Below are 57,671 nucleotides of genomic sequence, written 5' to 3' on the forward strand. Positions count from 1 at the left end.
CGAGTCTGTTTGTCCTACCACCCCGCAGACCAGACCGACATTGCCCGCGAGTGGTGAAGAACAGGGCACACAAATATCCAACGAAAAATGCCAGTCAGCGTTAACTGACTGGCATTAAGCCAGTGGCTGCCTTTTTTGTTTTTGGCACCTGGCACGCTGACCGATGCCGGGTATTGTCGCTGTGGCGCGACGCCCATGCCGACGGGCTGCTTACCCGTCATAAAGCGCAGCGCCACCAGACAGGGTTATCGTCTACACTGTGCGGATTACGTTAACGCCCCCGCCACATGAAGCCGCTCCATATTGTTTACCTGTCGCACGGCAGCCGCAAATACCACGACCAGACCCGTTTTTCCGTCCTGACCTTGCTGCACCTGTTGTTGCAGCAACAGCGCCAGGATGTGCGTATCGTGGTGTACACCGACGACGCGGCCGAAGTGCCGGCCCACCCGCTGATTCGCGCCATCGTGTTGCAACGGCACGAACTGGCGGCTTTCCGTGGCCCGTTCGACTACGTGCACCGCATCAAACTGAACGTACTGCGTCGTGCCAGCCAGGAGCTGGACGGCGCGTTGCTGTACGTGGATTGCGACACCCGCTGGCTGCATCTGCCCGACACCCTGTTTGCCCGCTTGCGCGGGGAGGGGGGCGGCGCGCCGGTATGCTGCATGCACGTGCCGGAAGGCGCGTTCTCCGAACAGTTCTTTGCCGACTACTATCGTTTTGTGCAGCACAAGCAGCCGCAGCTGCAAGCGTTGGGTATTGCCGATACCTCGCGCTTGCTGATGTGGAACGCGGGTGCCATCGGCCTGCCAGCCGGCAGTACTGCGTTTTTTGACGACGTGATTCGTACCAGCGACTACCTGTTTACCCGCGTGGTACCGCGTAACTGGGTAGAGCAGTTTGCCCTGTCGCTGGTGGCGTGCAGCCGCTACGAGATGGTGGCGCTGGACGCGGCGCTGCATCACTACTGGAATTACAGCTACGAAGCGCCGCTATACCTGGCCGCTTTCTTCGACGCGCAGCCAGCCGGCCAGCCGGTTGAGGCACTGGCGGCGGCCTGCGCCAGCCACGACTGGCGCGAGGACGAGCTGAAGCGGCTGCAAGCCGCGCCAGAGCACAAGCGCCAGCGCCGCCGCAACAAGCTGCGCAATTCGCTGCAAAAACGCCGTATCGACCTCAAGATCGCCATCGCCCGCCTTGGCCTGCGCCTGCGCGGCCAACTGGGTTAAGCGTTGCCAGCAACGCCCTGATGCTGTCTTGCGCCGCCGCCGTGGCCATAGCCCGGCGGCGGCTTGCCGTTTGTGGCTAGGTGCGGCGCCTGTTTGTCACTACAATGGGGCCTTGTCCTCTCTTTGTTCTTCCCGCGCATGCTGACTTATTCCGCGCACGGCCACGTTGCGGCCCGTCCTACCGAAAAACCCTGGGTACTGCTGTTATTGTGCTTTGTCTGGCTGTGGCCCGGCATTCTGGGCCATACCCCGTGGAAACCCGACGAGCCTTACATCACGGCTGTGGTTCAGGGTTTCATCAGCGGCGGCCACTGGCTGTTACCCACCGTAGACGGCCAACCCTACCTGGAAAGCGCGCCGCTGTATTACTGGGTAGCCGCCGGCCTGGCGCAATTGTTGTCGCCGTGGTTGCTACCGGTGCACGACGCGGCCCGCCTGGCCACGCCGTTGTTCATGGCGTTGGCGCTCGCCTTTGCCGGTGGTATTGGCCGCGAGCTGGTTGGCCGCAGGCACGGCCGCAGCGTGGTGATGATCCTGATTGGCTGCCTGGGCCTGATTGTTACCGGGCACGAAATGAATGCCGTGGTCGCCGGCTTTGCCGGTTTTGCCGCCGCCTTGTACGCCATGGTGCTCAGCCTGCGCGCGCCGGCACTGGCTGGTGCCTTGCTGGGGGCTGCCAGCGTGGTAGTGTTTTTGTCCACCAACCTGGTGCAACTACTGCTGGTATGGAGCGTGGCGCTGCTGCTGCCGGCTTTTGCCAGCTGGCGCAACAAGCGCTACGCCATCACCCTGTTGATGGCGCTACTGTTTGCCGCGCCGCTACTGCTGGTGTGGCCGTGGGCACTGCATAAAAATTACCCGCTGGTGTTTGCACAGTGGTGGCAGGCCTACGCGCTGGGGCCGTTGCGCGGTTTTGGCAATGTCGGCCTGTTCCATGAGCTGGGTTACTACCCCAAGCTGGTGCTGTGGTACGCCTGGCCGGCCTGGCCGTTGGCCGCATGGGCGCTGTGGAAAAACCGCCGCTACGAGCTGCCCATGCTGCAGCTGCCCCTGCTGAGTTTTGCCGTGCTGCTGCTGTTGCTGACCTTTTCCAGCAATACCCATACCGAAGACGCCATGCCGCTGCTGTTGCCATTGGCCGTGCTGGGGGCTGTAGAGCTGGATAGCCTGCGCCGCGGCGCGGCGGCCTTTCTTAACTGGTTTGGCCTGATGGCATTTGGCTTCTTTGCCCTGCTGGTATGGCTGGGCTGGGTGGCCATGAACTTTGGCTGGCCGGCGCGCCTGGCCGCACGGGTAGAGTATTTCAGCCCTTATTACGAGCCGCAGTTTTCGTGGCTTACCCTGTCGCTGGCGCTGCTGGCCAGTGGCCTGTGGGTATGGGCGGTAACGCGGCGTCACTTGCGTGGCCGTCAGGCCATTACCAACTGGGCGGCAGGTTTGACGCTGCTGTGGGGCCTGCTGCTGACCTTGTGGTTGCCGTTTCTGGATGCTGCCAAGAGCTATCAGCCGGTAGTGCAGGCGATGGTGAAAGCCATGCCGGCGGGTGACCAGTGCGTGGCCGTAGACGCCCGCCACATGATTGCCCGGGTAAGCTGGCCGTATTACAGCGGTTTGCACTTGAAAGCGGTAGCGCCGGAAGAGGCCATACCTTGCAACCTGCAACTGCTGGTAGGCGAGCGCGATGCAGTGCCGGTCTTGCCCGGCTGGCAGTTGCGCTGGCACGGCAGCCGCCCACGTGACAAGCACGAGGTGTACTACCTGCTGCAACGCGAGCCGGCAGCGGCCAGCTAAGCAGCCATGACGTAAAAGAACAGGGCCGGCGCATGCGCCGGCCCTGTTGGTTTTGCTGCGGCCAACCTTACTTGCGGTAGCCGTTGGGGTTCTGGCTTTGCCAGCGCCAGCTATCGGCACACATGTCGGCCAGCGTTTTTTCGGCACGCCAGCCCAGCAGCTGTTCGGCTTGGGCCGGGTCGGCGTAGCAGGCTGCCACATCGCCGGGGCGGCGCGGAGTAATGGTGTAGGGGATGGCGCGGCCGCTGGCCTGCTCAAAAGCTTTCACCATGTCCAGTACCGAGTAGCCCTGGCCGGTACCCAGGTTGACGGTGAGCAGGCCGGGCTGCTGCTGCAGCTTGGCAAGGGCGCACAGGTGGCCACGAGCCAGGTCTACCACGTGGATGTAGTCGCGTACGCCAGTACCGTCGTGGGTGGGGTAATCGTCACCGAACACGCTCAGCTGCGCGCGTTTGCCTACGGCTACCTGGCTGATGAACGGCATCAGGTTATTGGGAATGCCGTTCGGGTCTTCGCCGATCTGGCCGCTTTCGTGTGCACCCACCGGGTTGAAGTAGCGCAGGATGGCAATGCGCCAGTCCGGTTCGGCGTGGGCCAGGTCGCGCAGCATGTCTTCGATCATCAGCTTGCTGCGGCCGTAGGGGTTGGTGGCCGACAGCGGAAAGTGCTCGCGGATGGGCACTGACGCCGGGTCGCCGTAGACGGTTGCGGAGGAGCTGAACACCAGTTGCTGGCAGCCGTGCTTTTTCATGGCCTTCAGCAGCGACAGCGTGCCGGCGACGTTGTTGTCGTAGTAGCGCAGCGGCTCGGCTACCGACTCGCCCACCGCCTTCAGGCCGGCAAAGTGAATGACCGCCTTGATCGGGTAGCGGAACACCGCGTCCAGCATGGTTTCGTCGCGGATGTCGCCTTCCACCAGCTGCAGCTGGCGGCCAGTCAGTTGCTGTACCCGTTGCAAGGCTTCGGGCTGGCTGTTGCTGAGGTTGTCCAGCACCACCAGATCGTGGCCGGCCTGCAGCAATTGCAGGCAGGTATGAGAGCCGATATAGCCAGCACCGCCGGTTACCAGAATCATGATGCACTCCGTTTTATCGATTTGCTGCGATAGTAACACTTTATGCGTAAATCATGCAGTGATGGGCTGGCTACCGCAAGCCTGCGGGCAGCCAGCAGCCAAAAGCCAGGGCCGGCGCATGCGCCGGCCCTGGCTTTTGACGTTTGCGGCCAACCTTAACGCTGGCCGCAGCCTGCTAGCTTTGCAGCTCGGGCAGATTGGCAAACAGCTGCAAGGCTTCCGGGTTGGCCAGCGCGGTCATGTTGTTCACCGGTTCGCCGTGGATCACGTTTTTCACCGCCAGCTCCACAATCTTGCCGCTGATGGTTTTGGGGATGTCGGCCACGGCAATGATCTTGGCCGGCACGTGGCGCGGGCTGGCACCCTGCTTGATCTGGTTTTTGATGGTGGCCACCAGCTCGGCGTCCAGCGCCTGGCCGTTGCGCAGTTTCACAAACAGCACCACGCGCTCGTCGTCTTGCCAGCGTTGGCCCACCACAATGCTTTCCAGCACCTGCGGGAAGGTTTCCACCTGGCGGTAGATTTCGGCGGTGCCGATGCGTACGCCGCCGGGGTTCAGCACCGCGTCGGAGCGGCCGTAGATCACCATGCCGCCGTGCGCGGTGAGCTCGGCGTAGTCGCCGTGACACCACACGTTGTCGAAGCGGTCGAAGTAAGCCTTGCGGTATTTCTCGCCACTGTCGTCGCCCCAGAAGCCCACCGGCATCGACGGAAACGGCTGGGTGCAGACCAGCTCGCCTTTTTCGCCCACTACCGGCTTGCCCTGATCGTTGCGGATTTCCACCGCCATGCCCAGGCCGCGGCATTGCAACTCGCCACGGTATACCGGCAGCGTGGCGCAGCCCAGCGCAAAGCACGACACAATATCGGTACCGCCAGAAATGGACGCCAGGTTCATGTCGGCCTTGATGGCCTGATACGCCCAGTCGAAGCTTTCTGCCACCAGTGGCGAGCCGGTAGAAAACACCGCCCGCAGGCAGGTGAGGTCGTACTGCTTGCCCGGTTGCAGGTCGATCTTCTTCAGGCCGTCGATGTACTTGGCCGAGGTGCCAAAGTGGGTGCAACGGTACGCCTGTGCGTACTCCCACAAAATGTGGCCGCCACCGGCAAACGGCGAGCCGTCGTACAGCATGAGCGTGGCGCCGCTGCCCAGGCCGCTTACCAGCCAGTTCCACATCATCCAGCCGCAGGTAGTGAAGTAGAACAGGCGGTCACCGCTGTGGATGTCGGCGTGCAGCTGGTGCTCTTTCAGGTGCTGCAGCAGGGTGCCGCCGTGGCCGTGCACGATGCACTTGGGTTTGCCGGTAGTACCGCTGGAATACAGGATGAACAGCGGGTGGTTGAACGGCACGCGCACAAACTGCAGCTGGCGCGCCACAAAGCCTTGCAGCAGGGCGTCCAGCGTCACGGCGCGCGGTACGTTGGCCGCAAAGGCGTCGGCTTCGCCCAGATAGGGCACCACCACCACTTTTTCTACCGACGGCAGCTGTTCGGCAATGACGCGGATCTTGTTCAGAATCTGCACCGGCTTGCCGTTGTACCAGTAGCCGTCGGGGCAGAACAGCATGCGCGGTGCGGTCTGGCCAAAGCGGTCTACTGCGCCGTCGGTGCCGAAGTCTGGCGAGCAGCTGGTCCACACTGCGCCCAGGCTGGTAGCGGCCAGCATGGCGGCCAGCGTTTCCGGCATATTGGGCATGTAGCCGGCAATGCGATCGCCGCACTGAACGCCGTGCTCTTTCATGGCCTGCTGCAGCCGCGATACCAGGTCGCTTAGCTCCCACCAGCTTAGTTCGCGCTTCACCTTGTCTTCGCCCCAGAAGCACACCGCCAGCGCGTCGTCACGGCGGCGCAGCAGGTTTTCGGCATAGTTCAGCCGGGCGTCGGGGAAGAAGCGGGCGTCGCGCATGTGGCCATCGTGCTGCAACAGACGCTCGCCCTTGTCGCCCACCACGCCGCTGTAGTCCCAAACCTTGCTCCAGAAGCGCGCCGGCTGCGTGACGCTGGCCTGCCACAAGCTGTGGTAATCGTCGTAGCGGGTGTTATCCAGCGTGGACATCAGTTTGCCGAATGCCGCCAGATGGGTGGCGGCGGCGCGTTGCGGTTCGGGTTGCCAGATCGGGGTATCGGCAGCGTGCATGGACGGGTTCTCCTCAGGCGTCGGGTTATTCCAACTGTATGGTTTTTATGTAGTGTACGACGACTTACGTTAACGTAACAGGGGCGCTTGGCCCCCGGCGTGCCACGGTGGCGCTCAGTCTTCCTGGTAGCTGCCGTCGTGCATCCAGCGTGCGTGTTGCGGTGCCTGATGGGTGGCGGCCCATTCGTTGAGCATGTCCCACTTTACCTCGTCCAGCATTTGCAGCATGCGCGGGGTGCCGCTGTTGCAGGCCAGCTCCAGGCGGTGGCCGTTGGGGTCGAAGAAGTAGATGCTCTGGAAAATGGTGTGATTGGTGGGGCCGATTACCTTGATGCCGGCCGCCTCCAGCCGCGCCTTGGTAGCCAGCAAGGTGTCCATGTCGGCTACCTCCAGCGCCAGGTGCTGCACCCAGGCCGGGGTATTCGGGTCGCGGCCCATTTCCGGGCTGTTGGGCAGCTCGAAGAAGGCCAGGATATTGCCCTGGCCGGCGTCTAGGAACACGTGCATGTACGGGTCCGGCTGCTTGGTGGACGGCACTTCGTTCTCGGCAATGGCCAGCACGAACTTCATGTCGAGGTGCTTTACATACCACTCCACGGTTTCTTTGGCGTCTTTGCAGCGGTAGGCCACGTGGTGGATTTTCTGGATCAGCATGGGGGTGTCTCCGGGTGCGGGGCAGCAATGGCTGCATGGGCGGAACCATACTGCATTGTTAGATATTGCTCAACAAGTTTGATATTAACAAACTATAAAGCCGCGGCAGCAATGCTACACTGCGGCCAACCTTATCTTGCTTATATCGTTATGGACGCAGAAAAAGACGCCCGCCGTGGCATTCAATCCATCGAGGTGGGCGGCAGCCTGCTGCAGGCGCTGGTGCGCGCCGGCGCACCGATGATGCTGAAAGACCTGGCCCGCGATGCCGGCATGCCACCGGCCAAGGCGCACCCCTACCTGGTGAGCTTTGGCAAGCTGGGCCTGGTGGAACAAGACGCCGTCACCGGCCAGTACCGGCTGGGCAGCTTTGCGCTGCAAATGGGCCTGACTGCGCTGCACGAACTGGACGCCGTAAAAATAGCCAGCGACGCCGCCACCCGGCTGGCGCTGGACATCAACCAGAACGTGGCGCTGGCGGTGTGGGGCAACCACGGCCCGACCGTGGTGCGTATTGTGGAATGCAACCGCATTGTGCACATCAATATGCGTACCGGCAGCGTGATGTCGGTGCTGGATTCGGCCACCGGCCGTGTGTTTGCCGCCTGGCTGCCGGCCGAGCTGACGCGTGCAGTAATAGAAAGTGAGCTGGCACACAAGCCACCCGGCCAGCAGCCAGACCTGCCCGCCATGCTGGCCGAAGTGCGCCAGCACGGCATGGCGCGTGCCGTAGGCTACCCGCTGCCGGGCATTAATGCGCTGTCGGCACCCGTGTTTGACAGCAGCGGCCAGCTGGCACTGGTAATGACCACGCTAGGCCCGGCCGCCGCGTTTGACCCGGCGTGGCACGGCCCGCTGGCGCAGGCGCTGGCCGCCTGCGCGGCGGCCACGTCACGCAGCCTGGGCTATCCCGGCCACAGCCGGCTGCCGGGCACGGCCAGCCTGTAGCCGTCTGCCCCTGTGCGCCGCGCAGGCGAACAAACAGCCCGCCAGCTGCCTACGGTTTAGCTAGCAGGCCGCTACCGCAGCCCGCACCGTATGCTGTGGTGCAGCAAACACACGCTGTTGATACAAATGCTGGTGTAATTGCCTTCTAATTATTAAGTAAATATTAAAAAACAGCTGCTGTCATGGCCGCTGTTTTTTGTTTTATCCTTTTAAAACAGACATTTAGGTCGTGTAGTGGCATGGTTACAGTCATGGTCCTATAAGATACGTTATAAAAAAACCCGCTTGGCATTCATGAAAGTTGTACGATTGCTGTAAAATATCGATGAAACAATGGCGCAGGTAAAACCCAAGCCATCTATCGAATATTGTGCCGCGCCAAATGCGCGGCACAGCCACTACTGCAGGAAGTACACACATGAAGTCCGGCCGGCTAAAACAAGGCTCTGCGATTGTCAGCAACATCATCCTGGTGCTGGATGCCCTTACCGTATGGCAGGCTGCCGAACTGGCAGCCTGGCTGCGTTTTGGCGGCTGGTCTGCCACCTTGCCGCTGGGTTACGACAGCCTGATCGTGGCCACCAGCTTGCTGGCAATGCTGTGCTCGTCGCTGGTGTACCAGTCGTTTAGGGGCGGGTCTTGGCAGGCCATGTACGGCAGGGTAGTGCTGGCGTGGCTGATTACCGTGGGCATGCTGCTGGCGTGGCTGTTTTTTAGCAAAAGCTCCGAGGCGTACTCGCGCATATTTGTAGGTACCTGGGTGGCCAGCATGCTGCCGCTGCTACTGCTGCAGCGCACAGTGGTAATGCTGGTGCTGCGCTGGCTGCACCGCCGCGGCGTAAACACCCGCGAAGTACTGCTGATAGGCAAAGGCCCGATGAGCAACGACCTGGCCAAGCGCGCCCGCGAGGCGTCGTGGAGCGGCTTTAAGGTAACCCGCCAGGTAAGCGCCACCGACCTGGAGCGCATAGCCCAGCTGGCCAGCGACGCCACCTACGACGAAGTGTGGATCAACCTGCCCGCCCACGAAGCCTCCACCATACCGGCCGTGCTGGAAGCGCTAAAGCACAGCGCCGCCGACATCCGCGTAGTGCCAGACCTGCTTACCTACCGCATGATCAACCACGGCGTTACCTTCATCATGGGCGTACCCATGCTGGACATCAGCGGCAGCGCGCTGGGCGGCGTAAACCGCGTTATCAAGCAGATAGAAGACTACATACTGGCCAGCGTAATACTGCTGCTGATTAGCCCGCTAATGGCCGCCATTGCCATTGCCATCAAGCTGACGTCGCCAGGGCCGGTGATATTCAAGCAAAAGCGCCACGGCTGGGGCGGTGAAGAAATAGTGGTGTACAAGTTTCGCAGCATGACGGTGCACCAAGAGCACGACAAAGTTACCCAAGCCACCAAGAACGACACCCGCATTACCCCGCTGGGCGCCTTTTTGCGCCGCACCAGCCTGGACGAACTGCCGCAGTTCATCAACGTGCTGCAAGGCCGCATGAGCATAGTAGGCCCGCGCCCGCACGCCATACAGCACAACCACTACTACAAAGAGCTGATCCCAAACTACATGCTGCGCCACAAGATGAAGCCGGGCATTACCGGCTGGGCCCAGGTAAACGGCCTGCGCGGCGAAACCGACACCATCGACAAGATGAAATCGCGCGTGGACTACGACCTGCACTACCTGGAGCACTGGTCGGTATGGCTGGACCTGCGCATTGTGTTTCTTACCGTATTCAAGGGTTTTGTGCACAAAAACGCCTACTAAGGCCGCACCCGACCCCGCCCCATTACTGACTACCCCGAGAACGACAAGATGAACGTAACCGTATTTGGCACCGGCTATGTAGGCCTGGTACAAGCTGCCGTACTGGCCGACGCCGGCCACCACGTATGCTGCGTAGACGTAGACCAAACCAAGATCGATAACCTTAACAAAGGCATTATCCCCATCTACGAACCGGGGCTTACCCCGCTGGTGCAAGACAACCACGCCCAAGGCCGCCTGCGTTTTACCACCCAGGCAGAAGAGGGCGTAGCCTTTGCCGACCTGATCTTTATTGCCGTAGGCACCCCGCCCGACGAAGACGGCTCGGCCGACCTGAAGTACGTACTGGCCGTAGCCGGCACCGTGGCGCAGCACATGGCCAGCGACAAGATCATTGTCAACAAATCTACCGTACCGGTAGGCACTGCCGACAAAGTAAGCCAGCACGTACAGGCCGTACTGGCCCAACGCGGTGCCCAGCTGGGCTTTACCGTGGTATCCAACCCGGAATTTTTGAAAGAAGGCGCCGCAGTAAGCGACTGCAAACGGCCAGACCGCATTATTATTGGCACCGATAATAGCGACGCCGTAGCGGTAATGCGCGAACTGTACGAACCGTTTAACCGCAACCACGAACGCATCATCGTGATGGACGTGCGCAGCGCCGAGCTAACCAAGTATGCGGCCAACTGCATGCTGGCCACCAAAATCAGCTTTATGAATGAAATGGCCAATATTGCCGAGCGCGTAGGCGCAGACATTGAAGCGGTACGCAAAGGCATAGGCTCCGACGAACGCATTGGCTACCACTTTATCTACCCCGGCTGCGGCTACGGTGGCTCTTGCTTCCCCAAAGATGTACAGGCGCTGGTACGCACCGCCGAAAGCATCGACTACCAGCCGCAGCTGCTGCAGGCGGTAGAAGCGGTAAACCACCGCCAAAAGCGCAAGCTGTTTGAATACATTACCAAGCACTTTGGTGCCGACCTGCGCGGTAAAACCTTTGCGCTGTGGGGCCTGGCATTCAAGCCCAACACCGACGACATGCGCGAGGCATCCAGCCGCGTGTTGATGGAACAGCTTTGGGCTGCCGGCGCCAAGGTGCAAGCCTACGACCCGGAGGCAATGGAAGAAACGCAGCGCATTTACGGCACCCGCCCGGACCTGACGCTGATGGGCACTAAAGAAGCCGCCCTGCAAGGCGCCGACGCGCTGGTGATTTGCACCGAGTGGCAGCAGTTTAAAGCGCCGGATTTCAACAGCATCAAGACGGCACTGCGGACACCGGTGGTATTTGATGGCCGTAACCTGTACGAGCCGGCACGTATGCAGGCTAAGGGGCTGCACTACTACGCCATTGGCCGCGGCCAACATTGAAAGAAAGACCAAATGGACAAACACGCCAAGATCTATGTAGCTGGCCACCGGGGCATGGTAGGCGGCGCCATCGTGCGCCAGCTGCAGCAAGCCGGCTACAGCAATATTGTTAGCCGCACCCACGCCGAGCTGGACCTGTGCAACCAGGCTGCAGTAGATGCCTTTTTTGCCGCAGAAAAGCCGGACTACGTGTTTCTGGCCGCTGCGAAAGTAGGTGGTATTCACGCCAATAACGTGTACCGCGGCGAATTCATTCATCAAAACCTGATGATACAAAGCAATGTGATAGATGCAGCCCACCGCCACGGTGTAAACCGCCTGCTGTTTCTGGGTAGCAGCTGCATCTACCCGCGCGATTGCCCGCAGCCAATACGTGAAGACTACCTGCTAACCGGCCCGCTGGAGCAAACCAACCAGCCCTACGCCCTGGCCAAGATCGCCGGTATAGAAATGTGCTGGAGCTACAACCGCCAGTACGGCACCCGCTACATGGCCGTCATGCCCACCAACCTGTACGGCCCCGGCGACAACTACCACCCAGAAAACAGCCACGTGATACCGGCACTGCTGCGCCGCGCCCATGAAAGCAAGCTGCGCGGCGATACCACTTTTACCGTGTGGGGTACCGGTACCCCCATGCGCGAGTTTTTGTACTGCGAAGACATGGCAGAAGCCTGCGTGCATGTAATGAACCTGGACGACGCCACCTATAGCCAGCTGCTAAACGACCAGCAACCACCGCTGCTGAACATAGGCACCGGGCAAGACATTACCATTGCGCAGCTGGCACAAGCGGTATGCGACACGGTGGGCCTGCAAGCGCAGCTGGTATTTGATACCAGCAAGCCCGACGGTACCCCACGCAAGCTGCTGGACGTAAGCAAGCTGGGCGCACTGGGCTGGCAAGCCAAAACCCGCTTTGCAGACGGCTTGCAGCAGGCCTACCGTGCCGCACCGTTTTACGCCCAATAAGCATTGGGCCATACCAGACAAAAACTGAAAATCAGGAAAACAAAATGAGCAAAAAAGTAGCGTTGATTACCGGTGTTACCGGGCAGGATGGCTCCTACCTGGCAGAGTTTCTGCTGGCAAAAGGCTACGAGGTACACGGCATCAAGCGCCGTGCTTCGCAGTTTAATACCCAGCGGGTAGACCATATCTACCAGGACCCGCACATCGCAAACGCCAACTTCAAGCTGCACTACGGCGACCTGACCGACAGCAGTAACCTGACGCGCATCTTGCAGGAAGTTCAGCCCGACGAGGTGTACAACCTGGGCGCCCAATCGCACGTGGCGGTGAGCTTTGAATCGCCGGAATACACCGCCGACGTAGACGCCATGGGCACCCTGCGCCTGCTGGAAGCCATCCGCTTTTTGGGCCTGGAAAAGAAAACCCGCTTTTACCAGGCATCCACATCCGAGCTATACGGCCTGGTGCAGGAAATACCGCAAAAAGAAACTACCCCGTTCTACCCGCGCAGCCCCTATGCCGTAGCCAAGCTTTATGCCTACTGGATCACCGTAAACTACCGCGAAGCTTATGGCATCTATGCGTGCAACGGCATTCTGTTCAACCATGAAAGCCCACGCCGTGGCGAAACTTTTGTTACCCGCAAAATTACCCGTGGCCTGGCCAACATCGCCCAGGGTCTGGAGCAGTGCCTGTACATGGGCAATATGGACGCCCTGCGCGACTGGGGCCACGCCAAAGACTACGTACGCATGCAGTGGATGATGCTGCAGCAAGACCAGCCCGAAGACTTTGTTATCGCTACCGGCGTGCAGTACAGCGTGCGCCAGTTTATCCAGTGGAGTGCAGAACATCTGGGCGTAGAGCTGGCATTTGAAGGCAAAGGCGTAGACGAAGTAGCGGTGGTAAGAGCCATTACCGGCGACAAGGCACCGGCACTGAAAGTAGGCGATGTCATTGTACGCGTAGACCCGCGCTATTTCCGCCCCGCCGAAGTGGAAACCTTGCTGGGCGACCCGGCCAAGGCAAAAGAAAAGCTGGGTTGGGTACCGGAAATTACCGTGCAGCAGATGTGTGAAGAAATGGTTGAGGCTGATTTAGAACATGCTAGAAAGTGCGCAATTCTTTCTAGCCATGGATTCAATCACTCTTTGAGTTTGGAGTAAAAATGTCCAAATGCTGGATATGGTTTTTTCTGGTTCTGAGTTATCAATCATTTGCAGATTGTCTCCCTGCGGCAAGTTTTCGTTTTGATACAGAAAAAAACACTGATATAAGCAAAGATATTGCAAAAGTAATTTCTGATGCCAATGCAAATCATATCCAGCTTTATTTTGGACCAGGGCATTTTAAGTTCATACGAAGTGTTGAATTGAAAAGTGATGATTGTTTGAAAACCATTGATATCAGTGGTTCTGGCAATGGAAAAACGATAATTGAAGGTTGGGTGTACAGTAAGGCCTTAAATGAAATTTACAGTTCTGTAATTAAAGTTGATAATTTAGATTATTTTCCTGAATACTACCGCCCACCGTTAAAGAAGGCACCGGTATCTCTAAATTTTATAAGTAGTACAGGTTTTTTCTACCCGCATGCATTGAGTGGTGATGACTTTCTTCATGTATCGAAGGTAGGTAATGACAAAATTGGTTCATACGTAGTTTTTCATAAATTTTACCCAGAGGCCACTGGCAAGATAGGGAACATTTTTATTCATGGTTTTTTTGGAAACCAATGGCGCGATGAATATATAAAAGTATCTCAGATTGTTGGTGATAAGTTTTATCTAAAACGGAATCCGCACTATGGTTTGAAAAGTGCTGCTCGTGTCAAGCTTGTGGAATTTCCCTCGGGGGGGTGGAGCGATCATCTGAGGAATGGTGAAATTAATACTAAAGCCATTGTCGCCAATGGCTTTTTCCAGTTTAAAGATCTCAATAGTGTTTCAATTTCTGATCTCAGTTTTGTGGGCACAAATGGAAATGCACTCCATTTTTATAATATTGACAAATTGAACATAAGAAATTTGAATATTTCGCACGTTGCTTTGGATGCTATCAAAGCGGAAAAAAGTAAATATGGATTTATAGCGCGTAACAGAATTCATACAGTGGGTGGTAGTGGTATAGATGTCGAATCAGGTGATAGAATTCAACTGAAAGGCTATGGCTTCTTAATAGCCGATAATGAAATAAGTAGAGTTGGTGAAATATATAAGACAGCAAATCCAGCCATCAGAATAAATGGTGTTGGCGTTGATGTTAAAAAAAACTTTATCAGTGACGTTCCGCATTCGGCAATAATGTTTCAGGGGAATGACCATTTTATAGGTTCGAATGTAATTGAAAAGGCTGTTCAGTCAACTGGCGACGCAGGTGTTATATACACAGGTAGAGACTGGGCAGGGCAGGGTACAAGAATTATTGAGAACAAGATTAAAGATTCCCGTGGTGTGGCACCGTATTTTGCAACTGCGATCTATATTGATGATCAGGCTTCTGGGATAACGGCCGAAAGAAATTTAATTGATAATGTTTATCGTGCTTTCTTAATAGGTGGAGGTCGTTCTAATATGCTCCTAGGCAATAAAGCATATAATTGCAAAGAAGGCATCCATGCAGATGATAGAGGGCTTACGTGGCAAAAATCTAGAACTCAGGATAGCAGTTGGGATTTGATGAGAAGATTGTTATCAGTGCCATATCAGTCAGAAGCGTATAGGAAGTATAAAAAACTATATGAATTGCTTGATGATGAACTAGGTGCGCCAAAATACAATACCATTCAAGATAATGATCTTTTATGTGAACGCCCATTTATGTTTTATGGGAGCTTTTCACGCTATGTTGAGCTAAGATAGATGCATATAAAAAAAATATTGAAGTCTTTTTTTGCGCATACATTAGGCACGTTAGTAACGTTGTTAGATCGCTTATTAATGGTGCCACTTGTTTTTGCGAATTTTCATGTGTCGATTGCTAATATCTGGCTTATATCTAGGGCAGTGCCAGCAATCTTAACATCCTCTGATATTGGGCTATCAAGTGAAGCCGGTAATAGGCTGACTAAACTTGTTAATGATGAAAAGTATAATGAAGCTGAACTCTATTATGTAACTGCTAGATTAACAGTTTCAGCAGTAAGCCTAATTTTGTTAGTAACTTACATTGTCTGGATTTTTTCCAATGGGCAAGCATGGTTAGTGTCACACAATGTTGGCTCAATAACGACTGGATTGGTGGTTTTGGTTTCGGTTGGTGTTTATTCATTTCTTCTGAATCAAAGTCAAGTCACAAACGCAGCATTTAGATCATGCGGATATGACTATGTTGGTGTTTTTATAACACATTGCATGCGATTAGCCGAAATTACTTTTTTTGGACTTGCTATCTTTATCATAAAAGACCTTGCCATATCCATTGTTATATTCGTAATGGTTCGCCTAATTGGCAATTTTTATATGATATATAAGCTGAGTGGTTTGTGTGCTTATAGTATTGGTTTGTCCGTAAGTAAATATAAGTTTGATATTTTAAAGGTGATGATTCGGCCTTCTTTAGCTTTTGCGTTACTTCCGCTATCAATGGCATTGATACAGCAAGCACCAATATTTATCTTGTCTGAGAAGGTAAGCTTGATGGCCGCGGTAGTGTATTCGTCTACGCAAACATTCGTTAGGGTAATCGCGCAGTTAGGTCTGCAAGTTTCTCGTAGTATTTGGCCTGCATTAATCTCTTCTGATTCATCCAAAGATATTGATCAATTAGAGAGAAGAAATAACATTCAAGATTTTTCTTTTGTGCTGTCGGCTGTTTTTTTGTTGCCGGTAATGTTGCTAATGCTGTTTTGGGGTGCGAATATTATTAACTACTGGACTATTGGTCACGTTCAGGTATCACAGTTACAAATATTGCTTCAGTCATTGGCTTCTTTTTTTAGTGCTATGTGGGTTATATCCATAAGTAGTGACTTAGCAGATTCAAAGCATACAAAGCCAATGATATTTTACATAAAGAGTATCCTGATAGCTTTTGTTTTTCTTTTACTGCTATCTGAATTTTTACCGAAGCAATATTTGCTTTCTAATGATGTGATGGCATTTATTGTTATGCTTTTGGAGTTTATCATGCTCTCATATGTCCTTCGGAGAAATTCGAAAGCGAGAGGTATGAGCGTCTTATCCATTTTAAAAAATGGGTTCATAGTTGCCTTTGCTTTTTATCGAGAAAAAAAATATGGCTAATTTACTATTGTTTTCCGTATCGTTTGCTGTATTGATATTGGCCTATGTCGCAGTGAGACCAAAAGGCGAGGGTATTTTGCCCATTGATTTCTTTGTGGTTTTTTTTACATTGCAGTATGGGATTCATGCTGGATATCCCGGAGGGATGCTGCGCTTATCAGCAGGGCTCGGTGCAGGTGTGGAAGAAAACTATTTGTTGCTTCTTTCGGTTTCTTATATCGGATTAGCACTAGGTTTAATTCAGCCATTCAGAATAGTAACGCCCGGTAGCCTTGTCTTGAAAGAGTATGTATTGGCCCCGCGCAAGTATATTTATTTGGGCTTGGTATTTTCTTTCTTGATCGCTATGACCCAGTTTCCTGATTTTTCAGTATATCGAGAGTACATGAAGTACGTGTTCGGATCTTCTGACTTCTCATACGTTCAACTTAGAAGAGAGGTCTTTCAAGGTGATTTTTTTACAACGATCACGAACTTACTACGTCAAAGTGCCACAGTATCACTATTCCTAGTTGGTCTTTTGTTTTTTGTATTGGGCAAGCATTCAGCCGCACTGGCAATGGCAGTGCTAGTATTTTTTGCATGTGCAGCCCAACTCAACAAATTTCCTTATGTGTATTATGTACTATCTGCTGTCATTCTAGTGATGACCATTAAAGGCCATGGTCGACTGATGGCAGAGTATGATTTCAAAAAAGTTGCTATTATTTTTACTTTTGTTCTCTTCTTATTTTTTTTATTGAGTAGACTGTATATTTTCCAATATTCGGAAGAGTTGGCTGGTGGTTTGGTTACAAGCCAAGACATTAGCAATGTATTACCATATAGGTTGTTTTTTGCAAGCAATGATGGGCTGAGACTTTGGGTTGACTACTTTTCAATTACCCCATTTATAGGGTTTGCAAATATTCAGTCACTTGCTGACTTTTTTGGCTTGGATTATTTCAACCCGCCAGCTGAGATACCGTATCACTATCTTGGTGTGGAGCTGACTACAATCCAAGTTGGTTTTATTGGCTCAAGTTATGCCTCATTTGGTCTGGTCGGTGTTTTTTTAAATTCCCTGATCATTGCAGTAATGGTTCGTGAGTTTTCTGCTTTTGTAATTTCAATTAGACAGTATGAAATCAAAGCTCTTTTCTTAACTGTTTTCTCTATAAATATGATATTCCTTCAGACGCGCGAATTTCATACTGCATTGGTTTCTGGTGGTGTTTTAATTGCGCCATTGTTTATGTATTTTATTATTCGCTTAATCAGTGAAAGAAAAGAATGATTGTTTATTTTTTTGCCAATACGCAACATGAAAATTTAGGTGATCGTGGTATCGCAATTTCTCTTTTGGCTGAAGTCCGGTCGTTTGCAGAGACTATTGTGAATGCTAAAGGATGTCCGGAAGACTATGTTGATGAGCTTGCTGGCTACTCAGATAATGTCGTTCGAGAGTCTAAGCTTTCAAGCGTTTTGAGTATGGTTCTGAAGCGATTAAGCGGTAAGAAAGTATTTCTATTAATGAAGCCTGGCCACTTTTTTGGAAATGATGGTGGTGTGCTTAGTAAATTTTTACAATTTTTTGTTTTTTTGATGCTTTATGCATTCGGGGTGAGGGTTGTAAGGTTGGGCTGTTCCCTTGGCCCATTTGGCAGCACTGCACTCTTTATTGAGAAAATTTCGTCAAGGTTATTTTATAAGTATACCGCTAGGGAAGACTACTCTATTAGCTACATGAAGCGCTCTGGTGCTTACAGGACTACCTATTTTCCTGATCTTGCATTTGCACTTCCTTCGACATTTATACCGCCCTTGGGTGTGGGTTTTGAAAAGCGAGATACTATATCGCTTAGTTTTAGGAGTGAAGATAATATACTTGATACTGTTTGGCGGGTGATTGAAATTTTGCACTGCGGATTGGGTAGTGGTAAAAAAATAAGATTCGTGCCTGTTGCTCAAGTTACACGCGATTTTTCTTTCTTGTCTAAGATAGCATCTGGCGCCGTGTGCGATATTGACAAGGTAGTGGTGTATCCCCAGTCTAGTAAAGAACAGATATTTGATATTTATAGGAAGTCTGAGTTTATTATTAGTAATCGTCTCCATGCTTTGCTTTTTGCGGCAAAATTAGGTTGTTTGCCTATTGCATTGATAAAGAAAGAAAGAAATGTGAAGATTGTTGGTGTTTTCGAAAAGGTAGGGCTTGCTGATCTGATAGTCGATATTGATGATCCGTCTCTGGAGTCTAAAGTGACGCACTTGTTTATGAATAGAGATTTTTACTTAAAGAGAGTAATGTTAGCTTTTGAAGAACAGTCTGTACTGATATCAGATATTTTGCATGAAACTTTTTTGGGTGACTGCCATGGCTAAATATTTACTTGTTCAGACTGCGATTGGTGATTATAGACAAGCTGTCCTTGATCTGCTTTATGATCTTGCTGGTGATGATTTATTGGTTGTTTGTGGTGATGTTTATTTTGATAAAACCACCTTAACACGAGTGAGTTTTAAAGGCAAAAGATTGCTTGCATTTAACAAGTTTTTTTTGGGTAGAAGGTTTTTGTGGCAAATTGGTACATTCCAAGAGTCGTTAAAAGCCGACTCCGTTATTATCGAGATGAATCCTAGAATTATAAATAGCTGGTTTGTTCCGATATTTAGGAAGTTATTGGGGAAGAAAACTGTCATGTGGGGTCACGCATGGCCAAGAGAAGGTAAGCTTGCGCAGTCTGATTATATTCGCAATTTATTGCGATTATTGGCTGATATTATTGTTGTGTATACGGAAACTCAAAAGAGTGAGCTTCAGGAGAAAATGCCTGGAAAAAAGATTTTATCTGCACCAAATGCCCTATACCGGTCGGATGAAATGAGTGTGGCAATAGGCGAAAAGCGTAATTTTGTATACGTTGGCCGCTTGGTGTCAGAAAAAAAACCAATGCTCATGATAAAAGCTTTTTTTGAGTATTTGGGAAGAAACCCAGAGTATGATGGTACTCTTGTTGTAGTAGGTGATGGCCCTGAAAGGGTGGCGTGTGAATCCTTGGTTGATAGCAGCCAGTACCGCGAAAGAGTTGTTTTTAAAGGTCATGTTGCCGATGTTGCTCAACTGCGTTCCATATATTCATCTGCTTTCTTTAGTCTTTCTCCTGGCTATGTTGGACTATCGATTACGCAAAGTTTTTCTTTTGGTGTGCCGATGATAGTTGCTCATGGGGAAAATCACTCCCCAGAGATTGAGGCTGCGGTAGAAAATTCAAATGCAATTTTTTTCAAAATGGATAGCGTGGAAGACTTAGCCGCTGTTATGTCTGAAGCTTGGCGCAATCGCGAGTTTTGGTTGGCTCAGTCTGATGATATCGTTGATAATTGCAAGAAAAGATACTCTGCTGATTATATGGCACATCAACTGTGGAGTGCGATGAATGTATAGACAATCACCTGACGCAGACTTGGGTGTGTTGAAAAATTTTCTCAGAATTTTGATGAGAAAATATAGAGTAGTTTTGCTTAAGTTTAGACTTAAAAGCAAAGTGATAATAAGAGGGAATTTCCATTTTGGTCCTAATTGTAGGTTTATGGTCCCTGAACGTATAGAGATTGGAAATGATGTAAGTATTGGTGCGGATTTTTTCTTACAGACCAATTTGCGCATTGGCGATGACTGTCTTTTTTCGTCAAGGGTTTCTATAGTTGGGCATGATCATTATTTGTTTGATAGAGAACGTACAACATATTGGTCAGGTAGAACGGAGCCTTCGCTTGTTACTCTAGAAGGGTCAAACTTTATTGGTTTCGGCGCTACAATTGTCGGATCGGTTGTAATTGGAAGAGGCTCAATAGTGGCAGCAGGTGCTGTAGTTGTAAAAGATGTACCTGAAAATTGTGTTGTAGCAGGTGTGCCTGCTCGTGTCATTAAGAAGAGATTTGAATAACTTGAAACTTCTTATCTACGGTATCAACTATTCACCCGAAGTCACCGGTATCGGTAAATACACTGGCGAAATGGCTACTTGGTTGGCCGCACGCGGGCACGATGTGCGCGTGGTAACGGCGCCGCCGTATTACCCGCAGTGGCAGGTGGCAGAGGGCTACTCAGCTGGGCACTACCTGCTGGAGCAACGTGACGGTGTTGCCGTTTACCGCTGCCCATTGTGGGTGCCGGCCCGTGTTAGCGGGCTAAAGCGACTGGTGCATCTGGCCAGCTTTGCCGCTAGTAGTGTGCCGGTAATGATTCGCCACGCTTTCTGGCGGCCAGACTTGGTGTGGATGGCCGCTCCGGCGCTGTTTTGCGCACCGGGGGCGTTGCTAGCCGCCAAGCTTGGCGGGGCCAAAAGCTGGCTGCATGTGCAGGATTACGAGGTAGACGCCGCTTTCGAGCTGGGCTTGCTCAAGCAGCCGGTAGCACGCCGTTTTGCGCTGGCGGTAGAGCGTGGGCTGCTGCGCGCTTTTGACTGTGTCTCATCTATCTCTGGCCGTATGTTGGCGCTGGCCCGCGAAAAGGGCGTGGCGTCCAACCAGGTGGTGTCTTTCCCCAACTGGGTGGTGCTACCCCCCGCTAATCTAGCGGCAGAGGCGGCGGCGTACCGGCAGGCGCTGGGCATTGCACCGGATACGGTGGTGGCACTGTATTCCGGCAATATGGGGGCCAAGCAGGGGCTGGAAACCCTGGCCGAGTCTGCACGGCAGTTTGCTGCGCAGCCGGGCCAGCCGCTGCTGTTTTTGTTTTGCGGGCAGGGCACTGGCCGCGCTGCGCTAGAGCACGCTTGCCAAGGCTTGCCTAATGTACGGTTCATGGATTTGCAGCCGGTAGAAAAGCTGCCGGCTTTCCTGCAAATGGCCGATATTCACCTGCTGCCGCAAAAGGCTGGCGCGGCAGACTTGGTGATGCCCAGCAAACTTACCGGCATGCTGGCTAGTGGCCGCCCGGTAGTGGCCTGCGCTGCACCGGGTACCGAGCTGGCAGACGTCGTTAGCGGCAAGGGTGTGGTCATTCCGCCTGAATCCGTTACCGACATGGTGGGTGCTATCAGCCATCTGGCGGCCAACCCCGGCTTGCGTCAACAGTTTGGTCTGGCAGGCCGCCAGTACGCAGAGCAGTTTTTGGATCAAGATGCCATCATGGCCGCTTTTGAAAAACAGCTGCAGCAGCTTTGCGGCCAACCTTAATTTCTGGAGCTTGTTAGCATGAGTCTGGTACCCGTCATCCTGTGCGGCGGCAGCGGCACCCGCATGTGGCCGCTGTCGCGTTCCGCTTACCCCAAGCAGTATCTGGCCTTGCATGGCCAGCAAACGCTGGTGCAGCAAACTGCCGCCCGGCTGGATGGCCTCGCCAGCGTGGCAGCGCCCATCATCATTACCAATAACGAGCAGCGCTTTCTGGTAGCCGAGCAGATGTTGGCCGCAGGCATACAGCCGCAGGCCATGCTGCTGGAACCGGTTGGCCGCAATACTGCGCCTGCAGTGGCGGTGGCGGCGTGGCAGGCGCTGCAGCACGATGCCAACGCCGTGTTGCTGGTGCTGCCTTCCGATCACGTTATCCAGCACAGCCAGGTGTTTCAGGCGCTGGTGCAGCAGGCCTTGCCTGCTGCGCAAGCCGGCCAGCTGGTTACTTTTGGCATAGCGCCAGACAGCCCGCATACCGGCTACGGTTACATCCAGCGCGGCCAGGCTTTGGCCGAGGTAGAGGGTTTGTTTGCGGTGGCGGCGTTTGTAGAAAAGCCGGATCTGGCCCGTGCCCAGGCCTTTGTGGCTGATGGCGGCTATTACTGGAACAGCGGCATGTTCCTGTTCCGTGCCGATGCCTACCTACGCGAGCTGCAGCAGCTGCAGCCGGCCATCTATCAATACAGCCAGCAGGCTTTCGAGCAGGCGCAGCGCGACTTGGACTTTGTGCGGCTGGACGCCACGGCCTTTGCCGCCTGCCCGTCAGACAGTATCGACTACGCGGTAATGGAAAAAACCGCCAAGGCCGCCGTGGTGCCTGCTGCAGGCTTGGGCTGGAGCGATATCGGCTCGTGGAGCGCACTGGCCGACATTACCCCGCAAGACGCCAATGGCAACGCGGTGCAGGGCGATGTGCTGCAGCACGCCACTAGCGGCTGCTACGTGCGTGCCGAAAGCCGCCTGGTGGCCACGGTAGGGGTACAAGACCTGGTGGTGGTAGAAACCGCCGATGCCGTACTGGTGGCGCACAAAAGCCAAGTGCAAGACGTTAAAAAGATTGTGGAGCAGTTGGCCGCAGCCGGCCGTAGCGAGGCGGTGTTCCACCAGCGCGTAAACCGCCCGTGGGGCTGGTACGAAGGCTTGGCCATGGGCGAACGCTTTCAGGTAAAGCGCATTCAGGTCAAGCCGGGCAGTTCGCTTAGCCTGCAGCTGCACCACCACCGTGCCGAACACTGGGTAGTGGTAAAAGGCACCGCACTCATTACCAATGGCGATAGCGAGCTGCTGCTTAGCGAAAACCAGTCCACTTACATACCGTTGGGTACCGTGCACCGCCTGGTGAACCCGGGGCGTATTCCGCTGGAGATTGTCGAGGTACAGTCGGGCAGCTACTTAGGCGAAGACGATATCGTGCGTCTGGAAGACGTGTACGGCAGGGCGCCGGCATGAGCCAGCAGCCCTTGCCGTTTGGCCAGTTCATGGCCGTGGTAGAGCATGCGCCGCTGGTTTCCATCGATCTCTTGGTATTTAACCCGCAGGGCCAGGTGCTGCTGGGCTGGCGTAACAACCGCCCGGCCAGTGGCCACTGGTTTGTACCCGGCGGGCGTGTGCTGAAAGACGAACGGCTGGACGACGCTTTCATGCGCCTTACCAATGTAGAGCTGGGCATCGCCTTTCCGCGACAGCTGGCGCAATGGCAGGGAGTGTACGAACACTTTTACTCCGACAACGCGGGCGATATGCCGGGTTTTGGCACCCACTATGTGGTGCTGGCTTACCGCTTGCAGCTGGATGAAACGCAGCTGGCTGCATTGCCCCTCGGTCAGCAGCATGCCCGCTACTGCTGGCTGACACCTGCCGAGGCTGCACAGCACCCGCAGGTGCACCAACACAGCAGGGACTACTTCGTATCGGCCAACTGATGGCGTGGCGTTTGGCGGTGTTGCTATTACTGTCGTCGCTGGTGGCGCTGTTGTTCTGGTTTCAGCACCAGCTATGGCTGCCCACGGTGAACCCGCCGTACGACAAGCTGGTGCATGCGGTGGCTTACGGTTCGGCTTTGTTGCTGGCTGGTTGGTCTTTGCGGCCAACCTTTTGGCGCTGCCTGGTGCTGGCGCTGCTGGGCATGGCGGTGGGGGCAGGGCAGGAGTGGCACCAGTCGTGGTTGCCGGGGCGGGTAGCGTCGGTAGAAGACTGGCTGGCCGATGTGGCCGGTTTGCTGGTGGGGCTGCTGCTGTGCTGGCTGCTGTCTTGCTGGCAGCGGCGGCGCCCAACCCCGCCAGCGGCTAGCTAGCCTGCCTGGGTACACGGGTGGCTTGCTTGTGCTTGGGGCGGGCTGCAGCTTGCTGCCGCACGCTTAATATGAAACGCACCAATGTTAACACCCCCGCTGGCTTGGCTGGCGGGGGTTTTGCGTTAGGGGTTCAGGGCTGGCGCAGCTGGCTGGCGGTGGGGCCGGGTAGCTGTTTTAGCAGGTGCTGCAGCTGTTTTTGTGCCGGCTGGCTTTGCTGGGCGTATACCTTGCGCGCAAAGGCCATGGTGGCGGGGGGGAGCTGGCTTTCAAACGGCAGGGTGGCCAGCAGCAGGCTGCGGCCAACGCTGTAGTCGCTGGGGGCTTGCTGCAGGGCGCTTTGCAGGGCTTGCTGGTATACCGGCCCCTGGTCGCCGGTAAGAATGCGCAGCAGGGCAATATTGGCCCAGGCGCGGCCGTTTACCGGGCGCAGTGCCAGTGCCTGGCGGTAGTAGTTTTCTGCCATGCCGGCCATATAGGCCTGCACGCTGGGTACGGCGGCGGCACGCAGGGTGCGCAGCGTGTATAGCGTGGCCAGGTTGTCCAGCACCTGGTGGTGCGCGGGCTGGCGTTGATGCTGTGCCTGGTTCAGTGCCTGTTCTATCTGTATGGCTTCGGCCAGCAGTAGCGGAGTTTGCTGGTCTGCGGTGGCGCGTTCCAGCATGGCGCGCGGTTTGGTTAGCGTCAGGTCGTGCCAGGCGGTTTGCAGGGCGCCGGGCAGTACCACGGCGGCGCAGCCTGCCATGATGGCGGCCAGGGCGTAGGGGGTGGCGGCTTTCATGGCGCGTCTTCCAGCGTGGGTATGCTTTGCGGGGTGCTGTGGTACAGCAGGGCGGGGTGGTCGTGCGTCAGCATGTCGGCGTAGCCGCTGTCAAAGCGGCGGCTTAGCCACTGGTGGGCTTGGGCCATATTGGGCTGGCGCGCTTTCAGGTTGTGGGTGTCGGTGGCCAGCAGGTATACCAGGTCGTCGTCCAGCAGTTGCTGCGCGGTGGCTTGGGCGCGGCTGCCAAAGCTGCCCAGTACCGCGCCGGTGGTTACTTGCAGCCAGCAGCCGGCACGGTGCAGGCGTTGTGCCTGGCTGATGTCGCTCATTACCGCTTTGTTGCGTTCGGGGTGGGCAATCAGCGGCCTTACCTTGTGCCGCATCAGCCACGGTATCAGCTGCCACAGGCCGGCGGGTATCTGGTGGTCCGGCATTTCCAGCAGCAGGATGTCGTAGCCGTTTACGTGGCCCAGCATGGGTATGCGGCCGGCTTGAATCAGCTGTGGCAGTTGGTCGCACACGCGTACTTCGGCGCCCAGCTTAAGCTGTAGCGGCACGTTGGCCGCAGCCATGGCCTGGCGCAGCTGTTGCAGCGCCGGTTGCAGGTTGGCGTAGCCGTTGTCCCAGCGGCCGGGGTAGATGTGCGGGGTGCAAATGGCGTGGCTTATGCCATTGCTGGCGCTGGCTTTCACCAGCGCCAGCGCGGCGTCCAGGTCTGCCGGGCCGTCATCTACGCCCGGCAGCAGGTGGCAGTGTACGTCTATCACGGGGCTGCCTTATTTTTTGGCCGGGGCACCGTAGTTGCCGTAGTACTGGCCGTAGGTGCCGTAGTCGCCGTAGCGTTCGGCCTGTTTCAGGTCTACGCCGTTCAGCACAATGCCCAGCAGGTGGCCGCCGGCACGCTGCAGGCGGCGGGTGCCTTTTACTACCAGCGGGGCGGCGGTTTCGCCGGCGCGTACTACGTAGATCATGCCGGTGGCTTTGGGGGCCAAGGCTACGGCGTCGCTTACCATTTCGCACGGTGCGCTGTCGATGATGATCATATCGTACTGCTGCTTCAGGGTGGCCAGCAGCTCGTCAAAACGGCGCGACAGCAGCAGGTCCAGCGGGTTGGGCGGCAGGGTGCCGGCGCTGATCAGGTCTACCTGGCTGCCCGGCAGCTGCTGCAGTACGTCGGCCAGCTGTTTGGTGCCGGCTATCAGGTCGGACAGGCCGGCGGCGTGCGGGTCCAGCCCCAGCGAGGCGGCTACCGACGGGCGGCGCATGTCGGCGTCTATCAGCAGCGTGCGCTTGTTTTGCGACAGCGACAGTGCCAGGTTGCACGAGGTGGTGGTTTTGCCTTCGCCAGCCAGGCTGGAGGTGACTACCAGCACGCGGCGTTCCTGGTCGATGTCAGACAGCAGCACGCCGGTTTTGGCGGTGCGTACTGCCTCGGCAAACGGGGTGTGCGGGTCCTGCTGGCTAAGCGTGGCGGCTTGCTGGCGCTGTTTTTTGTCCAGCATGGGGAAGGTAGACAGCAGCGGCTGTTTTACCTTGTTTTCCACATCGCCAGCCAGTTTCAGCGTGTTGTCCAAGCGGGCGCGCAGCAGGGCAGTGGCAGCACCCAGCAGCAGGGCCAGTACAAAAGCCATCAGGGTGATCTGGGCTTTCTTGGGCGCTTCTGGCAATTCTGGTACTTCGGCATAATCCACGACACGGCCAATACTGCTTTGCAGGTCTTGCGAGGCGGCGGTTTCCTTGGCGCGGGTAACAAACATGTCGTACAGCTGGCGGTTGGATGCCACTTCACGTTCCAGCACGGCCAGTTCAAAGTTCTTGCGGTTGTCGGCCTGGGCGCCGCCACGGGCCTGGCCTAGCGTGGCTTCCAGGCTGCGCTCGGTGGCGCGGGCTACTTCGTAGTCGTTCGTCACACTAGAAGTGATCGCAGTCACTTGCCGTTTAAGGTTCTCTTGTGCAGCAGAAAGTTCAGCTTGCGACTGAACCATGCGCGGGTGTTCCGGGCCATAGCGTTGAGATACATCGGCATGCTTACGTTCTGCATCAGCAAGCTGCCGCTGTGCATCAAGCAGCAGCGGGTTCCGTATAACGGCCGGAATAGAGTTAAGGTTTTGAATCTTGCTGTTTTTGATTTGATTGTAAGCATTCTCGGCTTCTGCACGTCGCATGCGTGCTTCCACCAAGCGTTGCGTCACTTCTTCAATCAGCTTTGCAGTGCCAAACTGGTTAGTCGAATCAACCCTGATGACACCCATTCTTTCTCGGTAGTCTTGCAGTTTGCGTTCGGACGCTTCCAGCGACTCGCGCAGAGCCTTGGTGCGGTTTTGCAGCCAGTCGCTGGCTTGCTGCGTCATCTTGAAGCGCGCTTCGCGGTCGTTCTCGATATACGCTTCGCCCACGGCGTTGGCAAAGTCGGCGGCTACCTTGGCGTCGGTAGAATCAAACGACACGTTTACCAGCTGACTCAGACGTACCAATTGAATGTTGAGGTCTTTACCCAGCGCGATTTGCTGGTAAACGGCCGCGGCCAGCAGGTCTTCGTTCCACTGCGGCTGCGGTTTGCGTTCCATGCCCAACATGTCCAGCAGCGGTTGGTGTACCGGCGGCTTTTCCAGGCGCGGGTTGTAGTCGGGGTGCTCCCACAGCTTCAGTTTCTTGATGGCGCGCAGGGCTACCTCGCGCGATTTCATGATCTCGGCCTGGGTCTGGAAGTACTCGCGGTTGCTGCCTACGCCACCGTATACCTCGTCGATGGACAGTACCTTGGCCTTGTTGGCTTCAATCAGTACTTCGGCGGTAGCGCGGTAGGTTGGCCGCATGGCCTGGGTGGTTACCAGCGCCACGGCGGCTACGGCCACGCCCAGGGCCAGAATGCCCCACTTCTTGGCGTTGACGATGCGCCAGTATTCCAGCAGCGGCGAGCTTTGCTGTTGTTCGCCGTCGTTCAGCAGCAGTGCTGGCTTGGCGGCAGGCACTGCGGGTTTGGTTTGTTCACCAAAAAGCGACATTCGGTATCTCCGCGCCGTTTGGCGCTCTGTTCAGCGTGTCAATCAGAAAAAGCTTTGCTCCACCACCACCGTGTCACCGGGGTAGATGGGGGTGTTCATGTCGGCCTTGATGGCTTCCTGGCGCGGGTCGTTAGCGCGGATAACGTAAATCTTGTCCAGCGAGGCGCGAATCTTCAGGCCACCGGCAATCGACGCCGCTTTGCGTACGGTAAGGGCCGGTTGGTATGGGTAGCTGCCGGGTTTTTCTACCAGGCCGTTCACGTAGAACGGGCGGTATTCGTCCATCTGTACCGATACCTGCGGGTTTATCAGGTAGCGACCGCGCAGGCCGTCGGCAATCAGTTTTTCCAGCTCGCCTACGGTCAGGCCCAGCAGGCGGATTTCGCCCAGTACCGGGTACGACAGGGTGCCGGCGTCGGTAAGGCGGATTTTTTCCAGCGTCAGTTCGGGTTCGCCCAGTACGCGGATGGTGAGCATGTCACCTGCGCCCAACTGGTAGGTAGAAAACAGGCCGGCTGCGCTGGCGGGTACGGCTAGTGTTGCCTGGGCACTGGCTGCCAAAGGCTGCAAGCCTGCTACCAGTAGCAGGCTTGCAGACAGCCAGCGTTTCAGCGTAGAGCTACGTTGAAATGCGGTTTGGGCCATGAAATTACAGTCCGATCTGGGTGTTGAGCATGATCACGTTACGTTTGTAGCTGCTGGCGCGTACGGTGGAATCGTTATCGGCGGTTTTCCATTCCAGCGACATCTTCATCCAGCGGCGTACGTCATAGCCCACGCCTACGCTGTATAGCTTGATCTTGTCCAGACGGTTGCCGTTAACGTAGTCGTTATGAATGTCGGAGTAAGCCAAGTTGACAGAGAACAGATCGGTCAGCTTGTGGGTCCAGGCAATGCCGTATTTGCGGTTTTTGATGTAATCGCCGGTGCCGGTGGAATCGTCAGTAGCGCGGCGGGTGGTCAGCTCCACGGTGGAGTACTCTACCGGCATCCATTTGGCATTGCCTTCCCAGGTCAAACCGTTGAAGTCTTTACGGGTGTTGGAAGTGAAGTCTTTTTTCAGGTTACCGGCCTTGATGGTGCCCTGGGTGGCAGCGGTGATGTCCCAGGTGTAGCCCAGCAGCAGGCGCTGTTCGGTGCTGTCTTGGTCGGGGGTGGCCAGTTTGTAGTCGAAGTCGGTGTAGCGGGCTTCTACAAATACCTGGCTATTGGGGGCCACGCGGTAGAAGAAGCGGCCAGCCAGGTCAAACGCGTCCAGGTCACCGTCCAGGGTGGTGCTGCGGTTGTTGGTGTAGCGCTTGTTGTTGTACTTCACTTCGGCTTCTACGCGGCCCGGTGCTTCATTGGCGCCGTAGCCCACCAGGTAGTTGGCGTAGGTGTTGCGGTATTTGTCGGGGCGGTCCGATTCCGGGCGGTCGGTCAGTTCGCGCGCGTCAGAATCCAGCAGCACGCCGGCGCGGAACAGGGTGTTCAGGCGCGGGTCGTACTGAATGGCAACCTGGCCCTGTACTTCGTGGGTGTCGTTGTTATCTTTGCTGCTGCTGGTATAGCGGGTGTAAGAACCACGGTAGCCCAGGCTGTAGGTATCGCCAGCGGCGTTCAGCTGTTCCAGCAGCAGGCTGGGGCTAAGGTTGAACACGCTGGACGACTTGGTATTGGTGTTGACCGCGTTAACGTTGTCATCGTGGCCAAAGGTAATGCCCACGGTGGGGTACAGGTAGAAGCTGCCCACCCGCATGGCGCCATCCGGGTCTACCTGCTCTTTCAGGGTGTAGATGTCTACAGCCTGCGGAATGGCAGCGTTAGGGGCAGATTGTGCCACGGCATAGCCACTCAGCAGCGACAGGGCCAGCGCCAGGGGGGTCAGTTTGTACATGGTGGGGCTCCACATCATTCGATAATAAAATAAATTTTAAAGCTGCCGGGCAGGGCGCTCGATGAAACCGGCGCTCCAGCCCAAGCCTAAAATGCAGGTAAACAGCATGGCGTTGGTGGGAACCTGCAGGTTGAAATCCACCAGGCTGTGTAATAGTGCGGCGCAGCATGCCATGGTCGTAGAGAAAGCCAGGCCTTTGGCTAGCGCCGACTTCCTGTGTCTTAACACCGCAATTGTACGTGCTATGACACACAGAACAAGAGCAGCGAACAAGGAAATACCGATAAATCCATGATCTGTAAGCAGCTCTACATAATCATTGTGTGCATGATCGTAGAAATGGTTTACAGTGGCGGGCTTGTATGTCGGGAAAATTGTATAGAATGACCCGGCTCCCGTGCCAGTGAGCGGGTAGTCTTTGATAATGTTTACTGCATAATCGGCCGGCAGCAAGCGGGCTTCTACCGATTCGTCGCGTGGCCATTCCGGGCTGTTTTCCTGGCCGCGTATCATAGCGCTCAAGGTGGCGCTGTCTTTGCTAAGTGCGGTGTTGCCTATGCGCTCGGCTACCTTGTCCAGCCCTACCCAGCTGCCCAGCACCACAATGTCGATCACTACCACGCTGGCTACCAGCCATAGCAGGTTCTTGTTGCGTGGTTTTACCAGAAACAGGTACAGCGCCATGCTGGCCAGCAGCGCGGTAAAGAAGGCGGCGTTGCCCATGCGCGACTTGGTCAGTACCAGCGCAATCACCACCACAATCAGGCCCAGGCGCAGCAGCATCTTGCGGCTTTCCACAAAGGCCAGCAGCTTGTTCAGGTGGTGTTTCCAGCCGCCGCCTTGCTGTGCGGCCGGCTCGGCCATGATCAGGCCCAGGCCCAGGCATAGCGCCATCACCAGATAAAAAGCGTAGTGGTTGTGGTAGGTAAACGTACCCAGCGTGCGTACGTGGTGCAGGGCAAAGTGGAACAGCGTGTAGTCGGCGTTGACCGAGTACAGGTAAATGCCCACTACCGCCTGGAAGATGCCGGCCAGTACCAGCGCCAGCATCAGCCGTTTGATCAGCCTGGCCGATTGCAGTGCAAAGTACTGAATGAAAATGAAGGCAGAGGCATAGCACAGTGTCAGCGTGGCGTAGAGCTGGGTGTTGAAGCGGTCCAGCGACAGGCTGCCGCCCGGCTGGCCTTGCCATACCTGGCCCAGGCCCGTCGATATGGTGGCCAACCAGCTGGCGGGCAAGGCAAGCGACTGTACGCTTTGCAGCAGCGCAATACCGGCCAGGCAGGCCAGCGGTATACCGGCTAGCCGTATGGCACGGCCAAGTTGCTGGCGGCTATCGTGGCTGGCCAGCAGCAGCGCCCAGGTGGCCGCCAGGCCGGGCACCACAATCAGCAGTATCCACGAGCGGTTGCCACCCAGCGGTAGCGGCATCAATAACAAGGTAAGGCAAAACAGCCACCAGGCCAGTTGCGGCAGGTGTGGTGTCCGCAGCATGCGGTGTCTCCATCAGCGGGGGCAATAAAAAACCGAACTTGCGTTCGGTTTTTTTCTTCGCGGGGGAAGTAAGGCTTAGTTGCGGCTTACGCTACCACCGCCGCCGCCGCCCAGGGACGGGCTGCTGGAGAACGACAGGGCGCTACCGGCACCGTTGCCGATACCACCGATCTGGCCGCTTTGTGCGGCGTTACCCGCTGCAGTCGGTTCTACATCCAGCAAAGCTACTACGTCGCCTACTACAGCGTCGATGGCGGCCTGAGCAGTTTTCTCGTCAACGCCGGCAGCAATCATGGCGGCTTTAACCAGCTGCATGTCGGCTTTGTTGGCGTGCATTGCAGTAGCAATGTCCAGCGGGGTAGCGCTGGCGGTTACCGCTGCGGCTACCACGGCGGCCGGGTGCAGCTTGGCAGCCATTGCCTGGCTTACCACGGTGCTGATCGGCTGTTTGGCTTTAACTGCGGCAGCCATGTTGGTTTGAACTTGAGCCGGAGTCATCGCGGACGAAGACGTGGCTGCATAGGACACAGACGCCACCAGCGCTGCAGCAAGAATGAATTTCTTGGTCATGGTTGATTCTCCTGCTCAATGGAGCATGAACTTATCGATATGCTTGCATGATACGGGGGGCAAAACACCTTGGCAAGCAAAGATAGCAATAAATTTTACCGGCCGTGCCTTGATAAAACCTTGTTTACATTAAGATTTCTTATATTAAACAATGCTTGCAAAATACGGTGGTGTTTTATAAACAGCACTGCTATTAATGACTATCGCATCAGCCGGCCGCCGTGCCAGGCCACGCCTGCGCCAGGCGGGAACCAGGCGCCCGCCCCAGCGCTTGGGCGATAAAGTGCGAGGCTGCCACCAGCTTATCCATATCCACCCCGGTGTGGTAACCCAGGCCGTGTAGCAGATACACCACGTCTTCGGTGGCCACGTTGCCGGACGCGCCCTTGGCGTACGGGCAGCCGCCCAGGCCAGACACCGAGCTGTCGAAGGTGCGCACGCCCGCTTGCAGCGCGGTGTGGATGTTGGCGATGGCCATGCCGTAGGTGTCGTGGAAGTGGCCGGCCAGTTTGGCTACCGGCACTTGCTCGCTCACCGCGTCCAGCATGGCGGTCACTTTGTCCGGCGTGCCTACGCCAATGGTGTCGCCCAGCGAGATCTCGTAACAGCCCATGTCGTATAGCGCATGGGCCACCTCGGCCACCTTGCGCGGCGCGATGGCACCTTCGTACGGGCAGCCCACCACGCACGACACGTAGCCGCGTACGCGCACGTTGGCCGCCACCGCACGCTTCATCACCGATTCGAAGCGCTGCAGGCTCTCGGCGATGCTGGCGTTGATGTTCTTCTGGCTAAAGGCCTCGCTGGCGGCGCCGAACACGGCAATCTCGCGCACGCCGGCGGCCAGCGCCGCGTCCAGGCCCTTGTCGTTGGGCACCAGCACCGGGTAGTTCACCGTGCCGTCCAGCGGCAGCGCTTGCAGCACCTCGGCGCTATCTGCCATCTGCGGCACCCACTTGGGTGACACAAAGGCGCCGGCTTCGATGTTCAGCAGGCCGCTGGCGGCCAACCTTTGAATCAGCTCCACCTTCACCGCTAGCGGCACGGTCTGTTTTTCGTTCTGCAGCCCGTCACGCGGGCCGACTTCCACAATCTTCACGTGTGTCATGTTTTCATCCTTTTGGGCCACGAAATCCGCGAAAAGCACTAAATGTTTCGAATGAACCGTGTCTCACGTACTCGCCTCTTACCATGCTACGCATGCTTTTTCGTGTTGTTTTGTGGGTTTCGTGGCCGGTGGCTGATTCAATCCGCCTCGAAATCCACCAGCTCGTCGCCGTCGCCTACCTGCTCGCCGGCGGCAAAGTAGAACGCCTTCACCACGCCGTCTGCCGGGGCGGTGATGGTGTGTTCCATTTTCATCGCCTCCAGGATCAGTAGCGGCTCGCCCTTGGCGATGCGGGCGCCGGCTTCGGCTACCAGTGCCACCACGCGGCCCGGCATCGGTGCCTTGAGGTGGGTTTCGCCGTGTACGCCGCCTTCGGTAAAGGCGTACGGGTCCACGTAGTCCAGCGCCACGCGTTCGCCGTCGGCAAACAGTACGCGTTGCCGGCCGTGGCGTACCACGGTGGCGGCCAGTTGCTTGCCGTCCAGTGTCACGCGCAGCGTATGGCCGTGCAGGCTGGCCTGGGCGTGCAGCGTGCTGCCGGCGGCGGCGATGCGGTAGCCATCGGTATCGTGTTGCAGCGTCACGCTGTGGCGGGTGTCACCCTGTTCGAAGCGGATGCTGCGGGTGTGGCTGCCGTTCAGGCGCCAGCCGGCTAGCGCGGCAAAGGCATCGTCGCCGGTGGCCTGGCTGGCCAGCACTTCGGCCAGTGCCAGCAGGGCGAGCTGTGTCGCGCTTGGCGCGGCAGGCGCGGGCAGCAGGCTGTCGTGGTGGCGGGCAATCAGGCCGGTGTCCACGTTGCCGCTGGCAAAGTCCACGTTGGCCGCAATGCGGCGCAGGAAGCGGATATTAGTGGTGACGCCCACCACCTGATAGGCGGCCAGCGCAGCGTCCAGCTGCTGTAGCGCGGCTTCGCGGCTTTCGCCCCACACGATCAACTTGGCGATCATCGGGTCGTAAAACGGGCTGATGCTGTCGCCCTGCAGCACGCCGGTATCCACCCGCACATTGCCGCTTTCCGGCGGCGGCACCAGGTGCACCAGCGTGCCGGTGGCCGGCAGGAAGCCTTTGTCCGGGTCTTCGGCGTAGATGCGCGCCTCGATGCTGTGGCCGCGAATCTGCAGCTGGTTTTGTGCCAGCGGCAACGGTTGGCCGCAGGCCACTTTCAGCTGCCATGCCACCAGGTCCTGGCCGGTGATCATCTCGGTCACTGGGTGTTCTACCTGCAGGCGGGTGTTCATTTCCATGAAGTAGAACTGGCCGCTGTTGACGTCCATGATGAACTCGACGGTGCCTGCGCCCACGTAGCCGACGGCGCGGGCGGCGGCCACGGCGGCCTCGCCCATGGCGCGGCGGGTGTCGGCCGGCAGGTGCGGTGCCGGCGCTTCTTCCAGCACTTTCTGGTGGCGGCGCTGTACCGAACAGTCACGTTCGAACAGGTAGACGCAGCCGCCCAGGCTATCGGCAAATATCTGGATTTCCACGTGGCGCGGGCGGGTCAGGTATTTCTCTACCAGTACCTTGTCGTCGCCAAAGCTGGCGCGCGCCTCGCGCTGGCAGCTGGCCAGCGCAGCCTCGAAGTCGGCGCTTTTTTCCACGATGCGCATGCCTTTGCCGCCACCGCCGGCGCTGGCCTTGATCAGCACCGGATAGCCCATGGCGTCGGCCTGGGCCTGCAGGAAGGCGGGGGCCTGTTCGTCGCCGTGGTAGCCGGGCACCAGCGGCACTCCGGCTTTTTCCATCAGCGCCTTGGCGGCCGACTTGCTGCCCATGGCGGCAATGGCGCTGGCTGGCGGGCCGATGAAGGCGATGCCGGCGGCTTCGCAGGCGGCGGCGAAGTCTTCGTTTTCCGATAAAAAGCCGTAGCCGGGGTGCACGGCCTGGGCGCCGCTCTGGCGGGCGATGTCCAGGATCAGGTCGGCTTTCAGGTAAGACTCGGCCGCCGGGGCCGGGCCCAGGCGCCAGGCTTCGTCGGCCAGCTTCACAAAGCGGGCGCCGGCGTCGGCGTCGGAGTACACCGCCACGGTGCGGATACCCATGGCACGGGCGGTCTTGATCACGCGGCAGGCAATTTCGCCGCGGTTGGCAATGAGGATCTTGCTGAACATGGGGCGGTTTACCTCGGGGGCGGCCGGCGCAGGGTTGGCCGCAACGCGGCTGGCGCAAGGGGTAGGGTAGGCGTGCATGGTGTGTCCTGTCTGGCCACGAAGCGCACGCAAGTCACGGCTGGCGGATGACTTGCGCGCTTGTCCGTGTCTTGCGTGTGTTTCCGTGGCGAAAAATCATTGCCAGCTAGGCGGACGCTTCTCGAAAAAGGCGGCCAGGCCTTCGCGGGCTTCGTCGGTAATACGGATGGCGGCAATACGGTGCGCGGTATCCGACAGCAGTTCGTCATCCAGCGGCGAGCTGTTGTGCAGGCAGCCCAGCAGCTCCTTGGCGGCAGCCAGTGCGTGCGGTGCGCCCTTGCCCAGCTCGGCGGCGATCTCGGCGATGCGGCTGTCCAGCGCGTCCTCGGCTACCACTTCGTGCACCAGGCCGATGCGCAGCGCGGTGGCGGCGTCGATGCGCTCGGCGCTCAGGAAGTAACGGCGCGCCTGGCGCCAGCCGATGGCATCCGCCACGTAGGGGCCGATGGTGGCCGGAATCAGGCCCAGTCGCACTTCGGTGAGCGCAAAGCGGGCGGCGTCGGTGGCCACGGCGATGTCGCACACGGCGGTGAGGCCGGTTCCGCCGGCCAGCGCGGCACCGTGAATGCGGGCGATGACGGGCTTTTTGCTGCGGTAGATGCCCTTCAGCATGGCGGCCAGCTTGTTGGCGTCTTCCAGGTTTTGCGCTTCGGTGTAGCCGGCGGCGCGGCGCATCCAGTCCAGGTCGGCGCCTGCAGAGAAGCTTTTGCCGTGGCCGGCCAACACGATCACGCGCACCGCGTCGTCACGGTTCAGCTCGCGGAAGGCGGCGGTAAGGTCGGCGATGAGGTGTTCGTTCATCGCGTTGTGCAACTCGGGGCGGTTCATCCAGACGGTGGCCACCTGGCCGCTGCGGGTGATTTCCAAAGTGCTGTAGTTCATTTGAAAACCCTCTCTTCAATGTCTGCCTCTGCGGGGTAGGGTGGGCCAAGGCCGTCAGGCCGTGCCCACCAGCTAGGCAGGAGTGGTGGGCACGCTGCGCTTAGCCCACCCTACGTTACTCTCATTTTTTGCCACGGAACCATACCGAGAACACGGAAAAAGGCGAATGCTGCTTCGAGCCGGTCTTATGGGGGTCGGGTTTGCTTCTGTGTCTTCCCGTGTGTTTCCGTGGCTAAATAAAAATTACATGCGGAACACGCCGAAACGCGTGCTTTGCACCGGTGCCGACAGGCTGGCTTCCAGTGCCAGGCTCAGTACCTCGCGCGTTTGTGCCGGGTCGATCACACCATCGTCCCACAGGCGGGCGCTGGCGTAGTAAGGGTGGCCCTGGCGTTCGTACTGCTCGCGTACCGGTGCTTTCAGCGCTTCTTCCTGTTCGGCGCTAAACGCGTCGCCCAGCTGCTCTTTCTTCACTTGCGCCAGCACACCGGCGGCCTGTTCGCCCCCCATCACCGAAATGCGGCTGTTGGGCCACATCCACAAAAAGCGCGGGCTGTAGGCGCGGCCGCACATGCCGTAGTTGCCGGCGCCGAAGCTGCCGCCGATCAGCACGGTGAACTTGGGCACGCTGGCGCAGGCCACGGCGGTGACCAGCTTGGCGCCGTCCTTGGCGATGCCGCCGTTTTCGTATTTCTTGCCCACCATGAAGCCGGTGATGTTCTGCAGGAAGATCAGCGGAATGCCACGCTGGCAGCACAGCTCGACAAAGTGGGCGCCCTTCAGTGCCGACTCGGAAAACAGGATGCCGTTATTGGCGATGATGCCGACGCGGTAGCCGTTGAGGCGGGCAAAACCGGTCACCAGTGTGGTGCCGTAGTTCTGCTTGAATTCGTCGAAGTCGGAGTCGTCCACCAGGCGGGCGATGATCTCGCGCACGTCGAACGGCTTTTTGCTGTCGGCCGGAATCACGCCGTACAGCTCTTCGGCCGGGTAGCGCGGAGGCTGCGGCGTGGCGCGGTCCAGCCGGCCCTGCTTTTGCCAGTTCAGGTCGGCCACAATGCGGCGGGCAATGGCCAGCGCGTGGGCATCGCTTTGCGCCAGGTGGTCGGCCACGCCGCTGATGCGGGTATGCACGTCGCCGCCGCCCAGCTCTTCGGCGGACACCACTTCACCGGTGGCCGCTTTCACCAGCGGCGGCCCGCCCAAGAAGATGGTGCCTTGTTCCTTCACGATGACGGTTTCGTCGCTCATCGCCGGCACGTAGGCGCCACCGGCGGTGCAGCTGCCCATCACCACCGCAATCTGCGGAATGCCGGCGGCCGATAGATTGGCCTGGTTGTAGAAGATGCGGCCGAAGTGTTCGCGGTCGGGGAAGACTTCGTCTTGCAGCGGCAGGAAGGCGCCGCCGGAATCCACCAGATACACGCAGGGCAGGCGGTTTTCGCGGGCGATTTCCTGCGCGCGCAGGTGTTTTTTTACCGTCATCGGGTAGTAGGTGCCGCCCTTGACGGTGGCGTCGTTGGCCACGATCAGGCAGTCGATGCCGCTGATGCGGCCAACCCCGGTGATGACGCCAGCACCCGGCGCCTCGTCGTTGTACATGCCGAAGGCAGCCAGCTGCGACAGCTCCAGGAACGGCGCCCCCGGGTCCAGCAGCAGGTCGATGCGTTCGCGCGGCAGCAGCTTGCCTTTGGCTACGTGCTTGTCGCGCGCCTTGTCGCCGCCACCCAGCGCGGCGCGGGCCACTTTGGCTTTCAGGTCGGCGACGATGCTGCGCATCTTGTCGGCGTTGGCCTGAAAGTCGGCCGCGCGCGGGGACAGCTTGGATTCGATGATGGGCATGGTTGGACAACCCCTTTTGCCACGAAACCCACGAAAAGACACGAAAGGAAACCGAGAGATGAAACGGGTTCAGTGGGGTCTTTTTCGTGTTCTTTTGCGGGTTTCGTGGCCTATATGTTTTTCAGGTATTAGCGGATTTCGGCCATCAGCTCGCGGCCGATCAGCCAGCGGCGGATTTCGCTGGTGCCGGCGCCGATTTCGTACAGCTTGGCGTCGCGCAGCAGGCGGCCGGTGGGGTATTCGTTGATGTAGCCGTTACCGCCCAGGCACTGGATGGCGTCCAGCGCCATCTGGGTGGCGCCTTCGGCGGCGTACAGGATGGCACCGGCGGCGTCCTTGCGCGTCTGGCGGCCTTGCTCGCCACGGTCCAGCGCCTGGCCCACGGCGTACACGTAGGCGCGGCTGGCCGACAGCTTCACGTACATATCGGCCAGTTTGCCCTGCATCAGCTGGAAGTCGCCGATGGCCTGGCCAAACTGCTTGCGGTCGTTCAGGTAGGGCACCACCACGTCCATGCAGCCTTGCATGATGCCCAGCGGGCCTGCGGCCAACACGGCGCGCTCGAAGTCCAGGCCGCTCATCAGCACTTTCACGCCGTTGCCTTCGCCGCCCAGCACGTTGGCGTCCGGCACGAAACAGTCGTCAAAGAAAATGGGGTAGGTGTTGGAGCCGCGCATGCCCAGCTTGTCCAGCTTGCTGCCGTGGCTGAAGCCGGCAAAGCCCTTTTCCACGATGAAGGCGGTAATGCCTTTCGGGCCGGCATTGACGTCGGTCTTGGCGTACACCACCAGGGTATCGGCGTCGCCGCCGTTGGTGATCCACATCTTGCTGCCGTTGAGCTTGTAGCCGCCGTCCACCTTGTCGGCGCGCAGTTTCATGCTCACCACGTCGGAGCCGGCGTTGGGTTCGGACATCGCCAGCGCGCCGATATGGTCGCCGCTGATCAGCTTGGGCAGGTATCTCTGGCGTTGCGCGTCGTTACCGTTCTTGAAGATCTGGTTCACGCACAGGTTGGAGTGGGCACCGTAGGACAGCGCCACCGAGGCGCTGGCGCGGCTGATTTCTTCCATGGCGATCATGTGCGCCAGGTAGCCCATATTGGCGCCGCCGTATTGCTCGGACACGGTAATGCCCAAGAGGCCCAGGTCGCCGAACTTCTTCCACAGGTCGGCCGGGAACAGGTTGTCGCGGTCGATGTCGGCGGCGCGCGGTGCGATCTCGCTGGCGGCGAATTCGCGCACTGCTTCGCGCAGCATGTCGTAGGTCTCGCCAAAGTCAAAGCGCAGGCTGCTGTACATGTTTTCTCCTCCGTGCCCGGGCGGGCGGCTGTCTCTGTGTGCCCCGCGTGCCGTGTGCCGGGGGGCCCTTGTATTGATAGGCGGTTTTTCCGCCGTGCATGGTTTTATGTTGACTTACGCTTACGTTAACGTCAATACGCAATGACAAAACCATCCTGCAGGATGGTGAAAAACGTCTCAGCTTGTGGCGTCTTTGCCGGTGACGGTGTCGATCACCTGGCGGCAATGGCCCTCCAGGGTAACGATTTCGGCCAGCACCGCGTCGATATCGCGGCGCTGTTCTTCCAGCTGCTTCTTGCGCTCGGACAAGAGCTGCAGCAGCTTCAGCGACTGGCTGGCTTCGTCGCGGGCCAGTTCGTACAGGTCGAGGATCTCGCGGATCTCCGACAGCGCCAAGCCAATGCGCTTGCCGCGCAGGATCAGCTTCAGCCGGGCGCGGTCGCGGTGGGTAAACAGCCGCTGGCGTCCTTCGCGCTGCGGCTCGATCAGGCCTTGTTCTTCGTAAAAGCGGATGGTGCGCAACGTGATGTCGAAATCGCGTGCGAGGTCGGAAATGGTAAAGAGGCGGTCGTCGCTCATGATGGTTCCTGTTGTTCTGCCGCGATTGTAGCGTTTTTTGCCCACCTTGCCCGTGGCGTGCTTGAGTTTACGTTAACGTAATAGTAAGTTGCACGCACAAAGACAACAGCATCCACCGGAGACTTCGCCATGACCCGCTTGCCCAGCTACGTGCACGGTACCAGTGCCACCCCGCTCATCGGCCAGACCATCGGCCAGTATTTCGACGACGCCTGCCAGCGCTACGCCGCGCGCGACGCCTTGATCGTGCGGCAACAGCAGGTGCGCTGGACCTACGCCGAGTTCGGCGAGCAGGTAACGCGGCTGGCCTGCGGCCTGCGCCGGCTGGGCTTGCAGCCGGGCGAGCGGGTAGGGATCTGGTCGCAGAACAATGTGGAATGGGTGCTGATGCAGTTTGCTACCGCCAAGGCAGGGCTGGTGCTGGTCAATATCAATCCGGCGTACCGCCGCAGCGAGCTGGAGTACGCGCTGAACAAGGTGGGCTGCCGCGCGCTGGTGTTGTCGCCCAGCTTCAAGAGCAGCGATTACCTGGCCATGGTGGCCGACCTGGCGCCGGAGCTGGCCGCCAGCGTGCCGGGCCAGCTGCACGCCGCGCGCTTGCCCGAGCTGCGCTGGGTGGTGCGCATGGGCGATGAAGCCACGCCGGGCATGCTGAACTTTGGCAGCCTGCTGGCGGAGGCCAGCCCAGAAGAGCGCGCCGCGTTGGCCGCCACCGCCGCCACGCTGCAGTTTGACGACGCCATCAACATCCAGTTTACCTCCGGCACCACCGGCAGCCCCAAGGGTGCCACGCTGACGCACCACAACATCCTCAACAACGGCTTTTTCGTCGGCGAGGCCATGCGCCTGGGCCCGGACGACCGGCTGTGCATCCCGGTGCCGCTGTACCACTGCTTCGGCATGGTGCTGGGCGTGCTGGCCTGCGTCACCCATGGCGCGGCAATGGTGTTCCCCAGCGAAGCGTTCGAGCCACTGGCGGTGCTAGAGGCGGTGCAGGCAGAGCGCTGTACCGCGCTGCACGGCGTGCCCACCATGTTCATCGCGGTGCTGGACCACCCGCGCTTTGCCGAATTCGACCTGGCCACGCTGCGCACCGGCATCATGGCCGGCAGCCCGTGCCCGATCGAGGTAATGAAGCGGGTGGTGGCGCAGATGCATATGGCCGAGGTCACCATCGCCTACGGCATGACCGAAACCAGCCCGGTAAGCTTCCAGAGCCACACCGACACGCCGGTGGAGAAAAAAGTAGCCACCGTTGGCCGCATCCACCCGCACGTGGAAGTGAAGATCGTGGATGCCAACGGCCGCATCGTGCCACGCGGCGACACCGGCGAACTGCTGACGCGCGGTTACTCGGTGATGCTGGGCTACTGGGGCGACCCGGCCAAAACGCGCGAAGCCATCGACGACGCCGGCTGGATGCACACCGGCGATCTGGCGGTGATGGACGACGACGGTTACTGCAATATCGTTGGCCGCGTGCAAGACATGGTGATACGCGGCGGCGAAAACATCTACCCGCGCGAGATCGAGGAGTTCCTCTACCGCCACCCCAAGGTGCAGGACGTGCAGGTGATCGGCGTGCCGGATGCCAAGTACGGCGAGGAGCTGTGCGCCTGGATACGCCTGCGCGAAGGGGAAAGCTGCAGCGCCGATGACATCCGCGCCTTTTGCGACGGGCAGATTGCCTATTACAAGATTCCGCGCTACATCGAGTTTGTCGACAGCTTTCCGATGACCATCACCGGCAAGATCCAGAAATTCGTCATGCGCCAGCAAATGAAGGAAAAACTGGGGCTGGACGAAGCCAGAACCGCCTGATGCCGTGCGGCCAACCCCGCCCGAGGCGTAATGCCAGTCAGTTAGCGCTGACTGGCGTTTTTTTTGGCTAGGGGTTTGTTGTGTTTGAAGAGTGCTAATGTGTCCGCTATGCGGACGATGATTAGATGCCGGTTCCGCCCGGCAGACGGGAAAGGGGGCGGATTGCCGCCCCCTTTTCATTCCCCCGCAACCCGGGGCTGCTCGAAACCCCGTTCAAAATGGCACGCCCCAGGCGCCGCCGAACTCGCCCCTCTCTAACGGCTCGGGGCTCAAACAAATCGGCGTCTTAAAACCTGGGGCGCACCATTTTGACCGGCTCGCGCCAACGGGATGGGGCGCTTCACTCACGTCCTGCTACTTGCAAACCAAGCACATTTGCCTAACTGACTGGCATTACGCCCGAGGCGGGGTTTTTTGTGCTGTCACAATTCTGTGGCAGCGTGAATGGGCTACAATGCGCGCCATACTTTTGGAGATTGCATCATGACCGAATTCAACGAAGCCGACCTCACCCGTCTGGAAACCCTGCTCACCCCGCTGTCGCAAGCCGGCACCACCATGCGCCCGGACGAGGTGCAAGGTTTCTTCGTAGCACTGGCCTGTGGCCCGGACCGTCTGGGTATCGACGACTGGCTGGGTGACGTGCTGGGTGATGCCCCGAGCTTTGAAGGCAGCGAGAACGAAGCCGAAGTGCGCGCGCTGCTGCAGAAATTCTACGATGCTACCGCCGAAGCGCTGGCCGATGGCGACCTGCCGGAGCTGGTGCTGTACAGCGACGACGACAGCGACGAGCCGGACTTCCGCCCGTGGTGCAACGCCTACATGTACGCCCTGGACGTGGTACCGACCGACTGGTTTGAAGCCGCTGACGACGAAGGCTTTGAAGAGCTGTTGATGCCGGTGATGGCGCTGGGCGGCATGTTCGACGCCGAAGAAGGCGAAGCGCCGCTGATGCAGTTCAGCGCCAGCGAGCTGGAAAGCTTCAAGGGCGAGCTGGACGACGCGGTACTGGCGGTTTACGCCTACTGGCGCGCCAAGGAAGCGGCCCCCACCACCGTGCGCAACGAAAACAAGGTTGGCCGCAACGACCCGTGCACCTGCGGCAGCGGCAAGAAGTACAAAGCCTGCTGCGGTCGCAATTAAGTGCAATCAGGCAGCAGAAAACCCCGCCTTGGCGGGGTTTTCTTATTGGCGTGGCAGGTGCGTGCTACGCAGCATGGCGGGGTTTAGGCCAGGCAGATGTGGGCATCCTGCTGGTAGCTGGCACTGGCAATACCCAGCGCCGAGCGGAAGGTAACTTGTACGCGGCGGCCCAGCTGACGGATGGACAGCACTTCAAAAGCGACCGGTTGGTTATCGATATGCTGGGTAACGCGGTCACCCGGTTTCAGTTCATTGATTTTCATAATGTGTTTCCTGCAGCACGCGGGCTGCTAATGGCACGCCGCCCGCTGCGGCACGGCCAGGCAAGCGGGTAGGGCGATGTATTAACTAAGGGGGTGTTGCCGGTGCAAGCCGGTAACATTAGCCGCCATCGAGCTGGCCATGCGGCCAGCGGCATCACGATGCGGCGTGTGCTTCGCGGTAGCCACCTTGGGGTGGCACGGGTCCGGAGCGGAACGGTGACAGTTTGCTGGTGCAGACTGTGTCGGAAGGCGACCGGCGGTCGCGACATTCGGGCCGAAGCGGGGGTGGCTGCCTGTATGTTTGCAGCCATCCGGAATGACGAGAGGCCGCATGTGGGCGGCCTCTTGGCGTGAAGCAACATGCACTATATCGGTAAGTGTTTGCTTTGTCTAGAAAAATGTTCAGCTTCCCAGCGTCGGGCGTGCCAAGCTGAAGTGCGGGCTGCCGTCGCAGTAGTGATCGCCGCCCAGTTTGCCCACTAGCGCTAACAGATCTGCTTGCAGTTTGCCATCCGCCAGCAGCGCGTCTTCCACCTCGATACCGACAATATCCAGCAGCACGATGGTACCGCCCATCGGCTGCGGGTCAATCACCTGCATGTCGCGCAGTCGGCACAAAAAGCGCACTGGCGCCCCGGCTACGCCGGGCACCGACAGCATGGGGTTGGCCGCAGCTTGCAAACCCGCTTCGGCCAGCTCGCTGATGTGCGGCGGGTAGGGGGCGCAGCTCTGGTTCATGGCTGCTGCCTGTGCCGGGCTGACCACGTTGACCACGCATTCGCCGTGCTGGCGCAGGTTGCGTAGCGTGTCCTTCATCTGGCCGTCGCGCGGGTTGACCTGGCTGAACAGCAGTACCGGCGGGGCGATGCTGGCCACGGTAAAGAAGGAAAACGGCGCCAGGTTGATGACGTGGTCGGCGTTGCGGGTGCAAATCCAGGCAATCGGGCGCGGCGAGACGGCGTGGGTCAGTAGCTGATAGCAGTCGCTGGCGGGCAAGGTAGCGGTGTCGAATAGCATGGCAGTTTTCCGGTTTGGCAAGGCAAATACTATATAATTATATATATTTATGGCTTTGTATTGGCGCAAGCGTCGTCGTCAGCCATTCTTAAACGGCGCGGTGCTTGGTGACAGTTGCCGCAATCGCACGCTGTGTCACTGCACTGGCCAGCCGGGGCGACTAAAGACAAAGCCTGCTTGCGGGGGCAAGCAGGCTTTGACATCGAGGCAGCACGGTCACGGAGCCAAAGCCTTTTAAAGTAAAGCGACCTGGCTTTACCGCAGCCTGTTAAGCCGGTAAGGCTACTGTATTGGCAGCGCCCCTGCCAGCGGGCTGACAGGGGCGGTGCAGGGCGAGCGGTGGCTTAGAAGGCGAACTGCTCGTCGTCCAGTGCCATCAGCGGCTTGGCGCCGCCTTTGATGCTGGCTTTCAGGCTTTCCACTTCCGGCAGCAGCTTGGCAAAGTAGAAGCGCGCGGTGGCGATCTTGGCTTTGTAGAAGTCGTCGCTGGCAGCGTCCTGCTTGGCGTAGGCCACTTCGGCCATGCGCGCCCACAGCCAGGCGTAGGTGAGGTGGCCCACCAGACGCAGGTAGTCGGTGGCGGCGGCGCCGGCTTCGTCACGGTCCTTCATGGCGGCCATGCCGATGCCCATAGTGATGTCACCGACGTCTTTCAGCAGCTTGGCCAGCGGTGCCACGAACTCGGCCAGCTGGGCATTGCCTTCGTTGGCCTGGCAGAACTTGTGGATCTGCTTGGTGAACTTGCGCAGCTTCTGGCCCTGATCCAGCAGCACCTTGCGGCCCAGCAGGTCGATAGCCTGGATGCCGTTGGTGCCTTCGTAGATCTGCGAAATGCGGCAGTCGCGCACCAGCTGCTCCATGCCCCATTCGCGGATGAAGCCGTGGCCGCCAAATACCTGCATGCCCAGGTTGGCCGCGATGTAGCCGTTGTCGGTCATGAACGCTTTGGCTACCGGGGTCAGCAGGGCTACCAGATCGGCAGCTTCGGCGCGCGCTTCGGCGTCCGGGTGTTTCTCTTCGATGTCCAGCTGCAATGCCAGTAGCGCGGCCAGCGCACGGCCGGCTTCGGTATAGGCTTTTTGCGTCAGCAGCATGCGGCGCACGTCGGGGTGCACGATGATGGGGTCGGCGGCTTTCTCGGGGAACTTGGCGCCGGCCATGGCGCGCATTTGCAGACGCTCGCGGGCGTAGGCCAGCGCGCCCTGGAACGAGGCTTCGCCGATGCCCAGGCCTTGCATGCCGCAACCGAGTCGGGCGGCGTTCATCATGGTAAACATGCAGGCCAGACCCTTGTTGGCTTCGCCGATCAGGTAGCCTTTGGCACCGTCCAGGTTGATGACGGCAGTGGCGTTGGCCTTGATGCCCATCTTGTGTTCCAGGCTGCCGCAGTACACGGTGTTGCGGCTGCCATCGGCGTGGAATTTGGGCACGATGAACAGCGAAATGCCTTTGACGTCTTTGGGGGCATCCGGCAGGCGCGCCAGCACCAGGTGGATGATGTTGTCGGACAGATCGTGCTCGCCAGCCGAGATGAAGATCTTGGTGCCGGTAATGCTGTAGCTGCCGTCGGCATTAGGTTCGGCTTTGGTTTTCAGCAGGCCCAGGTCGGTGCCGCAGTGCGGTTCGGTCAGGCACATGGTGCCGGTCCAGCTGCCGTCTACCAGGTGCGGCAGATAGGTGGCTTTTTGCTCTTCGGTACCGTGTGCATGAATGGCAGAATAGGCGCCGTGCGACAGGCCGGGGTACATCGACCACGCTACGTTGGCGGAGCACTGCATTTCGATGATGGGGAAAGAAAGCGTCTTGGGCATGCCCTGACCACCGTAGGCCGGGTCACAGTCCAGCGCGGTAAAGCCCAGTTCGCAGAATTGCTTGTACGCTTCCTTGAAGCCTACCGGCGTGGTAACCGACTTGGTGGCGGGGTCGAAATTGCAGCCTTCTTCATCGGCTTGACGGTTCAGCGGCGCCAACTCGTTTTCGCAAAACTGGGCGGCGGCTTCCAGATAGGAACTGAAGATATCCTGGGTGGCTTCCTCGTAACCGGGCAGACCGGACAAAACATCTTGAACCTTGATCACCTCGTTCAGGACAAAGTCGAAGTCGCGCAGGGGAGCTTTGTAGCTGGGCATGTCTCTTCTCCAGTGTTGTCGCAGCGCAGGGCTGCTTCCTCGTGTTGGCCGCTGCCGGCCTGTTTGTGTTGCCATGACGCATGGCACGACGCCGTCACTTCGGACAGCAATGTGATCGATTATAGAACCAGTTCAAACGCTTGTTTTAATTTTTTGTGATTTTTCACCCTATGTCATTACCCGCCATTACCCAGGAGCAGCCATGTCAGTCGTAAAACGTCGTCTTCGCCACTTGATGCATCGTCTGCATGATTGGGTGCGTCAACCCGGCATGGATTGGCTGCAAGTACATCTGGACAAGGAAGCGCTGTGGTCGATACAGCGTCGCCCCATCGCCGGCGCCATTGCCGTTGGCTTGTTTGCAGGCTTGATGCCGGGGCCGACACAGATGCTGTCGGCAGGCATGCTAGCGTTGTATTTTCGCACTAACCTGCCACTGGCCTTGCTGTGTACCCTTTACACCAACCCGCTTACCATCGTGCCGTTGTATTTCGTGGCCTACCGGCTGGGCCGGCTCTTACTCGGCCAGGGCGACACGGCTACAATGCCTGACATGCCCGATGGCAGCTGGTTTGAAATGATGAGCTGGTTGCCGCAATGGCTCAGCCACCATGGACAACCGCTGCTGCTGGGTGTTCCGGCTCTGGGCCTGATCTTGGCCGTTGTCGGTTACATTGCGGTGATGGCTGGCTGGCGCTGGGCGGTGGCTAGACAATGGCGAAACAGAAAGACAAAGCGTGGATCTCACCGAAAAGCAGTTGAATAGCGAGCAGGTTTTCGAAGGCCGCTTCCTGAAAGTGCGGCGCGACACGGTCAGCTTGCCGGATGGTGCCCAAGCGTATCGCGAGTTCATCCGCCACCCCGGTGCGGTGGCTGTGCTGGCGCTGACCGACGACGGCAGGCTGGTGATGGAGCGGCAGTACCGCTACCCGGCGGCCCAGACCTTCATCGAGATTCCCGCCGGCAAGATCGACCCGCACGAACCGCCGGCCGACACTGCCCGTCGCGAGCTGCTGGAAGAAACCGGCTACCAGGCCAGCCAGTGGCGCTATCTGGGCAAGGCGTTTCCCTGCATCGGCTATGCGGATGAAGTCATCCACTACTATCTGGCAACCGGGCTGACGCTGTCGGCCCGCCAGCTGGACGAGGGCGAGTTTCTCGAGGTAATGCTGTTGCCGGTGGACGAGGTGCAAGCCATGTCGCTGGATGGCCGTATCACCGATAGCAAAACCCTGGTCGGCCTGCACTGGTTGGCCGCATGGCAACAAGGAAAACTGCCCGGTGAAGCCCTTTGACACCCACTATCACGATCGCCGCGTAGGCCGTCGCCTGCGCATGGGCTGCCGTGCCAAGATGAAGTCGCTGCACACCGGTGAAACCCACTATGGCGAGTGCGTGGACTTGTCGGTAGACGGCATGGCCATCCGCTGCATGTATGTACCGCAGCATGGCGAGCGGCTAGAAGTGATCGTGATCGTGCCGGGCGTTGGCAACATGCCAATGAAGCCGCTGGAGGCGCTGGTGGAAGTGCGCCGCTGCAACGAGGTAGAGCGCGGCAAATTGTATGAAATCGGCGCCCGCATCATTGATCGCCGGCAATGACGAAAAAATTTTTGTCACCGTGAAACAAGGCCGGCTGCATGCCGGCCTTGTGCTTTTTGATGTTATCTGGCTGTGGGGTTAATTTTTTCCTTCTTTAAGTATTTGATCTGGAATAGGGTTTTTCTCCTGGCCGTATTTTCTGCAAAACCCTTGTTAGTCTGATGGTTTTTGTATATGCGTTTTTGCATAACGATAGCTTTAGATTTTGTACTTGCCTTTTTTTTGCTGTGCTATACCCAAACAAAGAACAGGTTTTCCGCGTCAGCAGACTAATAGGCAAGGGGGAGCATGGTGCACCGCACCGTGGCGTCTTGCTTGCCTCTAACAGGAGGGTCACGCCATGAGCCCGGACATCTTCAGCCACTACGCATCCCGTTACGATCGCACCCGCGAAGAAGAATTCACCATCCAGGAGTACCTGGAAATCTGCAAGCGCGACCGCGTGGCTTACGCCAGCGCGGCCGAGCGCATGCTGATGGCCATTGGTGAGCCGGAGGTGATTGATACCCGTCACGACTCCCGCCTGTCCCGCGTGTTCAGCAACAAGGTGATCCGCGTCTACCCGGCGTTCCGCGACTTCTTCGGCATGGAAGAAGTCATCGAACAGGTGGTGGCCTACTTCCGTCACGCCGCCCAGGGCCTGGAAGAGAAGAAACAGATTCTCTACCTGCTGGGCCCGGTAGGCGGCGGTAAATCGTCGATCGCCGAAAAGCTCAAGGAGCTCACCGAGCGCGTGCCGTTCTACGCCATCAAGGGCAGCCCGGTGAACGAGTCGCCGCTGGGCCTGTTCAACTTTGACGAAGACGGCCCCATCCTGGAAGAACAATACGGCATTCCGCGCCGCTACCTGCGTGCCATCCCCAGCCCGTGGGCGGTCAAGCGCCTGCACGAGTTCAACGGCGACATCAGCCAGTTCCGCGTGGTCAAACGCTACCCGTCGGTACTGAAGCAAGTGGGCGTGGCCAAAACCGAGCCGGGCGACGAAAACAACCAGGACATCTCCAGCCTGGTGGGCAAGGTGGACATCCGCAAACTGGAAAGCTACGCCCAGGACGACCCGGACGCCTACAGCTACAGCGGCGGCCTGTGCCTGGCCAACCAGGGTCTGCTGGAATTCGTGGAAATGTTCAAGGCGCCAATCAAGGTGCTGCACCCGCTGCTGACCGCCACCCAGGAAGGCAACTTCAAGGGCACCGAAGGCTTTGGCGCCATTCCGTTCGACGGCATCGTGCTGGCGCACAGCAACGAAAGCGAATGGAAGCAGTTCCGCAACAACAAGAACAACGAAGCCTTCCTCGACCGTATCTACATCGTGAAGGTGCCGTACTGCCTGCGCGTGTCGGACGAGATCAAGATCTACGACAAGCTGATCCGCAACTCTTCGCTGGGTGGCGCGCCGTGCGCACCGGGCACGCTGAAGATGATGGCGCAGTTTGCCGTGCTGTCGCGGCTGAAAGACCCGGAAAACTCCAGCCTGTACAGCAAGATGCTGGTGTACGACGGTGAAAACCTGAAAGACACCGATCCGAAGGCCAAGTCGCACCAGGAATACCGCGACTTTGCCGGCGTGGACGAGGGAATGAACGGCCTGTCCACCCGCTTTGCCTACAAGATCCTGTCCAAGGTGTTCAACTTCGACCACACCGAAGTGGCGGCCAACCCGGTACACCTGATGTACGTGCTGGAACAGCAGGTAGAGCGCGAGCAGTTCCCGGCCGACACCGAGCAGAAATACCTGACTTTCCTGAAGGAGTACCTGGCGCCCAAGTACGTGGAGTTCATCGGCAAGGAAATCCAGACCGCCTACCTGGAAAGCTACAGCGAGTACGGCCAGAACATCTTTGACCGTTACGTCACCTTTGCCGACTTCTGGATCCAGGACCAGGAGTACCGCGACCCGGATACCGGCGAGAACTTCGACCGTACCTCGCTGAACGCAGAGCTGGAAAAAATCGAGAAGCCTGCCGGCATCTCCAACCCGAAAGACTTCCGCAACGAGATCGTCAACTTCGTACTGCGGGCCCGGGCCAACAATGCCGGCAACAACCCGACCTGGACCAGCTACGAGAAGCTGCGCACCGTGATCGAGAAGAAAATGTTCTCGAACACCGAAGAGCTGCTGCCGGTGATCAGCTTTAACGCCAAGGCCAGTGCCGACGAAGCCAAGAAACACGAAGACTTCGTCAACCGCATGGTCACCAAGGGCTACACGCCGAAGCAGGTACGCCTGCTGTGCGAATGGTATCTGCGTGTACGCAAGTCGTCCTGAGCAGTAACGGCACAGGGTTGGCCGCAACGCGGTTGCGGCCAACCCGTCACCGTGACAACACGGCTAGGAGGCAAGCATGTCGCACATTATCGACAGAAGACTGAACGGCAAGAACAAATCCGCCGTCAACCGCGAGCGCTTTTTGCGCCGTTTCAAAGCCCAGATCAAGGAAGCCGTCGGCAAGGCCATCAAGGGGCGCAGCATCACCGACATTGAAAGCGGCGAGAACGTGTCCATTCCGGTGAAGGACATCTCGGAGCCGTCGTTCCACCACGGCCGTGGCGGTGTGGGCGAGCACGTGCACCCGGGCAACGAGGAGTTCATCGAAGGCGACCGCATCAAGCGGCCGCAGGGCGGCGGTAGCGGTGGTGGCGGTGGCAAAGCCAGCAACGAAGGCGAGGGGGAAGACGACTTTGCCTTCCAGCTGTCGCGCGAAGAATTCATGAACGTGTTCTTCGAAGACCTGGCGCTGCCCAACCTGGTGAAAACCCAACTGATGGGCATCGAAGAGATGAAACCGGTGCGCGCCGGCTACACCAACGACGGCACGCCGGCCAACATCAGCATCGTGCGCAGCCTGCGCGGTGCGCTAGCGCGGCGCGTGGCCATGGCGGCACCCACGCTGGCCCGCCTGCGCGAAGCCGAAGAAGACCTGGACACGCTGCTGGAGTCGGACGACGACAACGGCGTGGAAGTGCGCGAGCGCCGTCGCCACATCCATGCGCTGCGCGAAAAGATCAACCACATCCCGTTCATCGACCCGTTCGACCTGCGCTACAACAACCGCGTCAAACAGCCCAAACCCACCAGCAAGGCGGTGATGTTCTGCCTGATGGACGTGTCCGGCTCGATGGACGAGGGCAAGAAGGACATGGCCAAGCGCTTCTTCATCCTGCTGTACCTGTTCTTGCAGCGCAATTACGAGAAGATCGAAGTGGTGTTCATCCGCCACCACACCAGTGCGGTGGAGGTGAACGAGCACGACTTCTTCCACTCGCGCGAATCGGGCGGCACCGTGGTGTCGTCGGCGTTGAACCTGATGGCCGATATCGTGAAGAAACGCTATGCCAACAGCGAATGGAACATCTATGCCGCCCAGGCGTCCGACGGCGACAACTGGGACAGCGACTCGGCCAACTGCGGCAAGATCCTGCAGGAAAACATCCTGCCGTGGTGCCAGTACTACGCGTACATCGAAATCACCGAAGGCGAGCCGCAAAACCTGTGGTACGAGTACCTGCGCGTGGGCGAGCAAAGCAAGCACTTTGCCATGCAGAAAATCCGCTCGCCGGCTGATATCTATCCGGTTTTCCGCGAACTCTTCAAGCGGCAGCCGGCCACCCGTTAAGGTTGGCCGCAGACCGCAGCGCAAGAGGAGGGCAGCACCATGACACCGATCTCTACCGGGTCCGAATGGACCTTCGACCTGATTGCCGAGTACGACAAAGCCATCCGCGACATCGCGGTCAACGAGTTCCAGCTGGACTGCTACCCCAACCAGCTGGAGATCATTACCGCCGAGCAGATGATGGACGCCTACTCGTCGGTAGGCATGCCGGTGAACTACCACCACTGGAGCTTCGGCAAGCACTTTGTCAGCACCGAAAAAAGCTACAAGCGCGGCCAGATGGGGCTGGCGTATGAAATCGTGATCAACTCCAACCCCTGCATCGCCTACCTGATGGAAGAAAACTCCATGACGATGCAGGCGCTGGTGATCGCGCACGCCGCCTACGGCCACAACAGCTTCTTCAAGGGCAACTACCTGTTCCGCACCTGGACCGACGCCAGCGCCATCATCGACTACCTGGTGTTTGCCCGCCAGTACATCAGCCGTTGCGAAGAACGCTACGGCATCGATGCGGTGGAAGAGCTGCTGGACAGCTGCCACGCGCTGATGAACTACGGCGTGGACCGCTACAAGCGGCCGCAAAAGCTGTCGCTGGCCGAAGAGCAAGCCCGCCTGCACGAGCGCGAGGCCTACCTGCAGACGCAGGTCAACGACCTGTGGCGCACCATCCCGCGCCGCGAACGCGACGACAGCGCCAAGGCCGCGCCGCGCTTTCCGGCCGAGCCGCAGGAAAACCTGCTCTACTTCATCGAGAAGTCGGCGCCGCTGCTGGAGCCGTGGCAGCGCGAGATCGTGCGCATCGTGCGCAAGGTGGCGCAGTACTTCTACCCGCAGCGCCAGACCCAGGTGATGAACGAAGGCTGGGCCACGTTCTGGCACTACACCTTGCTGAACCGCCTGTACGAGAAGGGCCAGGTGACCGACGGCTTCATGATGGAGTTCCTGCAAAGCCACACCAATGTGGTGTACCAGCCGCCGGTTACCGCCCGCTGGTACAACGGCATCAACCCGTACGCGCTGGGTTTTGCCATGTACCAGGACATCAAGCGCATCTGCGAGGCGCCCACTGACGAAGACCGCGAGTGGTTCCCCGATATTGCCGGCACGCCGTGGCGCCCGGTGCTGGAATTCGCGATGAAGAACTTCAAGGACGAAAGCTTCATCTCGCAATACCTGTCGCCCAAGCTGATCCGCGACTTCCGCCTGTTCGCCATCCGCGACGACGACCGCGACGACAAGCTGGAAGTGGCCGCCATCCACGACGACCGCGGCTACCGCCGCATCCGCCAGATGCTGTCGGAGCAGTACAACCTGGGCTCGCGCGAACCCAACATCCAGGTATGGAACGTCAACCTGCGCGGCGACCGCAGCCTGACGCTACGCCACAGCATGCACAACCGCAAGCCGCTGGAGGCCGGCAGTGCGCAGGAGGTGCTGAAACACGTGGCCCGACTGTGGGGCTTTGACGTACGGCTGGAAAGCGTGGACGCCGACGGTACGGTCACCCAGACCTTCAACTGCAAGCCGGACGTCCCGGCCGCCGCCTGACCGTGCCAAGGTTGGCCGCAGCTGCCTGATAGGTAAAGCGCACCCGCCCGGTTAATGCTAGTCAGTTAGTTGAATGTACTTGGCTATCAATTGGTAGGGCGTGAGTGAAGCGCCCCATCCCGTTGGCGCGAGCCGGTCAAAATGGTGCGCCCCAGGTTTTAAGACGCCGATTTGTTTGAGCACCGAGCCGTTAGCGAGGGGCGAGTTCGGCGGCGCCTGGGGCGTGCCATTTTGGACGGGGTTTCGAGCAGCCCCGGGTTGCGGGGGAATGAAAAGGGGGCGGCAATCCGCCCCCTTTCCCGTCTGCCGGGCGGAACCGGCATCTAATCATCGTCCGCATAGCGGACACACTAGCGTACTTCAACGCAACAAACCCCTAAACAAAAAAACCAGTCAGCACTAACTGACTGGCATTAACACCGCCCGGTGCGCTTTTTTCATGCCTGGCACGCGCTACGGCGGGCCGGGGCGTGGCTTGGCCCGCTTCTTGCCAGAAGGGTTGCATGTCCGCGAATGTGCCTCCTCCTCATCCCCAGACTGTCGTTACGCTGCGGCGCGACTACAACCGCTGGGTGGCCAGCGAAACGCTGGAAGACTACGCGCTGCGTTTTACCCCGCAGCGCTTCCGGCGCTGGTCGGCGTGGCGGGTAGCCAATACCGCGGTGGGCGGCGCTGCGTCGTTTCTGGTGCTGGAGGCGGTGGGCGCCACCATGATGGTGGAGGCCGGCTTCCTGAACGCGTTCTGGGCCATCCTGGCCAGCGGGCTGATCATCTTCCTGGCCGGGCTGCCGATCAGCCTGTACGCCGCCCGCCACGGTGTGGACATGGACCTGCTGACCCGGGGAGCCGGCTTCGGCTACATCGGCTCTACCATCACCTCACTGATTTACGCCTCGTTTACCTTCATCTTTTTTGCGCTAGAAGCGGCCATCATGGCCTATGCACTGGAGTTGGGCTTTGGCATTCCGCCGCAGTGGGGCTATCTGATTTGCGCCTTGGTGGTGCTGCCGCTGGTGATGCACGGCGTGACGGCTATCAGCCGGCTGCAGGTGTGGACGCAGCCGCTCTGGCTGTGCCTGCTGGTACTGCCTTATGTTTTCGTGTTGTGGCACGAGCCGCAGGCGCTGGCCGGCTTGTGGCGCTACGCTGGTGCAAACAATGCACCGCAGGCGTTTGACCTGCATCTGTTTGGTGCGGCGCTGACAGTAGGCATTGCGCTGATCACCCAGATGGGTGAACAGGCCGACTATTTGCGCTTCATGCCGCCACGCACCGCGGCCAACCGTCGGCAGTGGCTGCTGGCGGTGATGGTGGGTGGGCCGGGCTGGGTGTTGCCCGGCGTGCTGAAGATGCTGGGTGGCGCCTTGCTGGCCTGGCTGGCGCTGCGCAACGGCGTGCCCGCCGAGCGTGCAGTCGACCCCAACCAGATGTATTTGATCGGCTTTGCCCATGTGTTCGACAACACCACGCTGGCCATTGCCGCCACCACGCTGTTCGTGCTGGTGTCGCAGCTGAAAATCAATGTCACCAATGCCTATGCAGGCTCGCTGGCGTGGTCCAATTTCTTTTCGCGCCTCACCCACAGCCACCCCGGCCGCGTGGTGTGGGTGGTATTCAACCTGTCCATTGCCTTGTTATTGATGGAGCTGGAGGTGTTTCACGCACTGGGCCAGGTGCTGGGGCTGTATTCCAATATCGCCATCTCGTGGATCATGGCGGTGGTAGCCGACCTGGTGGTGAACAAGCCGTTAGGGCTGAGCCCGCGCGGCATCGAGTTCCGCCGCAGCTACCTGTACGACATCAACCCGGTCGGCGTCGGCGCCATGGCGCTGGCGTCCTTGCTGTCGATTGCCACCCATGTTGGCCTCTTCGGCGTGCACTGGCAGCCCTTGGCGCCATTTGTGGCGATGGCGGTGGCCTTTGTTACGGCGCCGCTGCTGGCCTGGGTAACGGCCGGGCGCTACTACAGCGCGCGGCCAACCTTGGTCGCCGCCGCCAGCCAGTACCGCTGCGTGGTGTGCGAGCGCGATTACGAAGCCGAAGACATGGCATCGTGCCCGGCGTATCAGGGCATGATCTGTTCACTGTGCTGCACGCTGGACGTGCGCTGCGGCGACGCCTGCAAGCCGCAGGCCAGGTTGGCTGCGCAGTGGGCAGCACTGCTGCGCCGGCTACTGCCACGTAGCTTGCAACCCTATCTTGCTCACGGGCTGGGTCATTATTTGTTGCTGATGACCTGCATTATCGGCGTGTTGCTACTGGTACTGGGCCTGCTGTATTACATCGAGTGGCAGGGCGCGGTGGCCGGTGGCTACGATGGCTGGCTGCCGCAATTGTTCTGGCGGCTGTTTGCCGTGCTGCTGCTGGTGAGCGGTGTGGTGGCGTGGTGGATGGTACTGACTGCGCGCAGCCGTGAGGTGGCGCAGCAGGAGTCCAACCGCCAGACGGCGCGGCTGCTGGCCGAGATCGAGTCGCACCGCCGCACCGACGAGCAGCTCAAGCGCGCCCGCGAAGCGGCCGAGCAAGCCAATCAGGCCAAGAGCCGCTACGTGTCCGCCATCAGCCACGAGCTGCGCACGCCGCTGAACAGCATTCTGGGTTACGCGCAGATCCTGGACGGCGACCCGGCCATTCCGCCGTCGCGCCACCAGGCGCTGGAGGTGATACGCCGCAGCGGCGAGCACCTGCTATCGGTGATCGAAGGCAGCATGGACATCGCCCGCATCGAAAGCGGCAAGCTGCAGCTGGCCATCCGCGCGCTGGATTTCGACGCCTTTCTGCGCCAGCTGGTGGCCATGTTCGAGCTGCAGGCACGCAACAAGGGCCTGCTGTTCGAGTACCAGCCGGCGCCGCATTTACCCCAGGTGGTGCGCGCCGACGAAAAGCGGCTACGCCAGATCCTGATCAACCTGCTGGGCAATGCGGTGAAGTTCACCCGTCGCGGCAGCGTGCGCTTTGCGCTGCAGTATCGCGGCGAGATGGCCACCTTCGACGTGATCGACACCGGCCCCGGCATTGCTGCCGACGAGCTGGCCCGCATCTTCGAGCCATTCGAGCGCGGTAGCGCCAGCGGTGCCGGCGGCAACGGCCTGGGGCTGACCATCAGCAAGATGCTCACTGACTTGATGGGCGGCGAGCTCACCGTACACAGCACGCCGGGGCAGGGTAGCCACTTCAGCGTGCGCTTGTTCCTGCCGCACGTGCACGCGGCGGTAGCGGCCAGCGAGCTGCCACGCCGCAACCGCATCGGCTACGCCGGCCCGCGCCAGCGCATCCTGCTGGTGGATAACGAAGCCATCGACCGCGAAATGCTGGCTGGCGTGCTGAGCGCGCTGGGCTTCGAGGTGGCGCAGGCGGCCAGCGGCTACGACTGCCTGGCCATGGTGGACGCCTTCCAGCCGCAGCTGGTGTTCATGGACCTGGCCATGCCCGGCATCGACGGCTGGGAAACGCTGCGCCGCCTGCGTCAGCGTGGCTGCCAGGCACAGCTGGCGGTGATCTCGGCCAATGCCTTCGACAAAGGGCAGGACAACGACGCCGGCATTGCCAGCGACGATTTCATCCTGAAACCGATCCGGGTGGAGGAGCTATTGGACTGGATAGGTCAGCGCCTGGGCCTGCAGTGGCAAACCGGTGAGCCGGCGCCGGCCGCGGCGGCCAACCTTGTGTCGCCAGGCGAGCTGATGCTGCCGCCGGCTGCCGAGCTGGCCGGCCTGCTGGAGGCAGCCGAGCTGGGCTATGTACGCGGCCTGCGCCAAGAGCTGGCCAGGTTGGCCGCACTGGACGCCGCCTATGCCGAGTTCGTGCGTGTGGCTAGCGAGCACGTGCGCCAGTTCCAGTTCGAGGCGCTGCGCGAGCTGCTGCATCGTGGCTTGCTGACGGAGGAAAAACCATGACGCTGGTAACGGGTGAACGCGCCCGCAACGTGGTGCTGATCGTCGATGATCAGCCGGATAACCTGTCCTTGCTGCACGACGCGCTGGATGATGCTGGCTACACGGTGCTGGTGGCTACCGACGGCGAGGCGGCGTTGCAGCGCGCACGGCTGTCGCTGCCGGACGTGGTGCTGCTGGACGCAGTCATGCCGGGGCTGGACGGTTTCGAGGTGGCGCGGCGGCTGAAGGCGGCGTTCAGTACCCGCCATATTCCCATCGTGTTCATGACCGGGCTGACCGAGAGCGAGCACGTGGTGGCCGCCTTTGCCGCCGGCGGCGCCGACTACGTCACCAAACCGCTACGCCCGCCCGAGGTGCTGGCCCGCATTGCCGCCCATATCCAGAGCGCGCGCCAGATTACCCAGGCCAGCAGCGCGCTGGATGCCTTCGGCCAGGCCACTATCGCCATTGCCGTGCGCGACGGGCGCCTGGTGTGGCAGACGGCGCTGGCACGGCGGCTGATCGAGCATTACTTCGGGCCGTGCGAGCTGGCACCGCCGGCGCTGTTGGCGTGGACCCGTGCCGCGCAGGCCGCCCGCCTGGCCGGCAGCGAACAGCCACCGCTACTGGCCACCCAGCAAGGCCGCCGCCTGCTGGCCAGTTTTCACGACCAGACCGGCGACGAGGAGTGGCTGGTGGTGTTGCGCGAGGAAAACGACGAAGCCAGCATCCAGACGCTGATGGGCGCCTTCCGGCTGACCCAGCGCGAAGCCGAGGTACTGCACTGGCTAAGCCTGGGCAAGACCAACCGTGACATTGCCGACATCCTGGGCATGAGCCCGCGCACGGTGAACAAGCATCTGGAACATGTGTTCGACAAGCTGGCGGTGGAAACGCGCACCGCCGCCGCTAGCCTGGCGATTGCCCGTCTGCGTGGTGCGGCTAGCGGCAGTGCTTAGCGTCGTCAACGCCGCCTGGTACCCGCCGCTGCCGTCAGGGCGCGGCGCTAGCCCAGCGCCAGCCGCTGCTGCAGAAACATCGCCAGTTCTGAGGCCAGCGGCAGCGGTGGGGTGGTACCGGCCAGTGCCAGCAGTGTCAATGGCGCGCAGCTCCAGCCGGCGAGCAGCGGCACCAGCCTGCCGTGCCGCACGCTGTCTTGCACCAGGCTGTGCGGCAGCATGGCAATGCCGGCGCCCTGTTCGGCGAGTTCGCGCTGGATGTCGAGGTCGCTGACGATGATGCTGTGTCGAAGGCGAACCTCCCCCGTCACTCCCGGGCCTTGCAGCCGCCAGCGTGGTGCCGGCCCCAAACAATCGTGTTGCAGCAGCTCGTCCGGCGTGCGCGGCGCCGCTTGCCGGGCCAGGTAAGCCGGCGCGGCAAACATGCCTTGCGGTAGA

Annotated in this window: 47 protein-coding genes (1 of these 47 running past the window's edge); 27 read left to right on the forward strand and 20 right to left on the reverse strand. The window is 58.9% G+C overall.

What is annotated here, in order from left to right:
- The first annotated feature begins 287 nt into the window (after window positions 1–287).
- Together ACK4FZ_RS14340 and ACK4FZ_RS14345 are read left to right on the forward strand one after the other, a co-directional pair.
- Complete coding sequence (locus ACK4FZ_RS14340; protein WP_409821979.1) at window positions 288–1,232, forward strand: hypothetical protein; 945 nt, start codon at window positions 288–290, stop codon at window positions 1,230–1,232.
- 138 nt (window positions 1,233–1,370) lie between these two features.
- Window positions 1,371–3,023 (forward strand): ArnT family glycosyltransferase, encoded by a 1,653-nt coding sequence (locus ACK4FZ_RS14345; protein ID WP_409821981.1) that lies wholly within the window; start codon window positions 1,371–1,373, stop codon window positions 3,021–3,023.
- A gap of 67 nt (window positions 3,024–3,090) precedes the next feature.
- Here ACK4FZ_RS14345 and galE read toward each other — a convergent pair whose 3' ends face one another.
- The 3 genes from galE to ACK4FZ_RS14360 form a co-directional block, all read right to left on the reverse strand.
- A complete protein-coding gene (gene galE / locus ACK4FZ_RS14350) occupies window positions 3,091–4,101 on the reverse strand; it encodes a UDP-glucose 4-epimerase GalE (protein WP_409822088.1) in 1,011 nt (336 codons plus the stop codon).
- Between the two features lie 172 nt (window positions 4,102–4,273).
- Window positions 4,274–6,235 (reverse strand): acetoacetate--CoA ligase, encoded by a 1,962-nt coding sequence (locus ACK4FZ_RS14355; RefSeq protein ID WP_409821982.1) that lies wholly within the window; start codon window positions 6,233–6,235, stop codon window positions 4,274–4,276.
- Window positions 6,236–6,349: 114 nt separating this feature from the next.
- Window positions 6,350–6,889: a VOC family protein gene (locus ACK4FZ_RS14360; protein WP_409821984.1), complete on the reverse strand. Its 540-nt coding sequence runs from the start codon at window positions 6,887–6,889 to the stop codon at window positions 6,350–6,352.
- A 150-nt stretch (window positions 6,890–7,039) separates the two neighbouring features.
- Here ACK4FZ_RS14360 and ACK4FZ_RS14365 point away from each other — a divergent pair, with 150 nt between their 5' ends.
- From ACK4FZ_RS14365 to ACK4FZ_RS14435, 15 genes are all read left to right on the forward strand, one after another.
- Window positions 7,040–7,837 (forward strand): IclR family transcriptional regulator, encoded by a 798-nt coding sequence (locus tag ACK4FZ_RS14365; protein WP_409821985.1) that lies wholly within the window; start codon window positions 7,040–7,042, stop codon window positions 7,835–7,837.
- Window positions 7,838–8,255: 418 nt separating this feature from the next.
- Window positions 8,256–9,614, forward strand: coding sequence for an undecaprenyl-phosphate glucose phosphotransferase (locus ACK4FZ_RS14370; protein WP_409821987.1), 1,359 nt, complete (start codon window positions 8,256–8,258; stop codon window positions 9,612–9,614).
- A 48-nt stretch (window positions 9,615–9,662) separates the two neighbouring features.
- Window positions 9,663–10,991 (forward strand): UDP-glucose dehydrogenase family protein, encoded by a 1,329-nt coding sequence (locus tag ACK4FZ_RS14375; RefSeq protein ID WP_409821989.1) that lies wholly within the window; start codon window positions 9,663–9,665, stop codon window positions 10,989–10,991.
- A gap of 12 nt (window positions 10,992–11,003) precedes the next feature.
- Window positions 11,004–11,963: a GDP-L-fucose synthase family protein gene (locus tag ACK4FZ_RS14380; RefSeq protein WP_409821991.1), complete on the forward strand. Its 960-nt coding sequence runs from the start codon at window positions 11,004–11,006 to the stop codon at window positions 11,961–11,963.
- Between the two features lie 44 nt (window positions 11,964–12,007).
- The gene (gmd, locus tag ACK4FZ_RS14385; RefSeq protein ID WP_409821993.1) at window positions 12,008–13,129 is read left to right on the forward strand and encodes a GDP-mannose 4,6-dehydratase; all 1,122 of its coding nucleotides are present in this window, start codon (window positions 12,008–12,010) and stop codon (window positions 13,127–13,129) included.
- A 2-nt stretch (window positions 13,130–13,131) separates the two neighbouring features.
- Window positions 13,132–14,823, forward strand: a complete 1,692-nt coding sequence (locus ACK4FZ_RS14390; protein ID WP_409821995.1) for a right-handed parallel beta-helix repeat-containing protein — start codon at window positions 13,132–13,134, stop codon at window positions 14,821–14,823.
- On the forward strand, window positions 14,824–16,206 hold the full coding sequence (locus ACK4FZ_RS14395; RefSeq protein WP_409821997.1) for a hypothetical protein: 1,383 nt from the start codon (window positions 14,824–14,826) through the stop codon (window positions 16,204–16,206).
- A complete protein-coding gene (locus tag ACK4FZ_RS14400; RefSeq protein ID WP_409821999.1) occupies window positions 16,199–17,482 on the forward strand; it encodes a hypothetical protein in 1,284 nt (427 codons plus the stop codon). The genes ACK4FZ_RS14395 and ACK4FZ_RS14400 overlap by 8 nt, the downstream gene beginning before the upstream one ends.
- On the forward strand, window positions 17,479–18,570 hold the full coding sequence (locus tag ACK4FZ_RS14405) for a polysaccharide pyruvyl transferase family protein (protein WP_409822001.1): 1,092 nt from the start codon (window positions 17,479–17,481) through the stop codon (window positions 18,568–18,570). Before ACK4FZ_RS14400 ends, ACK4FZ_RS14405 begins: the two co-directional genes overlap by 4 nt.
- Window positions 18,539–19,633, forward strand: a complete 1,095-nt coding sequence (locus ACK4FZ_RS14410) for a glycosyltransferase family 4 protein (protein ID WP_409822003.1) — start codon at window positions 18,539–18,541, stop codon at window positions 19,631–19,633. The genes ACK4FZ_RS14405 and ACK4FZ_RS14410 overlap by 32 nt, the downstream gene beginning before the upstream one ends.
- A complete protein-coding gene (locus ACK4FZ_RS14415) occupies window positions 19,626–20,135 on the forward strand; it encodes an acyltransferase (RefSeq protein ID WP_409822005.1) in 510 nt (169 codons plus the stop codon). The genes ACK4FZ_RS14410 and ACK4FZ_RS14415 overlap by 8 nt, the downstream gene beginning before the upstream one ends.
- A 1-nt stretch (window position 20,136) precedes the next feature.
- A complete protein-coding gene (locus tag ACK4FZ_RS14420; RefSeq protein WP_409822007.1) occupies window positions 20,137–21,369 on the forward strand; it encodes a glycosyltransferase WbuB in 1,233 nt (410 codons plus the stop codon).
- An 18-nt stretch (window positions 21,370–21,387) separates the two neighbouring features.
- Window positions 21,388–22,815, forward strand: a complete 1,428-nt coding sequence (locus tag ACK4FZ_RS14425) for a mannose-1-phosphate guanylyltransferase/mannose-6-phosphate isomerase (protein ID WP_409822009.1) — start codon at window positions 21,388–21,390, stop codon at window positions 22,813–22,815.
- Window positions 22,812–23,288: a GDP-mannose mannosyl hydrolase gene (locus ACK4FZ_RS14430; protein ID WP_409822011.1), complete on the forward strand. Its 477-nt coding sequence runs from the start codon at window positions 22,812–22,814 to the stop codon at window positions 23,286–23,288. The genes ACK4FZ_RS14425 and ACK4FZ_RS14430 overlap by 4 nt, the downstream gene beginning before the upstream one ends.
- Complete coding sequence (locus tag ACK4FZ_RS14435) at window positions 23,288–23,659, forward strand: VanZ family protein (RefSeq protein ID WP_409822013.1); 372 nt, start codon at window positions 23,288–23,290, stop codon at window positions 23,657–23,659. The genes ACK4FZ_RS14430 and ACK4FZ_RS14435 overlap by 1 nt, the downstream gene beginning before the upstream one ends.
- A 130-nt stretch (window positions 23,660–23,789) precedes the next feature.
- On the opposite strand, the gene ACK4FZ_RS14440 is transcribed toward ACK4FZ_RS14435, so the two are convergent.
- From ACK4FZ_RS14440 to ACK4FZ_RS14500, 13 genes are all read right to left on the reverse strand, one after another.
- A complete protein-coding gene (locus ACK4FZ_RS14440) occupies window positions 23,790–24,437 on the reverse strand; it encodes a hypothetical protein (RefSeq protein ID WP_409822015.1) in 648 nt (215 codons plus the stop codon).
- Entirely contained in the window at window positions 24,434–25,186 is a 753-nt protein-coding gene (locus ACK4FZ_RS14445; RefSeq protein WP_409822017.1) for a tyrosine-protein phosphatase, read from the reverse strand. The genes ACK4FZ_RS14440 and ACK4FZ_RS14445 overlap by 4 nt, the downstream gene beginning before the upstream one ends.
- 9 nt (window positions 25,187–25,195) lie before the next feature.
- Window positions 25,196–27,424, reverse strand: coding sequence for a GumC family protein (locus ACK4FZ_RS14450; RefSeq protein ID WP_409822019.1), 2,229 nt, complete (start codon window positions 27,422–27,424; stop codon window positions 25,196–25,198).
- A gap of 42 nt (window positions 27,425–27,466) precedes the next feature.
- Window positions 27,467–28,069: a polysaccharide biosynthesis/export family protein gene (locus tag ACK4FZ_RS14455; RefSeq protein ID WP_409822021.1), complete on the reverse strand. Its 603-nt coding sequence runs from the start codon at window positions 28,067–28,069 to the stop codon at window positions 27,467–27,469.
- Window positions 28,070–28,073: 4 nt separating this feature from the next.
- Window positions 28,074–29,300, reverse strand: a complete 1,227-nt coding sequence (locus ACK4FZ_RS14460; RefSeq protein WP_409822023.1) for an outer membrane beta-barrel protein — start codon at window positions 29,298–29,300, stop codon at window positions 28,074–28,076.
- Window positions 29,301–29,336: 36 nt separating this feature from the next.
- Complete coding sequence (locus tag ACK4FZ_RS14465) at window positions 29,337–30,794, reverse strand: O-antigen ligase family protein (protein ID WP_409822025.1); 1,458 nt, start codon at window positions 30,792–30,794, stop codon at window positions 29,337–29,339.
- Between the two features lie 75 nt (window positions 30,795–30,869).
- Entirely contained in the window at window positions 30,870–31,364 is a 495-nt protein-coding gene (locus ACK4FZ_RS14470; RefSeq protein ID WP_409822027.1) for a hypothetical protein, read from the reverse strand.
- A 208-nt stretch (window positions 31,365–31,572) separates the two neighbouring features.
- Window positions 31,573–32,472 (reverse strand): hydroxymethylglutaryl-CoA lyase, encoded by a 900-nt coding sequence (locus tag ACK4FZ_RS14475; RefSeq protein WP_409822029.1) that lies wholly within the window; start codon window positions 32,470–32,472, stop codon window positions 31,573–31,575.
- 137 nt (window positions 32,473–32,609) lie between these two features.
- Window positions 32,610–34,655 (reverse strand): acetyl/propionyl/methylcrotonyl-CoA carboxylase subunit alpha, encoded by a 2,046-nt coding sequence (locus tag ACK4FZ_RS14480; protein WP_409822031.1) that lies wholly within the window; start codon window positions 34,653–34,655, stop codon window positions 32,610–32,612.
- A 96-nt stretch (window positions 34,656–34,751) separates the two neighbouring features.
- Entirely contained in the window at window positions 34,752–35,537 is a 786-nt protein-coding gene (locus ACK4FZ_RS14485) for an enoyl-CoA hydratase/isomerase family protein (RefSeq protein ID WP_409822033.1), read from the reverse strand.
- A gap of 243 nt (window positions 35,538–35,780) precedes the next feature.
- The gene (locus ACK4FZ_RS14490; protein WP_409822035.1) at window positions 35,781–37,379 is read right to left on the reverse strand and encodes a carboxyl transferase domain-containing protein; all 1,599 of its coding nucleotides are present in this window, start codon (window positions 37,377–37,379) and stop codon (window positions 35,781–35,783) included.
- 128 nt (window positions 37,380–37,507) lie between these two features.
- Complete coding sequence (locus ACK4FZ_RS14495) at window positions 37,508–38,677, reverse strand: isovaleryl-CoA dehydrogenase (RefSeq protein ID WP_409822037.1); 1,170 nt, start codon at window positions 38,675–38,677, stop codon at window positions 37,508–37,510.
- A 177-nt stretch (window positions 38,678–38,854) separates the two neighbouring features.
- Window positions 38,855–39,256 carry a MerR family transcriptional regulator gene (locus ACK4FZ_RS14500; protein WP_144372031.1) on the reverse strand — a complete coding sequence of 134 codons (402 nt, stop codon included), beginning with the start codon at window positions 39,254–39,256 and terminating at the stop codon, window positions 38,855–38,857.
- Window positions 39,257–39,385: 129 nt separating this feature from the next.
- Here ACK4FZ_RS14500 and ACK4FZ_RS14505 point away from each other — a divergent pair, with 129 nt between their 5' ends.
- A complete protein-coding gene (locus tag ACK4FZ_RS14505) occupies window positions 39,386–41,077 on the forward strand; it encodes an AMP-binding protein (RefSeq protein WP_409822039.1) in 1,692 nt (563 codons plus the stop codon).
- A 483-nt stretch (window positions 41,078–41,560) separates the two neighbouring features.
- Complete coding sequence (locus ACK4FZ_RS14510; protein WP_409822041.1) at window positions 41,561–42,220, forward strand: UPF0149 family protein; 660 nt, start codon at window positions 41,561–41,563, stop codon at window positions 42,218–42,220.
- 83 nt (window positions 42,221–42,303) lie between these two features.
- Here the strand turns inward: ACK4FZ_RS14510 and ACK4FZ_RS14515 are convergent, their stop codons facing one another.
- The 3 genes from ACK4FZ_RS14515 to ACK4FZ_RS14525 all read right to left on the reverse strand — a co-directional run bounded on the left by ACK4FZ_RS14515 (window position 42,304) and on the right by ACK4FZ_RS14525 (window position 45,629).
- A complete protein-coding gene (locus ACK4FZ_RS14515) occupies window positions 42,304–42,483 on the reverse strand; it encodes a hypothetical protein (RefSeq protein WP_144372027.1) in 180 nt (59 codons plus the stop codon).
- Between the two features lie 402 nt (window positions 42,484–42,885).
- On the reverse strand, window positions 42,886–43,500 hold the full coding sequence (locus ACK4FZ_RS14520; protein WP_409822043.1) for a flavin reductase family protein: 615 nt from the start codon (window positions 43,498–43,500) through the stop codon (window positions 42,886–42,888).
- Window positions 43,501–43,844: 344 nt separating this feature from the next.
- On the reverse strand, window positions 43,845–45,629 hold the full coding sequence (locus tag ACK4FZ_RS14525; RefSeq protein ID WP_409822045.1) for an acyl-CoA dehydrogenase C-terminal domain-containing protein: 1,785 nt from the start codon (window positions 45,627–45,629) through the stop codon (window positions 43,845–43,847).
- Window positions 45,630–45,831: 202 nt separating this feature from the next.
- Here ACK4FZ_RS14525 and ACK4FZ_RS14530 point away from each other — a divergent pair, with 202 nt between their 5' ends.
- The 8 genes from ACK4FZ_RS14530 (at window position 45,832) to ACK4FZ_RS14565 (ending at window position 57,233) form a co-directional block, all read left to right on the forward strand.
- Window positions 45,832–46,395: a DUF2062 domain-containing protein gene (locus ACK4FZ_RS14530; protein WP_409822047.1), complete on the forward strand. Its 564-nt coding sequence runs from the start codon at window positions 45,832–45,834 to the stop codon at window positions 46,393–46,395.
- Window positions 46,367–46,924 (forward strand): NUDIX domain-containing protein, encoded by a 558-nt coding sequence (locus ACK4FZ_RS14535; RefSeq protein ID WP_409822049.1) that lies wholly within the window; start codon window positions 46,367–46,369, stop codon window positions 46,922–46,924. The genes ACK4FZ_RS14530 and ACK4FZ_RS14535 overlap by 29 nt, the downstream gene beginning before the upstream one ends.
- On the forward strand, window positions 46,911–47,231 hold the full coding sequence (locus ACK4FZ_RS14540) for a PilZ domain-containing protein (RefSeq protein WP_409822051.1): 321 nt from the start codon (window positions 46,911–46,913) through the stop codon (window positions 47,229–47,231). Before ACK4FZ_RS14535 ends, ACK4FZ_RS14540 begins: the two co-directional genes overlap by 14 nt.
- A gap of 340 nt (window positions 47,232–47,571) precedes the next feature.
- Window positions 47,572–49,500 (forward strand): PrkA family serine protein kinase, encoded by a 1,929-nt coding sequence (locus ACK4FZ_RS14545; RefSeq protein ID WP_409822053.1) that lies wholly within the window; start codon window positions 47,572–47,574, stop codon window positions 49,498–49,500.
- Between the two features lie 76 nt (window positions 49,501–49,576).
- Window positions 49,577–50,848, forward strand: a complete 1,272-nt coding sequence (locus ACK4FZ_RS14550) for a YeaH/YhbH family protein (protein WP_409822055.1) — start codon at window positions 49,577–49,579, stop codon at window positions 50,846–50,848.
- A gap of 39 nt (window positions 50,849–50,887) precedes the next feature.
- Complete coding sequence (locus tag ACK4FZ_RS14555) at window positions 50,888–52,399, forward strand: SpoVR family protein (protein ID WP_144372018.1); 1,512 nt, start codon at window positions 50,888–50,890, stop codon at window positions 52,397–52,399.
- Between the two features lie 503 nt (window positions 52,400–52,902).
- On the forward strand, window positions 52,903–56,295 hold the full coding sequence (locus tag ACK4FZ_RS14560; RefSeq protein ID WP_409822057.1) for an ATP-binding protein: 3,393 nt from the start codon (window positions 52,903–52,905) through the stop codon (window positions 56,293–56,295).
- The gene (locus ACK4FZ_RS14565; RefSeq protein WP_409822059.1) at window positions 56,292–57,233 is read left to right on the forward strand and encodes a response regulator; all 942 of its coding nucleotides are present in this window, start codon (window positions 56,292–56,294) and stop codon (window positions 57,231–57,233) included. Before ACK4FZ_RS14560 ends, ACK4FZ_RS14565 begins: the two co-directional genes overlap by 4 nt.
- A 47-nt stretch (window positions 57,234–57,280) precedes the next feature.
- Here ACK4FZ_RS14565 and ACK4FZ_RS14570 read toward each other — a convergent pair whose 3' ends face one another.
- Window positions 57,281–57,671: the 3' portion of a LysR family transcriptional regulator gene (locus tag ACK4FZ_RS14570; protein WP_409822061.1), read on the reverse strand. The gene runs 500 nt beyond the window's last position; the window shows 391 of its 891 coding nt (coding positions 501–891); its start codon lies off the right edge, out of view — the gene reads right to left on this strand; its stop codon occupies window positions 57,281–57,283.

The sequence above is a fragment of the Vogesella sp. genome, from assembly GCF_046297735.1.
Taxonomy (GTDB): domain Bacteria; phylum Pseudomonadota; class Gammaproteobacteria; order Burkholderiales; family Chromobacteriaceae; genus Vogesella; species Vogesella urethralis.

Excerpts from the sequence above, each read along its gene's own strand:
- ACK4FZ_RS14510 (WP_409822041.1), top strand. The coding sequence starts at position 41,561 with ATGACCGAATTCAACGAAGCCGACCTCACCCGTCTGGAAACCCTGCTC.
- ACK4FZ_RS14470 (WP_409822027.1), bottom strand. The coding sequence starts at position 31,364 with ATGACCAAGAAATTCATTCTTGCTGCAGCGCTGGTGGCGTCTGTGTCC.
- ACK4FZ_RS14340 (WP_409821979.1), top strand. The coding sequence starts at position 288 with ATGAAGCCGCTCCATATTGTTTACCTGTCGCACGGCAGCCGCAAATAC.
- ACK4FZ_RS14450 (WP_409822019.1), bottom strand. The coding sequence starts at position 27,424 with ATGTCGCTTTTTGGTGAACAAACCAAACCCGCAGTGCCTGCCGCCAAG.
- ACK4FZ_RS14545 (WP_409822053.1), top strand. The coding sequence starts at position 47,572 with ATGAGCCCGGACATCTTCAGCCACTACGCATCCCGTTACGATCGCACC.
- ACK4FZ_RS14460 (WP_409822023.1), bottom strand. The coding sequence starts at position 29,300 with ATGTACAAACTGACCCCCCTGGCGCTGGCCCTGTCGCTGCTGAGTGGC.
- ACK4FZ_RS14515 (WP_144372027.1), bottom strand. The coding sequence starts at position 42,483 with ATGAAAATCAATGAACTGAAACCGGGTGACCGCGTTACCCAGCATATC.
- ACK4FZ_RS14400 (WP_409821999.1), top strand. The coding sequence starts at position 16,199 with ATGGCTAATTTACTATTGTTTTCCGTATCGTTTGCTGTATTGATATTG.
- ACK4FZ_RS14520 (WP_409822043.1), bottom strand. The coding sequence starts at position 43,500 with ATGCTATTCGACACCGCTACCTTGCCCGCCAGCGACTGCTATCAGCTA.
- ACK4FZ_RS14505 (WP_409822039.1), top strand. The coding sequence starts at position 39,386 with ATGACCCGCTTGCCCAGCTACGTGCACGGTACCAGTGCCACCCCGCTC.
- ACK4FZ_RS14360 (WP_409821984.1), bottom strand. The coding sequence starts at position 6,889 with ATGCTGATCCAGAAAATCCACCACGTGGCCTACCGCTGCAAAGACGCC.
- ACK4FZ_RS14485 (WP_409822033.1), bottom strand. The coding sequence starts at position 35,537 with ATGAACTACAGCACTTTGGAAATCACCCGCAGCGGCCAGGTGGCCACC.
- ACK4FZ_RS14555 (WP_144372018.1), top strand. The coding sequence starts at position 50,888 with ATGACACCGATCTCTACCGGGTCCGAATGGACCTTCGACCTGATTGCC.
- ACK4FZ_RS14440 (WP_409822015.1), bottom strand. The coding sequence starts at position 24,437 with ATGAAAGCCGCCACCCCCTACGCCCTGGCCGCCATCATGGCAGGCTGC.
- ACK4FZ_RS14495 (WP_409822037.1), bottom strand. The coding sequence starts at position 38,677 with ATGTACAGCAGCCTGCGCTTTGACTTTGGCGAGACCTACGACATGCTG.
- ACK4FZ_RS14475 (WP_409822029.1), bottom strand. The coding sequence starts at position 32,472 with ATGACACACGTGAAGATTGTGGAAGTCGGCCCGCGTGACGGGCTGCAG.
- ACK4FZ_RS14560 (WP_409822057.1), top strand. The coding sequence starts at position 52,903 with ATGTCCGCGAATGTGCCTCCTCCTCATCCCCAGACTGTCGTTACGCTG.
- ACK4FZ_RS14525 (WP_409822045.1), bottom strand. The coding sequence starts at position 45,629 with ATGCCCAGCTACAAAGCTCCCCTGCGCGACTTCGACTTTGTCCTGAAC.
- ACK4FZ_RS14345 (WP_409821981.1), top strand. The coding sequence starts at position 1,371 with ATGCTGACTTATTCCGCGCACGGCCACGTTGCGGCCCGTCCTACCGAA.
- ACK4FZ_RS14415 (WP_409822005.1), top strand. The coding sequence starts at position 19,626 with ATGTATAGACAATCACCTGACGCAGACTTGGGTGTGTTGAAAAATTTT.
- ACK4FZ_RS14435 (WP_409822013.1), top strand. The coding sequence starts at position 23,288 with ATGGCGTGGCGTTTGGCGGTGTTGCTATTACTGTCGTCGCTGGTGGCG.
- ACK4FZ_RS14390 (WP_409821995.1), top strand. The coding sequence starts at position 13,132 with ATGTCCAAATGCTGGATATGGTTTTTTCTGGTTCTGAGTTATCAATCA.
- ACK4FZ_RS14500 (WP_144372031.1), bottom strand. The coding sequence starts at position 39,256 with ATGAGCGACGACCGCCTCTTTACCATTTCCGACCTCGCACGCGATTTC.
- ACK4FZ_RS14375 (WP_409821989.1), top strand. The coding sequence starts at position 9,663 with ATGAACGTAACCGTATTTGGCACCGGCTATGTAGGCCTGGTACAAGCT.
- ACK4FZ_RS14405 (WP_409822001.1), top strand. The coding sequence starts at position 17,479 with ATGATTGTTTATTTTTTTGCCAATACGCAACATGAAAATTTAGGTGAT.
- ACK4FZ_RS14455 (WP_409822021.1), bottom strand. The coding sequence starts at position 28,069 with ATGGCCCAAACCGCATTTCAACGTAGCTCTACGCTGAAACGCTGGCTG.
- ACK4FZ_RS14425 (WP_409822009.1), top strand. The coding sequence starts at position 21,388 with ATGAGTCTGGTACCCGTCATCCTGTGCGGCGGCAGCGGCACCCGCATG.
- ACK4FZ_RS14430 (WP_409822011.1), top strand. The coding sequence starts at position 22,812 with ATGAGCCAGCAGCCCTTGCCGTTTGGCCAGTTCATGGCCGTGGTAGAG.
- ACK4FZ_RS14370 (WP_409821987.1), top strand. The coding sequence starts at position 8,256 with ATGAAGTCCGGCCGGCTAAAACAAGGCTCTGCGATTGTCAGCAACATC.
- ACK4FZ_RS14480 (WP_409822031.1), bottom strand. The coding sequence starts at position 34,655 with ATGCACGCCTACCCTACCCCTTGCGCCAGCCGCGTTGCGGCCAACCCT.
- ACK4FZ_RS14530 (WP_409822047.1), top strand. The coding sequence starts at position 45,832 with ATGTCAGTCGTAAAACGTCGTCTTCGCCACTTGATGCATCGTCTGCAT.
- ACK4FZ_RS14490 (WP_409822035.1), bottom strand. The coding sequence starts at position 37,379 with ATGCCCATCATCGAATCCAAGCTGTCCCCGCGCGCGGCCGACTTTCAG.
- ACK4FZ_RS14465 (WP_409822025.1), bottom strand. The coding sequence starts at position 30,794 with ATGCTGCGGACACCACACCTGCCGCAACTGGCCTGGTGGCTGTTTTGC.
- ACK4FZ_RS14380 (WP_409821991.1), top strand. The coding sequence starts at position 11,004 with ATGGACAAACACGCCAAGATCTATGTAGCTGGCCACCGGGGCATGGTA.
- ACK4FZ_RS14395 (WP_409821997.1), top strand. The coding sequence starts at position 14,824 with ATGCATATAAAAAAAATATTGAAGTCTTTTTTTGCGCATACATTAGGC.
- ACK4FZ_RS14565 (WP_409822059.1), top strand. The coding sequence starts at position 56,292 with ATGACGCTGGTAACGGGTGAACGCGCCCGCAACGTGGTGCTGATCGTC.
- ACK4FZ_RS14550 (WP_409822055.1), top strand. The coding sequence starts at position 49,577 with ATGTCGCACATTATCGACAGAAGACTGAACGGCAAGAACAAATCCGCC.
- ACK4FZ_RS14410 (WP_409822003.1), top strand. The coding sequence starts at position 18,539 with ATGAAACTTTTTTGGGTGACTGCCATGGCTAAATATTTACTTGTTCAG.
- ACK4FZ_RS14365 (WP_409821985.1), top strand. The coding sequence starts at position 7,040 with ATGGACGCAGAAAAAGACGCCCGCCGTGGCATTCAATCCATCGAGGTG.
- ACK4FZ_RS14355 (WP_409821982.1), bottom strand. The coding sequence starts at position 6,235 with ATGCACGCTGCCGATACCCCGATCTGGCAACCCGAACCGCAACGCGCC.
- gmd (WP_409821993.1), top strand. The coding sequence starts at position 12,008 with ATGAGCAAAAAAGTAGCGTTGATTACCGGTGTTACCGGGCAGGATGGC.